The 55,773-nt window shown below is 68.7% G+C and carries 51 protein-coding genes (1 of these 51 only partly in view); 18 read left to right on the top strand and 33 right to left on the bottom strand.

Annotated elements, in window-relative coordinates; genetic code table 11:
* The 4 genes in view from ccoG to ccoS are tightly spaced (each overlapping or abutting the next) and all read left to right on the top strand, a layout consistent with a single transcriptional unit that may run on beyond the window.
* Positions 1-1,081, top strand: partial view of a cytochrome c oxidase accessory protein CcoG gene (gene ccoG, locus BMX96_RS15635; protein ID WP_091846336.1) — the 3' portion only. It extends 458 nt beyond the left edge of the window; 1,081 of the gene's 1,539 nt are visible here — the last part of the coding sequence; its start codon lies beyond the left edge, outside the window; it ends in the stop codon at positions 1,079-1,081.
* Positions 1,078-1,521, top strand: coding sequence for a FixH family protein (locus BMX96_RS15630; protein WP_091846335.1), 444 nt, complete (start codon positions 1,078-1,080; stop codon positions 1,519-1,521). Before ccoG ends, BMX96_RS15630 begins: the two co-directional genes overlap by 4 nt.
* The gene (locus BMX96_RS15625) at positions 1,518-3,662 is read left to right on the top strand and encodes a heavy metal translocating P-type ATPase (protein WP_091846334.1); all 2,145 of its coding nucleotides are present in this window, start codon (positions 1,518-1,520) and stop codon (positions 3,660-3,662) included. Before BMX96_RS15630 ends, BMX96_RS15625 begins: the two co-directional genes overlap by 4 nt.
* Positions 3,659-3,835 carry a cbb3-type cytochrome oxidase assembly protein CcoS gene (gene ccoS / locus BMX96_RS15620; RefSeq protein WP_091846333.1) on the top strand — a complete coding sequence of 59 codons (177 nt, stop codon included), beginning with the start codon at positions 3,659-3,661 and terminating at the stop codon, positions 3,833-3,835. Before BMX96_RS15625 ends, ccoS begins: the two co-directional genes overlap by 4 nt.
* Before the next feature lie 68 nt (positions 3,836-3,903).
* On the opposite strand, the gene ileS is transcribed toward ccoS, so the two are convergent.
* The 11 genes from ileS to BMX96_RS15565 form a co-directional block, all read right to left on the bottom strand.
* On the bottom strand, positions 3,904-6,906 hold the full coding sequence (gene ileS / locus BMX96_RS15615) for an isoleucine--tRNA ligase (RefSeq protein ID WP_091846332.1): 3,003 nt from the start codon (positions 6,904-6,906) through the stop codon (positions 3,904-3,906).
* A 187-nt stretch (positions 6,907-7,093) separates the two neighbouring features.
* Complete coding sequence (locus BMX96_RS15610) at positions 7,094-8,254, bottom strand: AI-2E family transporter (RefSeq protein ID WP_236737097.1); 1,161 nt, start codon at positions 8,252-8,254, stop codon at positions 7,094-7,096.
* Between the two features lie 65 nt (positions 8,255-8,319).
* On the bottom strand, positions 8,320-9,948 hold the full coding sequence (locus BMX96_RS15605) for an FAD-dependent oxidoreductase (RefSeq protein WP_091846331.1): 1,629 nt from the start codon (positions 9,946-9,948) through the stop codon (positions 8,320-8,322).
* Positions 9,929-10,966: a YcjF family protein gene (locus BMX96_RS15600; protein ID WP_091846442.1), complete on the bottom strand. Its 1,038-nt coding sequence runs from the start codon at positions 10,964-10,966 to the stop codon at positions 9,929-9,931. The genes BMX96_RS15605 and BMX96_RS15600 overlap by 20 nt, the downstream gene beginning before the upstream one ends.
* 99 nt (positions 10,967-11,065) lie before the next feature.
* Positions 11,066-12,478, bottom strand: a complete 1,413-nt coding sequence (locus BMX96_RS15595) for a YcjX family GTP-binding protein (protein ID WP_175481770.1) — start codon at positions 12,476-12,478, stop codon at positions 11,066-11,068.
* A gap of 67 nt (positions 12,479-12,545) precedes the next feature.
* A complete protein-coding gene (locus tag BMX96_RS15590) occupies positions 12,546-12,803 on the bottom strand; it encodes a DUF1289 domain-containing protein (protein WP_091846329.1) in 258 nt (85 codons plus the stop codon).
* 249 nt (positions 12,804-13,052) lie between these two features.
* Complete coding sequence (locus BMX96_RS15585; protein WP_091846328.1) at positions 13,053-13,700, bottom strand: aspartate/glutamate racemase family protein; 648 nt, start codon at positions 13,698-13,700, stop codon at positions 13,053-13,055.
* Positions 13,697-14,533, bottom strand: coding sequence for an ABC transporter permease (locus BMX96_RS15580; RefSeq protein ID WP_091846327.1), 837 nt, complete (start codon positions 14,531-14,533; stop codon positions 13,697-13,699). Before BMX96_RS15580 ends, BMX96_RS15585 begins: the two co-directional genes overlap by 4 nt.
* A gap of 1 nt (position 14,534) precedes the next feature.
* Positions 14,535-15,392, bottom strand: coding sequence for an ABC transporter permease (locus BMX96_RS15575; RefSeq protein WP_091846326.1), 858 nt, complete (start codon positions 15,390-15,392; stop codon positions 14,535-14,537).
* A gap of 124 nt (positions 15,393-15,516) precedes the next feature.
* A complete protein-coding gene (locus BMX96_RS15570; RefSeq protein WP_091846325.1) occupies positions 15,517-16,797 on the bottom strand; it encodes an ABC transporter substrate-binding protein in 1,281 nt (426 codons plus the stop codon).
* A gap of 50 nt (positions 16,798-16,847) precedes the next feature.
* Complete coding sequence (locus BMX96_RS15565; RefSeq protein WP_091846324.1) at positions 16,848-17,822, bottom strand: ABC transporter ATP-binding protein; 975 nt, start codon at positions 17,820-17,822, stop codon at positions 16,848-16,850.
* A gap of 248 nt (positions 17,823-18,070) precedes the next feature.
* Between BMX96_RS15565 and BMX96_RS15560 the strand changes: the two genes are divergently transcribed.
* The 5 genes from BMX96_RS15560 (at position 18,071) to BMX96_RS15540 (ending at position 21,976) form a co-directional block, all read left to right on the top strand.
* Positions 18,071-18,757: a GntR family transcriptional regulator gene (locus tag BMX96_RS15560; protein WP_091846323.1), complete on the top strand. Its 687-nt coding sequence runs from the start codon at positions 18,071-18,073 to the stop codon at positions 18,755-18,757.
* On the top strand, positions 18,754-19,584 hold the full coding sequence (locus tag BMX96_RS15555; protein ID WP_091846322.1) for a GNAT family N-acetyltransferase: 831 nt from the start codon (positions 18,754-18,756) through the stop codon (positions 19,582-19,584). The genes BMX96_RS15560 and BMX96_RS15555 overlap by 4 nt, the downstream gene beginning before the upstream one ends.
* Positions 19,585-19,768: 184 nt before the next feature.
* Entirely contained in the window at positions 19,769-20,449 is a 681-nt protein-coding gene (locus BMX96_RS15550) for an amino acid ABC transporter permease (protein ID WP_091846321.1), read from the top strand.
* Positions 20,446-21,153, top strand: coding sequence for an amino acid ABC transporter permease (locus BMX96_RS15545; RefSeq protein WP_091846320.1), 708 nt, complete (start codon positions 20,446-20,448; stop codon positions 21,151-21,153). Before BMX96_RS15550 ends, BMX96_RS15545 begins: the two co-directional genes overlap by 4 nt.
* A gap of 25 nt (positions 21,154-21,178) precedes the next feature.
* Positions 21,179-21,976: a transporter substrate-binding domain-containing protein gene (locus BMX96_RS15540; protein ID WP_214606861.1), complete on the top strand. Its 798-nt coding sequence runs from the start codon at positions 21,179-21,181 to the stop codon at positions 21,974-21,976.
* Between the two features lie 94 nt (positions 21,977-22,070).
* Here the strand turns inward: BMX96_RS15540 and BMX96_RS15535 are convergent, their stop codons facing one another.
* Positions 22,071-23,660 carry an alpha-amylase family glycosyl hydrolase gene (locus tag BMX96_RS15535; protein ID WP_091846319.1) on the bottom strand — a complete coding sequence of 530 codons (1,590 nt, stop codon included), beginning with the start codon at positions 23,658-23,660 and terminating at the stop codon, positions 22,071-22,073.
* 94 nt (positions 23,661-23,754) lie between these two features.
* Between BMX96_RS15535 and BMX96_RS15530 the strand changes: the two genes are divergently transcribed.
* From BMX96_RS15530 to truA, 3 genes are all read left to right on the top strand, one after another.
* Positions 23,755-24,708 (top strand): LacI family DNA-binding transcriptional regulator, encoded by a 954-nt coding sequence (locus BMX96_RS15530; protein ID WP_175481765.1) that lies wholly within the window; start codon positions 23,755-23,757, stop codon positions 24,706-24,708.
* Positions 24,709-24,780: 72 nt separating this feature from the next.
* On the top strand, positions 24,781-26,130 hold the full coding sequence (locus tag BMX96_RS15525; RefSeq protein WP_091846317.1) for an ABC transporter substrate-binding protein: 1,350 nt from the start codon (positions 24,781-24,783) through the stop codon (positions 26,128-26,130).
* A gap of 117 nt (positions 26,131-26,247) precedes the next feature.
* Positions 26,248-27,027 (top strand): tRNA pseudouridine(38-40) synthase TruA, encoded by a 780-nt coding sequence (truA, locus tag BMX96_RS15520; protein WP_091846316.1) that lies wholly within the window; start codon positions 26,248-26,250, stop codon positions 27,025-27,027.
* Here truA and BMX96_RS15515 read toward each other — a convergent pair.
* Both BMX96_RS15515 and BMX96_RS15510 read right to left on the bottom strand, forming a co-directional pair.
* A complete protein-coding gene (locus tag BMX96_RS15515) occupies positions 26,973-28,352 on the bottom strand; it encodes an MATE family efflux transporter (protein ID WP_091846315.1) in 1,380 nt (459 codons plus the stop codon). The genes truA and BMX96_RS15515 overlap by 55 nt on opposite strands.
* 66 nt (positions 28,353-28,418) lie before the next feature.
* A complete protein-coding gene (locus BMX96_RS15510; RefSeq protein ID WP_091846314.1) occupies positions 28,419-29,306 on the bottom strand; it encodes an NAD-dependent epimerase/dehydratase family protein in 888 nt (295 codons plus the stop codon).
* Between BMX96_RS15510 and BMX96_RS15505 the strand changes: the two genes are divergently transcribed.
* Positions 29,305-30,576, top strand: a complete 1,272-nt coding sequence (locus BMX96_RS15505; RefSeq protein ID WP_330220651.1) for an MFS transporter — start codon at positions 29,305-29,307, stop codon at positions 30,574-30,576. The genes BMX96_RS15510 and BMX96_RS15505 overlap by 2 nt on opposite strands.
* Positions 30,577-30,621: 45 nt before the next feature.
* Here BMX96_RS15505 and BMX96_RS15500 read toward each other — a convergent pair whose 3' ends face one another.
* Positions 30,622-31,503 carry a dihydrodipicolinate synthase family protein gene (locus BMX96_RS15500; RefSeq protein WP_091846312.1) on the bottom strand — a complete coding sequence of 294 codons (882 nt, stop codon included), beginning with the start codon at positions 31,501-31,503 and terminating at the stop codon, positions 30,622-30,624.
* A 42-nt stretch (positions 31,504-31,545) separates the two neighbouring features.
* Positions 31,546-31,701 (bottom strand): hypothetical protein, encoded by a 156-nt coding sequence (locus BMX96_RS19700; protein ID WP_175481764.1) that lies wholly within the window; start codon positions 31,699-31,701, stop codon positions 31,546-31,548.
* 111 nt (positions 31,702-31,812) lie between these two features.
* Between BMX96_RS19700 and parE the strand changes: the two genes are divergently transcribed.
* A complete protein-coding gene (parE, locus tag BMX96_RS15495) occupies positions 31,813-33,762 on the top strand; it encodes a DNA topoisomerase IV subunit B (RefSeq protein ID WP_091846311.1) in 1,950 nt (649 codons plus the stop codon).
* Between the two features lie 4 nt (positions 33,763-33,766).
* On the opposite strand, the gene BMX96_RS19380 is transcribed toward parE, so the two are convergent.
* Positions 33,767-34,621 (bottom strand): hypothetical protein, encoded by an 855-nt coding sequence (locus BMX96_RS19380; protein ID WP_139210118.1) that lies wholly within the window; start codon positions 34,619-34,621, stop codon positions 33,767-33,769.
* A gap of 627 nt (positions 34,622-35,248) precedes the next feature.
* Between BMX96_RS19380 and BMX96_RS15490 the strand changes: the two genes are divergently transcribed.
* Positions 35,249-35,497: a hypothetical protein gene (locus BMX96_RS15490; protein ID WP_091846310.1), complete on the top strand. Its 249-nt coding sequence runs from the start codon at positions 35,249-35,251 to the stop codon at positions 35,495-35,497.
* Positions 35,498-35,577: 80 nt separating this feature from the next.
* On the opposite strand, the gene BMX96_RS15485 is transcribed toward BMX96_RS15490, so the two are convergent.
* Positions 35,578-36,132, bottom strand: a complete 555-nt coding sequence (locus BMX96_RS15485; protein ID WP_091846309.1) for a fasciclin domain-containing protein — start codon at positions 36,130-36,132, stop codon at positions 35,578-35,580.
* Positions 36,133-36,430: 298 nt separating this feature from the next.
* On the opposite strand from BMX96_RS15485, the gene BMX96_RS15480 reads away from it, so the two are divergent.
* On the top strand, positions 36,431-37,111 hold the full coding sequence (locus BMX96_RS15480) for a hypothetical protein (protein WP_091846308.1): 681 nt from the start codon (positions 36,431-36,433) through the stop codon (positions 37,109-37,111).
* 125 nt (positions 37,112-37,236) lie between these two features.
* Here the strand turns inward: BMX96_RS15480 and BMX96_RS15475 are convergent, their stop codons facing one another.
* The 7 genes from BMX96_RS15475 to BMX96_RS15445 all read right to left on the bottom strand — a co-directional run bounded on the left by BMX96_RS15475 (position 37,237) and on the right by BMX96_RS15445 (position 43,944).
* Positions 37,237-37,905 (bottom strand): SOS response-associated peptidase, encoded by a 669-nt coding sequence (locus BMX96_RS15475; RefSeq protein WP_091846307.1) that lies wholly within the window; start codon positions 37,903-37,905, stop codon positions 37,237-37,239.
* Positions 37,906-38,008: 103 nt separating this feature from the next.
* Complete coding sequence (locus BMX96_RS15470) at positions 38,009-39,565, bottom strand: bifunctional metallophosphatase/5'-nucleotidase (protein ID WP_091846306.1); 1,557 nt, start codon at positions 39,563-39,565, stop codon at positions 38,009-38,011.
* A 136-nt stretch (positions 39,566-39,701) separates the two neighbouring features.
* Positions 39,702-39,947, bottom strand: coding sequence for a DUF2484 family protein (locus tag BMX96_RS15465; protein ID WP_073130566.1), 246 nt, complete (start codon positions 39,945-39,947; stop codon positions 39,702-39,704).
* Positions 39,944-40,216 (bottom strand): DUF2484 family protein, encoded by a 273-nt coding sequence (locus BMX96_RS15460; RefSeq protein ID WP_091846305.1) that lies wholly within the window; start codon positions 40,214-40,216, stop codon positions 39,944-39,946. Before BMX96_RS15460 ends, BMX96_RS15465 begins: the two co-directional genes overlap by 4 nt.
* Positions 40,217-40,221: 5 nt before the next feature.
* Positions 40,222-41,628, bottom strand: coding sequence for a UDP-N-acetylmuramate--L-alanine ligase (gene murC, locus BMX96_RS15455; RefSeq protein ID WP_091846440.1), 1,407 nt, complete (start codon positions 41,626-41,628; stop codon positions 40,222-40,224).
* Between the two features lie 52 nt (positions 41,629-41,680).
* Entirely contained in the window at positions 41,681-42,778 is a 1,098-nt protein-coding gene (locus tag BMX96_RS15450) for a UDP-N-acetylglucosamine--N-acetylmuramyl-(pentapeptide) pyrophosphoryl-undecaprenol N-acetylglucosamine transferase (RefSeq protein ID WP_091846304.1), read from the bottom strand.
* A complete protein-coding gene (locus BMX96_RS15445; protein ID WP_091846303.1) occupies positions 42,778-43,944 on the bottom strand; it encodes a peptidoglycan glycosyltransferase FtsW in 1,167 nt (388 codons plus the stop codon). Before BMX96_RS15445 ends, BMX96_RS15450 begins: the two co-directional genes overlap by 1 nt.
* A gap of 129 nt (positions 43,945-44,073) precedes the next feature.
* Between BMX96_RS15445 and BMX96_RS15440 the strand changes: the two genes are divergently transcribed.
* Positions 44,074-45,282, top strand: coding sequence for a BaiN/RdsA family NAD(P)/FAD-dependent oxidoreductase (locus BMX96_RS15440; protein ID WP_091846302.1), 1,209 nt, complete (start codon positions 44,074-44,076; stop codon positions 45,280-45,282).
* A 223-nt stretch (positions 45,283-45,505) separates the two neighbouring features.
* Here BMX96_RS15440 and murD read toward each other — a convergent pair whose 3' ends face one another.
* Genes murD through BMX96_RS15400 form a run of 8 tightly spaced genes read right to left on the bottom strand, consistent with a single transcriptional unit; the run spans position 45,506 to position 54,581 of the window.
* Positions 45,506-46,921 (bottom strand): UDP-N-acetylmuramoyl-L-alanine--D-glutamate ligase, encoded by a 1,416-nt coding sequence (gene murD, locus BMX96_RS15435; RefSeq protein ID WP_073130547.1) that lies wholly within the window; start codon positions 46,919-46,921, stop codon positions 45,506-45,508.
* Between the two features lie 4 nt (positions 46,922-46,925).
* Positions 46,926-48,011, bottom strand: a complete 1,086-nt coding sequence (mraY, locus tag BMX96_RS15430; RefSeq protein WP_091846301.1) for a phospho-N-acetylmuramoyl-pentapeptide-transferase — start codon at positions 48,009-48,011, stop codon at positions 46,926-46,928.
* Between the two features lie 27 nt (positions 48,012-48,038).
* Positions 48,039-49,457, bottom strand: a complete 1,419-nt coding sequence (locus BMX96_RS15425) for a UDP-N-acetylmuramoyl-tripeptide--D-alanyl-D-alanine ligase (RefSeq protein WP_091846300.1) — start codon at positions 49,455-49,457, stop codon at positions 48,039-48,041.
* Positions 49,454-50,938 (bottom strand): UDP-N-acetylmuramoyl-L-alanyl-D-glutamate--2,6-diaminopimelate ligase, encoded by a 1,485-nt coding sequence (locus BMX96_RS15420; RefSeq protein WP_091846299.1) that lies wholly within the window; start codon positions 50,936-50,938, stop codon positions 49,454-49,456. The genes BMX96_RS15425 and BMX96_RS15420 overlap by 4 nt, the downstream gene beginning before the upstream one ends.
* 10 nt (positions 50,939-50,948) lie before the next feature.
* A complete protein-coding gene (locus BMX96_RS15415) occupies positions 50,949-52,742 on the bottom strand; it encodes a peptidoglycan D,D-transpeptidase FtsI family protein (RefSeq protein WP_091846298.1) in 1,794 nt (597 codons plus the stop codon).
* Positions 52,739-53,086: a cell division protein FtsL gene (gene ftsL, locus BMX96_RS15410; protein WP_073130525.1), complete on the bottom strand. Its 348-nt coding sequence runs from the start codon at positions 53,084-53,086 to the stop codon at positions 52,739-52,741. The genes BMX96_RS15415 and ftsL overlap by 4 nt, the downstream gene beginning before the upstream one ends.
* A 5-nt stretch (positions 53,087-53,091) precedes the next feature.
* Positions 53,092-54,075, bottom strand: a complete 984-nt coding sequence (gene rsmH / locus BMX96_RS15405; protein ID WP_407944674.1) for a 16S rRNA (cytosine(1402)-N(4))-methyltransferase RsmH — start codon at positions 54,073-54,075, stop codon at positions 53,092-53,094.
* Between the two features lie 11 nt (positions 54,076-54,086).
* Complete coding sequence (locus BMX96_RS15400) at positions 54,087-54,581, bottom strand: division/cell wall cluster transcriptional repressor MraZ (protein WP_236737102.1); 495 nt, start codon at positions 54,579-54,581, stop codon at positions 54,087-54,089.
* A gap of 825 nt (positions 54,582-55,406) precedes the next feature.
* Between BMX96_RS15400 and BMX96_RS15395 the strand changes: the two genes are divergently transcribed.
* Positions 55,407-55,622, top strand: coding sequence for a DUF1127 domain-containing protein (locus BMX96_RS15395; RefSeq protein WP_073130519.1), 216 nt, complete (start codon positions 55,407-55,409; stop codon positions 55,620-55,622).
* Positions 55,623-55,773 lie beyond the last annotated feature (151 nt).

The following is a 55,773-nucleotide window of genomic DNA, read 5'->3' as shown; positions in this document are numbered from 1 at the left end:
CGCGTGGCTGCTGATCTCGGTCGCCACGGGTGGCGCGTGGGTGTTCTATTTCGCCGACGCACCGACGCTGGCACGGGACCTCTTCACGCTGCAGGCCCCGCCGGTGGCGTGGTTCACCATCGCCATCCTGACCGCCACGACCTTCACCTTCGGCGGCTTCATGCGCGAACAGGTCTGCATCTACATGTGCCCCTGGCCGCGCATCCAGGGCGCGATGATGGATGACGGCACGCTGACCGTGGCCTATCGCGACTGGCGGGGCGAGCCGCGCGGCAAGGGGCTCAAGCGCCGCGAGATGGCCGAAGATCTGCGCGTGACCGGCCCGCAGCTGGGCGGGCGCGCGCCGCTGATCCCCATGCCCGGCGTGCCGGACACGACCACGACGCCGCGCCTGTCGGTGCCCGACCGGCTGGCCCAGCCCGGTGACTGCATCGACTGCAACGCCTGCGTGAACGTCTGCCCCATGGGCATCGACATCCGCGACGGCCAGCAGCTGGCCTGCATCACCTGTGCGCTGTGCATCGACGCCTGCGACCAGGTGATGGAGAAGGTCGGCCGCCCGCGTGGGCTGATCGACTACGTCGCGCTCAGCGATGCCCCGCGCGAGGCGGCGGGCGGCGCGCCCGTCTCGGCGTGGCGCCACATCCTGCGCCCGCGCAACATCGTCTATTTCGCGCTTTGGTCGCTGGTGGGCGTCGCGCTGGTCTTTGCCCTGTTCGTCCGCCCCGAGATCGAGATGACGGTCGCGCCGGTGCGCAACCCCACCTTCGTGACCCTGTCCGACGGCAGCGTGCGCAACGCCTACGACGTGCGGGTGCTGAACAAGAACGGCGAAGAGAGATCGTTCCTGCTGTCCCCGTCGCTCGACACCACCGTCGCGCTGTCGGTCGAGGGCGCGCCGGGCCAGATCGTCACCGTGCCCGCCGACACGCAGGAACGGGTCCGCGTCTACCTGACCGCCCCGCCCGACGCCCCCGCAGCGAACCGCGACCGCACCGACCTGCGGCTTTGGGTGCAGGACCTCTCCAGCGGCGAGCGCGCCCATGTGGACACCAACTTCAACGGAAAGGACACGCCATGACCGAACTGAAAGGGCGCCACGTGGCCGCCATGTTCGTGGGCGGCTTCGGCATCATCATCTCGGTCAACCTGGCGCTGGCGGTGAATGCCGTGCGCAGCTTCCCGGGGCTGGAGGTCGCCAATTCCTACGTCGCCAGCCAGTCCTTCGAGGACCGGCGCGACGCGCAGGACGCCCTGGGATGGGAGGCGCAGGCCGCCTATCGCAAGGGGATGCTGCACCTGTCCATCCTGGACGCGGCCGGTGCGCCCGCCCCGGTGCGCGACCTTTCGGTGCATGTGGGCCGCCCGACCGAGCAACGCGACGATACCGCCCTCGAGCTCGACGCGACGGGCACCGCGCGGGCCGTTCTCGCGCCGGGGATCTGGAGGCTCGACATCTCGGCCAGTGCGCCAGACGGCACGCCCTATCGCCACGCGCTGCGGATCCGGGTCAACCCATGAGCGTCGCCGCCTGCCCCGCCTGTGCGGGCGCGGTCCCCGGGCCGCGCGCCGCCACGCCGGACGCCACCCACCTGCTGCACCTGCCCGACATCCATTGCGGCGGCTGCATCTCCAGCGTCGAGCGGGCGCTGACCGCCCTGCCCGATGTGCTGTCGGCGCGGGTGAACCTGACGCAGAAGCGGGTCTCGGTCGCCGCGCCGGGCCTGCCGTCGCAGGTGCTGATCGACGCGCTGGCGCGGGCGGGCCACAGGGCGCAACCGCTGGACCGGGGCCGCCTCGGGCCCCGCGACGTGGAACTGCGCCGCCTGCTGACCCGCATCGGGGTGGCGGGCTTCGCGATGATGAACGTGATGCTCATGTCGGTGGCCGTCTGGTCCGGCGCCACGGGGGCCACGGCGCAGGTGTTCCACCTGGTTTCGGCCATGATCGCCATTCCCGCCGTCGCCTACGCCGCGCAGCCGTTCTTCGGCTCGGCCCTGTCGGCGCTGCGCGCGGGACGGCTGAACATGGATGTGCCGATCTCGCTGGCCATCGTGCTGGCCTCGGGCGCGTCGCTGGCGCAGGCCTTCGGGCTGTCGGACCGGGCGGGCTGGTTCGACGCGGCACTGGCGCTGACCTTCTTCCTTCTGGTGGGCCGCTACCTTGAACGCGCGGGCCGCGGCGCCGCGCGATCCGCCGCGGCCGAGCTGGCCGCGCTCGAGGCACCGCAGGCCCTGCTCGTCACGGGCGACGGCACGCGGGTCGTCGCCGCCGACAGCCTGGTGCCAGGCGACCGCATCCGACTGCTGCCGGGCGACAGGCTGCCCGCCGACGGCACCATCCTGTCCGGCGCGACCGACCTGGACCGATCGGCCCTGACCGGCGAAAGCGCGCCCGCCCCGGCGGGGATCGGCGACGCGGTGCAGGCGGGCGAGATCGCGCTGACCGGCAGCGTCGAGGTCCGCGTCGACCGCGCCGGGCGGGACACCGCGCTCTCCCGCATGGCCGAGATCGTGGCCACCGCCGAGGCGCAGCGCACCCGCTACGCCGGCATCGCCGACCGCGCCGCGCGGCTCTACGCCCCGCTGGTGCACGGGCTGGGCGCGGCGACCTTCGGGGGCTGGCTGCTGGTCACCGGCGACGCGTGGCTGTCGCTGGACGTGGCGATCTCGGTGCTGGTCATCACCTGCCCCTGCGCCCTGGGGCTGGCCGTGCCGGTGGTGTCGACCGTCGCGACCGGGCGGCTGTTCCGCGACGGGATCCTGGTGAAGTCCGACACCGCGCTGGAACGGCTGTCGCAGATCGACACGGTGGCCTTCGACAAGACCGGCACGCTGACCACGGGCGAGGTGCGGCTCGCGACGGAACTGGGCGACGACGACCTGGCGCTGGCCGCCGGCCTCGCCCGGCACTCGCGCCACCCGCTGGCCCGCGCCATCGTGGCGGCCGCCGACGCCCGCGACATTGCGCCCGCTCAGGTGGACGGGCTGACCGAGCACCCGGGCCTGGGTCTCGAAGCCACCCACGGCACCCGCCGCATCCGGCTGGGCCGCCCCGGCTGGGCCGGTCCCGACAGCGACGGGCCCTCGGCCTTTCTCGACACGGGCGACGGCGCCCCCCGCCCGCTGGACACGGCCGAGCGGATCGCGCCCGAGACCGAGGCGACCGTCACCGCCCTGCGCGCGCGCGGCATGGACATGGCGCTTCTGTCAGGCGACGGCCCCCGCGCCGTCGCGCGCATCGCGGGCGCGCTGGGCATCGCGGCGGCGCAGGCGCGGCTGACGCCCGAGGGCAAGGTCGACTGGATCGCGGACCGCCGCGCCGCCGGGCACAGGGTGCTGATGGTGGGCGACGGGCTGAACGACACCGGCGGGCTGGCGGTGGCCGACGCCGCGATCAGCCCCGGAAGCGGGCTCGACGCCGCGCGCTCGGCCGCCGACGTGGTGCTGCTGCGCGGCGGGCTGGGCGGCGTGACCGATGCGCTCTGGACCGCGCGCGCGGCCATGGCGCGGATGCGTCAGAATATCGGGCTGGCCGTCGCCTATAACGTGGTGTCGGTGCCGCTGGCGGTGCTGGGCTATGCCTCGCCGCTCGTGGCGGCACTGGCCATGTCCCTGTCTTCGATCACGGTGACCCTGAACGCGGTGAGGCGGTTCAAATGAACGTTCTGACGATCCTGATTCCCGTTTCGACCGGGCTGGGCCTGCTGGGCCTCGGCGCGTTCCTCTGGACGCTGCGCGCCGGTCAGTACGAGGATCCGGCCGGCGACCAGGCCCGCGCCCTGTCGGACGAGCACGACGACCACCCGGCGCCGCAGGCACACGAGTCTTCGTAGAAAAATCACCGCGCGCGGGCGGGGGTGGATCATGCGCAGCACGATCCACCCCGCCCGTCCGTCAGCCCCTAGTCCAGGGCGGCGTCGCAGCGGCCGCAGACATCGTCGTGGGCGTGGCTGCCCACGTCCGGCAACACCTTCCAGCACCGCGCGCATTTCTGTCCCTCGGCCCGGTCGAAGACCACGCCCACGCCCGGCACGTCGTCCAGCGTGAAGGCGCCTTCGGGCGCGGGGTCGGCCGACAGGGTGATCTGCGACGTGATGCACAGGTCCGCGAAGGTCTCGGCGTCGCGGATGGTGGCCGCGTGCTCGCCCGACAGGTGAACCACCGGCGCGGCCTCGAGGCTCGAACCGATAACCTTGTCCCGCCGCGCCTGCTCAAGCGCGCCCAGAACCACGCGGCGCGCGCCACGCACGATGCGCGACCGGTCGGCCAGTGCCGGATCCAGCCACGTCTCGGGCGTCTCGGGCATGTCCAGCAGGTGTACGGACGCGCCCGCCTCGGGGTGCCGTTCAAGCCAGACCTCTTCCATGGTGAAGACCAGGATCGGCGCCAGCCACGTGACCAGCCGCCGGTAGATCTCGCCCATCACGGCCTCGCAGGCCACGCGGCGCGGACTGCCTTCGGCGTCGCAATAAAGCGCGTCCTTTCGCACGTCGAAATAGAAGGCCGACAGGTCCAGCGTGGCGAAATCGAACACCGTGCGCCACGCGCGCTGGAAGTCGTAGGCCTTGTAGGCGGCGCGCACCTGCCCGTCGATCTCGGCCAGCCGGTGCAGCATCAGCCGCTCGAGCTCGGGCAGCTCGGCGGGCAGCGCGGGTACCTCCTCCGGCAGCGACCCCAGCAGAAACCGCATGGTGTTGCGCAGTCGGCGATAGCTGTCGGCGACGCCCTTCAGGATCTCGGGCCCGATGCGCTGGTCGGCGGTATAGTCGGTCTGCGCCACCCAAAGCCGCAGGATGTCGGCGCCGTACTGCTTCACCACCTCGTCGGGCACGATGGTGTTGCCCAGCGACTTTGACATCTTGTTGCCCTTCTCGTCGAGCGTGAAGCCATGGGTCACGACCGCGCGGTACGGCGCGCGGCCGATGGTGCCGCAAGCCTGAAGAAGCGACGAATGGAACCAGCCGCGGTGCTGGTCGGTGCCTTCCATGTAGACGTCGGCGATGCCGTCCGCCGTCCCGTCGGGCCGGTCGCGCAGCACGAAGGCGTGGGTGCTGCCCGAGTCGAACCACACGTCCAGGATGTCGAACACCTGCTCGTACTGCTCGGGGTCGGCCGCGTCGCCGATGAACCGTTCCTTCGCGCCCGGCGCGTACCAGGCATCGGCGCCCTCGGCTTCGAAGGCGGCGAGGATGCGGGCGTTCACGTCGGCGTCGCGCAGCAGGAACGCCGGATCGTCGGGCTGGGTGTCCTTCTTCACGAAACATGTCATGGGAACGCCCCAGGCGCGCTGGCGGCTCAGCACCCAGTCAGGCCGGCTTTCGATCATGGAATACAGCCGGTTGCGCCCGCGCTTGGGCGTCCATTCCACCAGCTGGTCGATCGAGGCCAGCGCCCGCTCGCGGATCGTCCGGCCATAGTCGTCGTGACCGTCGCCCACGGGCCGGTCGATGGCCACGAACCATTGCGGGCGGTTCAGGCGTATCACCGGGGCCTTCGACCGCCACGAATGCGCGTCGCTGATGGTCAGGCGCGACCGGGCCAGAAGGCGCGCACCCTCGACCAGCTTGCCGATCACCGCCTTGTTGGCGCCGCCCGGCTTGCCGTTCTGCCTGATGATCTGTTCGCCCCCAAAGAACGGCAGGTCGGCGCGGTAGCTCGAGTCGTCCAGCACGTTGTAGGTCATGGGCAGCCCGTGCTTGCGCCCGATCTGGAAGTCGTCGTCACCGTGGCTGGGCGCGGTATGCACGAAGCCGGTGCCCGCGTCGTCGGTAACGTGGTCGCCGGGCAGCAGCGGCACGTCGAAATCCCACTCGCCCTCCGCGCCCGCGGCTCCGCGCAGCGGGTGGGCACAGACCAGCGCCTTGATCTCGTCGGTCTGCACGTCGCGGAGGCGGCGATACTGCCCCTCTTCCAGCCGCGCGGCCGACAGGGTCTGATCCGCCAAGGCATCGGCCAGCAGGTACAGGTCGCCCACGTTGGCCCAGCATTCGTCCGGGGTGCCGGTGACCTCGTAAAGGCCATAGCCGATCTCGGGGCCGAAGCAGATCGCGCGGTTCTGCGGGATGGTCCAGGGCGTGGTCGTCCAGATCACCACCGACGCCGATTCCAGCTGCGCCTGCCGCTTGTCCACCGCGGCGCGGATCGCCTCGCGCTCCTCCAGGGGGGCTTCTTCCGCGGCGACGGCCGCTTCGCTGTCCAGCGCCTCGGACTGGGCGCTGACCACCGGGAACTTGACCCAGATCGCGTCGACCTGGCGGTCGTGGTATTCCACCTCGGCCTCGGCCAGGGCGGTCTTTTCAACGGGCGACCACATGACCGGCTTCGAGCCCTGGTAGAGCGTGCCGTTCATCAGGAACTTCTGGAACTCGCCCGCGATCACCGCCTCGGCGTGGTAATCCATGGTGAGGTAGGGCTCGGCCCAGTTGCCGGTGATGCCCAGGCGCTGGAACTCGTCACGCTGGATGTCCACCCACTCGGCGGCGAAGTCGCGGCACTCCTTGCGGAACTCGACCACGTCGACGGCATCCTTGTCGCGGCCCTTGGCGCGGTATTTCTCCTCGATCTTCCACTCGATGGGCAGGCCGTGGCAGTCCCAGCCGGGGATATAGCGCGCGTCGAAGCCCATCATCTGGTGCGACCGGACGATCATGTCCTTGATCGTCTTGTTCAGCCCGTGACCGATATGCAGGTGGCCGTTCGCATAGGGCGGGCCGTCATGCAGGGTGAAGGGCGTCCGCCCGTCCTTCTCGCGCAGGCGGTCGTAGACGCCGATCTCCTGCCAGCGGGCCAGCCACTCCGGCTCGCGCTTGGGCAGACCCGCCCGCATGGGAAAGTCGGTCTGCGGCAGGTTCAGCGTGTCTTTGTATTCGGGCGTGGTCTTGGTGTCGGTGGTGTCGGCGCACATGGGATCGGTCCCCGCAAGTGGATGGTCTGGGCAGGATTGGAATGAGGGCGGCGCGCCAGTCGGTCATGCGCCTTGTCCCGGCAGCCTGAGACGATCAGGCGACCGGGCGGATAATTCGTATGATGCGAAAGATCCGGGCCATCTTGCGCCCGCTTATAGGCACGATGGCGCCGGGCGGCAAGAACGCTCAGGCGGTCTCGGGCGTCGCCTCGTTTCGCACGCTCAGGTCCGACGATCCGAGGAAGTGACCCCAGGTCTTCATCCGGTCGATATTGTCGCAGATCACCTTCACGGCCACCAGGAACGGCACCGCCATCAGCGCCCCCGCGATGCCCCAGAGCCAGCCCCAGAAGACGACCGTGACGAAGACCGAGACGGTGTTCAGCTCCAGCCGTCGGCCAAGGATCGCGGGCGTGATGATCTGCCCTTCCAGCGACGTGGCCGCGAGGTAGAGAAGCGGCGGCGTGATCGCCGCGCCCAGCGTCGGGAACGCCAGAAGCGAGAAGACCGACACCAGGAATACGCCCGCCATCGCACCGATGAACGGCAGGAAATTGAAGGCGAAGGCCACGATCCCCCAGACATAGGCGTTGTCCAGCCCCGACGCCCACATCAGCCCCCAGATGATGAGGCCGAGCCCGGCATTGATCAGCGTGATGGTCAGCAGGTAGCGCGAGATCGCCTTCTCCACGCCCATCATGATCCGGTAGGCGCGCTTCTTGTCGGACATGCTGGGCAGCGCCTCGACGATCTTCACGCGGAACATGTCGCCCGAGGCCAGCAGGAACAGCGCCAGCACCAGCGTCACGGCGAAGGTGGTGCCGACCGAGGCCGCGTTGCTGACGGCCGAGTCCAGCAGGCCGGGGCTTTCGATGGATACCTTCTGCACCCTCTCGCCACCGCCGTTGGATTCGGCCATCTCCTCGACCTCTTCGCTGGCCTCCTTGACCTTCTCCACCGACTCGGTCAGCCCCCGCAGCTTCAGTTGAAGCTCGCGCCCCATCTCGGGCGCCTCGGCCAGCCATCGGCTGACGGGACCCGACGCCGCGTAGCCCGCGGCGCTCAGCCCCACGCCGATGGTCACGATCAGAAGGACGGCCGTCACCGGCGCGGGCACGCCGATGCGCCCCGCCGTGCGCACGATGGGGCTGAGCGTCAGGGCCAGCATGAGACCGAGGATGATCGGCAGCAGCACGTCGCGGGCGAAGTAGCAGGCCACGACCACCGCCACGAAGGCCAGCAGGATCAACGCGCGCCGGATGCGGTTCAGCTGGCTCAGCACCTCGATCCGCCAGCTCGGGTCGCTCATCTGGTCAGGGTCGATCTGATCGACCGGGGGAAGGGCCATGGGCGACACCACGCGAATGTGAAATTGGTTCCAGCGTCAACTTGCGACCAACGGACGCGGTTCCCTCACCGGGTCCGCAACGCGTCCACGTGCGACCACACCGCGCTGATCACGACCGACCCCTCGCCCACCGACGAGGCCACCCGCTTCACCGACCCCGCCCGCACGTCGCCCACGGCGAAGATGCCGGGCGTCGAGGTCTCGAAGGCGGTGCGCCCGCCGGTCGCGGGGCCGGTCACCACGTATCCCGCGCGGTCGAGCTCGACCAGGCCGCGCAGCCAGCCGGTATTGGGCGCGGCGCCCACCATGACGAACACCGCCCCGGTCTCGAGCCGCCAATCGCGCCCCTCCAGCTTGTCGCGCAGGGTGATCGCCTCCAGCTGGTCCCCGCCGTGCAGCGCCGTCATCTCGGTGCGGGAATGCAGGGTGATGGCCGGGTCGGCCTCGAGCCGGCGGGCCAGGTAGTCCGACATGCTGGCCGCCAGGCTGTCGCCGCGGACCAGGACATGCACGTGCGACACGCTGCGCGACAGGTACATGGCCGCCTGCCCCGCCGAGTTGCCGCCGCCGACCACCACCACCGGGCGGCCCCGGCACCAGCGCGCCTCCACATCGGTGGCGGCATAGTAGATCCCGGCGCCCTCGAACGACTCCAGCCGGTCCAGCGGCAGGCGGCGGTACTGCACCCCCGCCGCCACCACGACCGCGCGCGCCGTGACGCCGCCCCCGTCGTTCAGCGTCGCGCGGAACAGGCCGTCCGCGCCCTTCACCAGCGCCGTCACCCGCGCGGGCATGGCGAAGCGGGTGCCGAATTTCATCGCCTGGACCTCGCCGCGCCAGACCAGGTCGCCGCCCGAGATTCCGGTGGGAAAGCCCATGTAGTTCTCGATCCGGCTGGAGGTGCCCGCCTGCCCGCCCACGGCGGTATCCTCGACCACCAAGGCGCTCAGCCCCTCGGCGCCCGCGTAGACCGCCGCCGCCACGCCCGCCGGGCCGCCGCCCACGATCAGCACGTCCAGAACCTCGTCCGCGTCGATGCGCAATTCCAGCCCCAGCACGCGGGCGAGTTTCGCGGGGCTCGGATCCTCGATCACCACGTCGCGCCCGAAAATCACCGCCGGGCGATCCGTCGCGATGGCGCAGATTTCCGCCTCGGCCGTGGCCCGAGCGCTGCCCAGCGGCAGGTCCTCGAACGGGATGCGGTTGCGGCTGGCGAAGGCAGCGATATCGCGAATGGTGCGGTCCACGTCCGCACCGATCAGCTTCAGCGCGCTGTCGCCGGTCTCGATCTGGCGGCGCCGTCGCGCCGCCAGCACGGTGATGACGATGTCGCTCATCTCGGGGATTTGCCGCATGAGTGCCAGCATCTCGGCCCGCGGCACGGCGATTGCGGTGGTCGGAGCGCAGGCCCGCAAGGTCATCGACGCCACAGCCCCGGTCAGGAACGCGATCTCGCCCACGAACTGAGCGGGACCCAGCGTGTGCGGCAGGTGCCGCGCGTCGGTCCAGGGATTGACCACCTCGACCTCGCCTTCCGTCAGGAAGATGAACTCCTGCTGGACCTCGCCCGCGCGCAGAACCGTCTGGCCCGCCTCGTACCGGATCTCGTGCCCCGCCTTGCGCAGGGCGGCCACGTGGCTGTCGTGCAGCGGCGTGCGCTGCATCTCGGCCAGGTCACGCGCCAGGCTCTCCACCCGCGTCCTCCTTCCGCCCGGGGAACAGGCCCGACAGGGCCCGCCCCACCAACCGCGTCACCTGCGGGCGCGGCGCGGCGGCGAAGGGCAGCGGGCGGCAGACCTCGATGGCCGCCACGCCCACTCGCGCCGTCAGCGCGCCGTTCACCACGCCCTCGCCGAAGCGGCGGCTCACGCGGCTCAGCACCGATCCCCCGGCGACCGAGCTGATCAGGTCGTCGCCCACCGCCACGGCGCCCGTGGCCACCAGGTGCGTCATCACCGCCCGGGTCAGCCGCCAGCTGCCCAGCGTTCCGGCCCGCCCGCCGTAGATCTCGGCGATGCGGCGGATCATGCGCAGGTTGGCGGTCAGCGCGGCGGCCACGTCGGCCAGCGCCAGCGGCACCACGGCGGTGACGGTGGCCACCTGCCGCGCCGCCGCCTCGACCTCGATCCGCGCGGCGGCGTCCAGCGGGGCAAGCAGCTCGGTCTCGGCCAGGGCGAACAGCGCGTCGGCGTCGAACACCTCGCCGCGCCGCTCCTCCACCCGCGCCACGTGCCAGCTGAGCGCGTCGCGATCCCGGTAAAGCGCCACGATCCGGTCCAGCACCACCCGGGCCCGCGCCATCGTGCCCTCGGCCAGGGCGGCCTCGGCCTCGGATTGCAGCCGTCCCATCCGCGCCAGCCGCGCCAGCGCCGCCAGTTCCCGCAACGCGATCAGGACCGCGACCAGCGCCAGCCCCCCGGTCAGCACCAGGGCCACCCAGCCCAGCACGGCATTGCGCGCCAGCAGCGCATCGATGGCCGACCAAGCGGTCAGGGACAGGGTGAAGACGAAAAGAGCGCCCGCCAGCCGCCAGAACCACCGCCCCAGGGCCGAACGCTCGCGCGCGGCCAGCGCGGCGGCGGTGCGCATGGCGCGCCCGTCGGGCCGGTCGTCCCGCCCGCCCGTCTCGGGCACCGGCGGCGCCAGCGCGGGCGAAGCCGCGGGCCCCTCGCCCGGCTCCTCGATCAGGACGGGTCCCCGCCGCTCAGCCATGGAACGCCCCCGATCGCGCCGCGCCCCGTACATCACTGGTCCTCAAATACTTCTGCGCCGCGGTCGGAACGGGCGCGACGCCGGGAGGATGAAACGGGCTCACAACCGGTCCCCGATCAGGAACTCCGCCGCCCGGTCCAGGCGGATATGCGGCGGCCCCTCGCCGGGCTTCAGGCTCAGGGGCTGGGGCGCGAAGCGCATGATGGCGTAGTCCTCGTCCAGCCAGGCGGGCGCCCCCTGCCGCGCGGGGGTCAGAAGATGCGCGGGATCCTCGGGCAGATGGCCGGGATGGAACGCCGCGCGGCGGCCATCCTCCAGCAATACGCCGCGCACCACGTCGAGCGCGCGCCCGTCATGGGTCACCGTGTCCTCGGTGGTGGCGCGCAACCCGGCGATGGACAGGGCGGCGGTGGTCGCGCCCGCGTAATCCGCGCGCCGCTTGGCGTCCGACAACAGCGCCTCCATGATGGCGGTCAGCTTGGCGTGCTGGCTGTGATGCAGGTGATCGGCCTTGGTGGCGGCGAAGAGGATCCGCTCGATCCGGCGGCCAAGGAAGATCTGGCTCAGGAAATTGTTCTGGCCCGGGCGGAACGCCCCCAGGATGTCGCCCATGGCACGGCGCATGTCCTCGACCGCCTGCGGGCCGGCATGGATCGCGCCCAGCGCGTCGACCAGAACGACCTGCCGGTCCAGCCGGGCGAAATGGTCGCGGAAGAACGGCTTCACCACCTCGCGCTTGTAGGCTTCGTATCGCCGCGCGAACTCGCGCCCCAGCGAGCCGCGCCCGTGCTCGCCGGGTGGCAGGGGCGCGAAGGTCAGGACGGGGCTGCCCGCCAGGTCGCCGGGCAGCAGGAACCGCCCCGGCGTACAGTCCGAATACCCGTCCTCGCGCGCCGCGCGCAGGTAGCCGGTGAAGGCCGCCGACAGCGCCTGCGCCTGCGGCTCGTCCAGCTTGGCGGCCGGGTCCGCCCCGGACAGCGCCGCGCGGAAGGCCTCGGCCTGCGGGCGGTTCTCCAGCCGCTCGAGCGTCTCGCGCGACCACTGCGCGAAATCCTTCTCGATCAGCCCCAGGTCCAGCAGCCATTCGCCGGGATAGTCCACGATATCCAGGTGCAGCGTGCGCGGCCCGCGCAGGCCCGCCACCAGGCCGGTGGGCTGCACCTTCAGCGACAACCGCAGCTCGGAAATGGCGCGGGTGCTGTCGGGCCAGTGCGGCGCGGGGCCGGTCAGCGCGGCCAGGTGCGTCTCGTAGTCGAAGCGCGGCAGGGTGTCGTCGGGCTGGGGCTGAAGATAGGCCGCGCGGATCGCGCCCTGCGCCGCCGCGCGCAGCTGCCCCATGCGCGCCCGGTTCATCAGGTTCGCCACCAGCGAGGTGATGAACACGGTCTTGCCCGCGCGGCTGAGCCCGGTCACGCCCAGCCGGATGGTGGGTTCGAGAAACGCGCCCGACACCGCGCTGCCCGCGCGCTCGACGCGCCGTGCGACTTCGTCCGCGATGTCACCGATGATCAAGTTGCGCCCCCGCCTGTACCAGCCCACAACATAGGCAGCCCCCTCCGCGCCTTCCAGCCCACGCGGGTCACGCATCAAGGGGCGGGGTCACGCCCTTCTTCGCGCATTTCTTCAGATAGGCTTCGGTCCAATGGGCGTAACCGCCCAGGGCGGCCTGCTGATGCGACAGCATGTGAACGAAGACGCGCCGGTGCGCGGGCGACTTCAGCTCCTTGAACATCTTCTTCTGCGCCTTGGTCATCGAACAGCCGATGCAATGTCCCTCGCGGCGGAACTTGCAAACGTCGATGCAGGGCGATGGCGGTTTCGTGCCCGTCTTTGCCATGTCGGCCCCTCGTCGCGTGTCGGCGGATCGCCCGGTGCGCCCGCTCCCCGCGCCACAGGTAGTCGGCATCGGCTGCGACGAAAGCCCCGCGATACCGTCTCGCAGCCGTTTGCGGCTTCATCTTTCTCCAAATACCTCCGGGGGAGTCCGCGCCAGCGGACGGGGGCAGCGCCCCCCCCCTTCTGGGCCGCGAATGATGAATACTCCGACCTCTGGCCGTCGGGACTTCCCGGCGACCCGGGCGCCCGCTCACAGGCCGGCAACGGCCATCGACAGGCGCGCGGATGCGGCCACGCCGTCGATCAGCGGGATGCGGGACCGCGCGGACAATTCCGGCGCGATATGCGCCATCCCGGCGCATCCCAGCAGGGCGCAGGCCGCGCCGTCGCTTTCGTTCGCGGTGGCGATCTCATCGGTCAGCCGGTCGATCACATCGGTCCCGCCCGCGTCGATAGTGAGGACGGGAAGCCCGCTCGCGCGCACCGAGGCACAGGATCCCGCGAACCCCTGCTGGCGGATGTTCTCCTCGATCACTGGCACCGAGACGGGCAGCGATGTGATGACCGAGAATCGCAGCCCCAGCAGTTGCGCCATGACGAAGCTCGATTGGCCGATCCCCAGCACAGGGCACCCCGCGGTCGCGCGCGCCTCGGCCAGGCCGGTATCGTCGAAGCAGGCGATCACGATGACGTCGGCGCCCCGCGCTTCGGCCACCGGCACCAGCGCCAGCAGGCCGGGCACGGCCGCGTCCCCGTCCGCCTTGCCCTGGATCGCGGCCGGGGCGGAGGCGTTGGTCAGGCCGAAGATCTCGACGTCGGGCAGGGCCTCGCGCGCCGTGGCGACGATACTGTCGGTCATGCCTTCGGTCGAATTGGGGTTGATATAGGCGATCTTCATACGCCCTTCCCCGCATCCGAGCCCAGCCGCGCCCGGCGCTTGCCCAAGATCCAGACGCCCAGCAGGCAGGCCGCGATGATGGCGAAGGAGAACAGCGTGGTCAGCGTGCCCAGCGCATAGATCACCGGGGTCGTGACGTTGGTCGTCATCCCGAAGATCTCGAGCGGGAGCGTGTTGTAGCTGCCCGCGGTCAGCAGCGTCCGAGCGAATTCGTCATAGCTGAGCGTGAACCCGAACAGGGCCACCCCGATCAGCGACGGCGCGATGATCGGCAGCACCACGAAGCGGATCGTCTGCCACGAGGTCGCGCCCTGGTCGCGGGCGGCTTCCTCGTAGCTTTTGTCGAAGCGGTTGAAGACCGCGAACATGATCAGCAGGCCGAAGGGCAGCGTCCATGTCAGCTGCGACCCGAAGCCGGACGTCGCCCAGTGGATCTTGAGCCCCAGCTGGTTGAAGATCAGCCCGACGCCCAGCGAGATCAGGATCGACGGGATCACCAGCGACGTGATGGCCGCGTAGAACAGCAGGGCCGACCCCGCGAAGCGCTTGCGGAACGCCAGGCCGGCCATGACCGACACGACCACCGTGGTCACCATCACCATCAGCCCCAGCGCGAAACTGCGCCGGAACGCGCCCCAGATGTCGCCGACCGCCTGCTCCTGGAACAGGTCGCGAAACCAGTGCAGCGAGACGCCGTTCATCGGGAATGTCAGCCCGCCCTGCGGCCCCTGGAAGCTCAGGATGCCGATGGTCAGGATCGGGCCGTAGAGAAACAGCACGAACAGCGCGAAGAAGGCGGCCAGAATGTAGAAGCTGCGGGGGCGACGCTCCATCTCAGAGCTCCTTGCGGATGTTGACGAAGCGCAGCAGGATCGCGATCACGATCAGCACGGTGCACAGCAGAACGACGGCGGTCGCGGCGGCCGATGGGTATTGCAGAAGCCCGATATCGTTCGAGATCAGCCGCCCCACGTTGGCGCGTTGCGAGCCCGACATGAAACGCACGGTGATGAAATCGCCCATCACCAGCGTCACCACGAAAATGGTGCCGATCATGATACCGGGCTTCGTGAGCGGCAGGATCACGTGCACCAGCGTCTGAAGCCCCGAGGCGCCGTTGTCCCGCGCGGCCTCGAGCAGGGATTTGTCGATGCGCATCATGGTGTTGAAGATCGGGACGACCATGAACAGCGTGTAGAGGTGCACGAAGGCCAGGATCACGGCGAAATCGGAGTAAAGCAGCCATTCCAGCGGCTCGTCGATTAGCCCCCAAGAGATCAGTGTCTGGTTGGCGATGCCGTTGCGCCCCAGGAACGGGATCCACGAGATCATGCGGATGATGTTCGAGGTCCAGAACGGGATCGTGCAGACCAGAAACAGCGCGATCTGCATGGTCAGGCTGCGCACGTGGAACGCCAGGAAATACGCGACCGTGAACCCGATCGCCAAGGTCAGCGCCCAGGTGATGAAGGCGTATTTCAGCGTCGCGAGAAAGACGCGGTAGGTGACGGGCGAGCCGAAAAGAAACTCGTAATTGTCGAACTGGAAGGCCGGGTAGATCGAGAACTCGGTCGCGCCCCAGAAACTGACGATCACGATCATGACGATCGGCGCGACCAGGAACAGCAGCAGGACCAGCGCCAGCGGCGAGGCCTCGAGCCATCCCAGGACGTGGCGGTTCTTTAGCCGCATGTGCTCTCCTCGGTCCGGTCCGAGCGCGTCGGCGCGCCGGTCGTCAGGTCGTTGAAATCAGGACGTGGCGGGGGGCGTCGCGCCCCCCGGGCCGGATGCCTCGTGCGGGCGAGGCGATGTCGGGTCAGGCCGCGATGAACTCGTTCCACTTGCGGACCATGTACTGATTCTCGTCCATGACGGCGTTCCAGCAGGCGACCGAGCCCATGCGCTCTTCGAAGGAACCGCCGTCGCGGACCTCGCCGGCCTGCGCCAGCTGGTCGCCGGTGGGCGAGGTGATGACGTCGGTGGCTTCCTTGCCCTCGAACCAGTAGCCCCACTCGTTCTCGGACATGAACTCCTTCGAGGTCTCGGGAACGGCCGAGTAATAACCCTGGCGCATCAGGTAGCCGCCGACCCAGCCCGAGAGGTACCAGTTGATGTACTCGTAGGCCGCGTCCAGCTCCATGCCCGACAGCGACTGCGACAGGCCGATGCCCCCGCCCCAGCTGCGGTAGCCTTCCTTCAGCGGCTGGTAGACGCAGGGAATGCCCCGCGACTTCACGGCGGTGATGGCGGGCGACCACATGGACTGGATCACGACCTCGCCGGATGCCATCAGGTTCACGCTCTCGTCGAAGGTTTTCCAGAAGGCGCGGAACTGGCCGTTCTGCTTGGCCTCGGTGAAGATCGCCATGGTCGCGTCGATCTCTTCGCGGGTCATGTTGCCCTTGTCGCCGTACTGGATCTCGCCCATGGCCTCGCAGACCATGGCCATGTCCATGATGCCGATGGACGAGATGTCGAGGATCGACGCCTTGCCCTGGAACTCGGGGTTCAGCAGCTCGGCCCAGGACTCGATCGGGCGGCCGATCAGGTCGGGGCGGATGCCCAGGGTATCGGCGTTGTAGATCGTCGGGATCAGGGTCATCCAGTTGGTCTGCTCGTCCGCGAATGTGGTCGCGCCGGGCTCGGGGATGAAGCCCACGGTGTGCGGCGCGGTGCCCTGCGCGATCTCGCTGTCGGGCGTCAGCTTGCCGTCCTTGAAGATGCCGACGATCTTGTCGTAGTTCGCGATCCGGCTGACATCCATCGCCTGGAGGTTGCCCGTGGGCCAGACCTTCTTGCAGATCCAGTACTCGATATCCGCGATGTCGAAGCTGTCGGGCTGGGTGGCGGCGCGCTGGGTGACGCTGTCGCTGTCCAGCGCCGTCATTTCCAGCGTGAAGCCCAGGTCTTCCTTCACCTTGTTGGCCACGTCATTCAGGTTCGACACGCCGGTGCCGAACTGGCGCAGAACGATGTCCTTGGTGTCCTGCGCCCACAGCATGGGCGCCGGCAGGGTCGAGGCGGCGATCGCCGCGCCGCCGGCCTTGAGCAGGGAACGGCGGGAATAGCCGACCTTGGGTTTTGCGAGTATCGCCATGGGTTTTCCTCTCATGATGGATGGATGCGGGGTCTTTCGTGTCGGCCCCTTCAGGCCTCGAGGCGGTGCAGCCCCCTTTCGTCCCAGGCGAGCCGCACGGCGTCGCCCGGGGATTTCGGTGCGTTGAAGAATTGCTCTTCCGGTAGCAGGGCGAGCACCTCGTCGCCGGTCTCCAGCTTCGAGGTCACGGCGACCGACGCGCCCTGGTATTCGACGGCCGTGATCGTCGCGGCCAGCCCGTCGTCGCCCAGCGTCACCGCGTCGGCGCGCACGGTCGCCTTGCCGCTTGGCAGCGCGATCACGTTGTGCCCGCCGATGAACCGGGCGACGAATTCGGTGCGCGGCGCGCCCCAGACATCGCGGGCCGGGCCGGATTGCTCGATGACCGCGTCGTTCATCACGACGATCTCGTCGGCCAGCGCCAGCGCCTCGTCCTGACCATGGGTGACATGGATGAAGGTGATGCCCAGCTCGCGCTGGAGCTTCTTCAGCTCGCCCCGCATCCGGATGCGCAGGAACGGGTCGAGCGCGGACAAGGGCTCGTCCAGCAGAAGCACCTTTGGCTCGGTCACCAGGGCGCGGGCCAGGGCCACGCGCTGCTGCTGGCCGCCCGACAATTGCGTGGGCAGCCGGTCTGCCAGGTGCGTCATGTCCACCAGCGCCAGCATCTCGTCGGCGCGGGCGTGCCGCTTGGCCTTGTCCACGCCCTTCATGCGCAGCGAAAACGCCACGTTGTCGCGCACCGACAGGTGCGGAAACAGCGCGTAGTTCTGGAACATCATGGCGGTCCCGCGCAGCGCGGGCGGCAGTTGGGACACGTCCTGGCTGTCCAGGACGATCGACCCTTCGCTGACATCCTCGTGCCCCGCGATCATCCGCAGGGTCGACGACTTGCCGCAGCCCGACGGCCCCAGCAGGCAGACATAGCTGCCCTTGACGAAGACGTGGTTCAGATCCCGTACCGCGACCGTGTCGCCGTAGCGCTTGGTCAGGTGAACCAGTTCAAGGTCGTATCCGGTTCGCATCGGGCCCCCAGTGCTGTGTTGACCCGAGGTGAGGCCCTTATCGGCTCCGAGGGCAGCATTTTCGCATCGACACGGGCGCGGTTTTGCCCTTTGCCGCATTTTTGACCGCGCCGCCGCGCGTCGTGCACGAAAACGGGCACAAAGTTGTATACAATACTGTCCCGGAAACCATCGCGGGCCTCCCGCGCTTGTCCCACTGGGCGAGAATCGGCGAAGGTCGCGGCAGGGCAGGAAGTGATGCGCAGGTAATGAACAAGATAGACCACACCAGCTGGAGCCGCGACGCCATCGCGGCGGACCTCGAACGCGCCATCCACGAACACCGCCTGCCACCGGGCACGAAGCTGGGCGAGGATGACCTGGCCGAGGCCTACGGGATCAGCCGCACCATCGTCCGGGCCGCCCTTCTCGCGCTGTCGCACCGCCACCTGGTCCAGTTGCGCCGCAATCGCGGCGCCTTCGTCGCGCAGCCCACCCCGCGCGAGGCGCGCGAGGTCTTCGAGGCGCGGTCCCTTCTCGAACCCCGCACGGCCCATTCTGCCGCCCTGCGGATGACCGAGGCCGACCTCGCGCTTCTGAACGAGAATATCCGCGACGAGCATGCCGCGCTGGACGCGGGCGAGAACGGTCGCGCGCTTCTGCTGTCGGGCCAGTTCCACCTGGAGGTCGCCCGCATCGCGGACCAGACCACGATCGAGGCCGTCATATCCGAGCTGATTTCACGCTCGTCGCTCATCATCGCGCTCTACTGGCGGCGCCGGGCCGCGCTGTGCGAAACGCAGGCGCACCATGCGCTTCTGGACGCCTTCGCCCGCAAGGACGGCGCGGCGGCTGAGGAGCTGATGAAGAACCACCTGCTCGACCTCGTGGCCTCTCTCGACCTGCGCAACGTCGCGCCGCCGCCAGCGTCGCTGCGCGAGGCCCTGCAAAGATGACGGCCTGCTGCCGCGTGGCCCGGGCGGGCGAGGTCGCGGTCATGCTCGACTGGGCGGCCGCGGAAGGCTGGAACCCGGGCCTGGACGACGCCGCCGCCTTCCACGCGGCCGATCCCGACGGCTTCTTCGTGGCCGAGGTCGGGGGCCAGGTGGTCGCGGCGATCTCGGTGGTCAATCACTCCGACGCCATCGCCTTTCTCGGGCTCTACCTGTGCCGCCCGGAATTCCGCGGCCGGGGCATCGGCTTCGCACTCTGGAATTTCGCGCTGTCCCATGCCGGGGACCGCACCGTCGGCCTGGACGGTGTCGCCGCGCAACAGGCCAACTACGCGCGGTCGGGCTTCGTCCTGCATGGCCGCACCCAGAGACTGTCCGGCCACCTGGCGACCGAGGCGCTGACGCTTCCGGTGGCGCGCGCGGGGGAGATACCCGACCTCGAACGGCTCGATGCCGCTGCAAACGGCGTGTCCCGGCCGCGTTTCCTGCACGCATGGCTACAAGACGGGCCGACGCGGAAGACCGTCCTGAAGCGCGACGGAAAGACGATCACCGGCGTCGCCACGGCCCGGACCTGCCGGGACGGGTGCAAGATCGGGCCGATCATCGCGGACGACGCCCCCGCGGCGCTGCACCTCGCGCGACAGGCCGCATCCGCGATCGGGGAAAGCCGCGTCACGATCGACTTGCCCGACACCGCCGCCCCCTTCGCCGAGATGCTGCGGCAGCAGGGATTCACCGAAGGCTTCAGCACCGCCCGCATGTATCGCGGGGACGCTCCGGCCACGGGGCAATGCCTGCAGGCCGTCGCAACGCTCGAGCTCGGTTGAGCTCCCGCGAGCCCATCCGGACCACACTCGGCCAAATCCCGAACGGCAAAGGAAACGGGCAGATTCCGGCGTGATGCCGATTCTCCGGGCAGCCGGCGGTGATCCCTGACGCCGCGAAACCCGGCGCGTTGTCCGCCGCCCGACGCCACGCCTAGCCTGAGCGCGGACTTGGCGTGGGGGCGCGATGGAATTCCGGTTCTTCGAAATCTATCGCAACTGGGACTACGTGACCCTTCTGATGCAGGGCGCGGGCATGAGCGCAATGCTGACCCTCTGCGGGGGCGTTATCGGGTTTGCCTTCGCCATCGTCCTGTCCTGGGCTCGGCACATGCAGATCCGCATCGCGGCCCCGCTGGCCACGGCGTACGTGGAGTTCATCCGCAACACGCCGCTGATCGTGCAGCTGTTCTTCGTGGCCTTCGGACTGCCCCTGCTGCTGGGCTATGCGTGGCCCTTCTGGGCCCACGCGCTCCTGGCGCTGGCGCTCAACTTCTCGGCCTATTTCGCCGAGATCCTGCGCGCGGGCTTCCGTTCGGTCGACACCGGCCAGCGCGAGGCGGCCGAGGCGCTGGGCCTGCGGCCGATCACGGCGTTCCGGCTGATCGTGGTGCCGCAGGCCATCGGGCGCATGTTCCCGTCGCTGTCCAGCCAGTTCGTCTTCCTGTTCCTGACCACCGGGATCATCGCCGAGATCGGCGTGCGCGACCTGACCAACGCCGGCATGTTCATCGACAGCCGCACCTTCCGGACCTTCGAGGTCTACATCACCCTGACCGTCATCTACATCAGCATCTCGCTGCTCTACAAAGCCGCGATGGCGGGTCTTTATCGCTGGCGCTTTCCCTGGGCGGAGCTGGGCCGGTGAAGGATCTGTTCGCCGCCATACTCGGAGAGCCCTTCGGGATCGTCGTGTTTCAGCTGCTCGCGGCGACGCAGTTCACCATCTACCTGTCGCTCATCGCCTTCTTCGGCGGCGGCATCCTGGCCGGGCTGATCACCGTGATCCGCGTCGCCCCGTTCAAGTGGGGCAAGCGGCTGGCCGTCGCGTATATCTGGTTCTTCCAGTCCACGCCGCTGCTGATGCTGCTGTTCCTCGCGGGTCTTGGCGTGCCGCGGCTGCTGGGCTTCAACATCGACCCGTGGATCGCGGCCTCGGTCTCGCTCATCGTCTATACCAGCGCCTACCTGTCGGACGTCTGGCGCGGCGCGGTCGAAGCGATCCCCAGCGGCCAGTGGGAGGCCAGCGAAGCGCTGGGCCTGCGGTTCCTTCAGATGCTGCGGCTGGTGGTACTGCCCCAGGCCGTCGTGCTGGCGCTGGCGCCCACGGTCGGGTTCATGGTGCAGATCATCAAGGGCACGTCGCTGGCCTACATCATCGGGTTTTCCGACCTCATGCAGATCGGCAAGCGCTGGGCCAACGCGCCCGTGGACGGCACCGAGCCCTTCGTCATCTATCCCCTGATGGCGCTGATCTACTTCGCCCTCTGCTTTCCGCTGTCGCTCTATTCCCGCCATCTCGAAAAGCGCCTCGGCGCGGTGAAACGTGCCGCGACCCCGACCGCTGCCTGATCCATCGCAACCAAAGGAGATTTCCATGACCGTAACAGACAAGCTCAAGGGCCTCGTGACCGCCGCGGCGCTGGCCGCCGCCACGATGACCGCCGCACCCGCCGCCGCCGACCTGTCGGATATCCTGTCCGAGGGCACGATCAGCATCGGGGTGCCCGAGGATTTCCCGCCCTTCGGCTCGCTCGGCGCCTCGGGCGAATACGAGGGCTATGACGTCTCGATCGCGAACATGATCGCCGAGGCGATGGGAGTCGAGCTGGACCTGGTACCAATCAGCTCGGACCAGCGCATTCCCTACCTGGAAACCGACCGGCTGGACCTCGTGATTTCCTCCATGGGCGCCAATCCCGAGCGGGCCAAGTCGATCTGGTTCTCCAGCGCCTACGCGCCGTTCTATTCCGGCGCCTTCGCCAGCGACGACAAGGAGATTTCCAGCGTCGATGACCTCGCGGGCTACTCCGTCGGCCTGACCGGCGGCACGCTCGAGGACCTGGCGCTGACCGACATGGTGTCCGACGAGACCGAGATCATCCGCTTCGGCGACAACGCCGCGACACTCGCCGCCTATGTCTCGGGCCAGGTCGATGTGCTGGTGACCGGGAACGTCGTCGCCGCGTCGCTGTCCGAGTCGAACCCCGATCTCAGCGTGGACACGAAGTTCATCCTGCGGGACTCGCCCTGCTTCATCGGCATCAAGCAGGGCAATGCCGACCTGCTGCGCTGGGTCAACGTGTTCATCCTGACGAACACCCTGAACGGCGAGCTGAACACGCTGTCCGAAGAATGGTTCGGCCAGCCCCTGCCGCCGCTGCCCTCGCTCTGAGACAGGGACCATAAGGCTGGGCGGGCGCGCGACCAGACGGGTCTGCCCGCCCCCCGGCGACCCGGCGCGCAAGCAGCCGCGCGTCCCCGCCGTCTCACTCCGCCAGGATCGCGAAGCCGTTGGGCTCGACCTGCGCGCCGCCCGGCTCGGCCTGCCACCCCTCCGACAGAAGGACCGTCCCCCCGGCCCCGTTCCACCGCGCGGGCGCGTCCGACAGGTTGAATACGCACAGCGTGCCCGCGCCCCGGCGATAGGCCAGCACGCCTTCGGGCGCGTCGAGGAACGCCATGTCGCCGTCGCGCAACGCGTCGCGATCCGTCCTCAGGGCCAGCATGCGCTTGTAGAACGACAGCACGCTGTCGGGGTCATCCGCCTGCGTGTCCACCGCCCGCGCGGCCTGCGGCGGCTTCATGGGCAGCCACGTCGAATCGGCGTCCGAGAACCCGGCATTCTTCGCCCCGGACTCCCACGGCATCGGCGTGCGGCAGCCGTCGCGGCCGGGGTTGTCGGGGAAGAAGGTCTTGCCCTCGGGGTCCACCAGCTCGTCGTAGGTCAGCTCGGTCTGCGGCAGGCCCAGCTCTTCGCCCTGGTACAGGCACACCGACCCCCGGATCGACAGCAGCAGCGCGCAGGTCATCCTGGCAAAGCGGTCCGCATCGCTCCAATGCGCGCCCCAGCGCGAGACGTGGCGCGGCACGTCGTGGCTGGAAAACGCCCAGTTGGGGCACCCTTCATAGCCGTCGCGGAACATCGCCTTCAGCTGATCGCGGAAGAACGCGGCGCCGTAGGGCTTGTGCATCAGCGCCGTGTGATAGGCCTGATGCAGCCGCCCCGGGCCGGTATAGTCGTGCAGCCGCTCGATCGGGTGATGGGCCTCGCCGATCTCGCCGATCAGGGTGCGCGCGTCGTATTCGTCGGTCAGCGCCCGCACCCGCTCGATGAAGGCCAGGTTCTCTGGCCGGTTCTTCGAATGGATCGGATACTGCATCTCGAAAGTCTTGTAGTCCGGCTCGGTCTTCTCGCGGATGTCGGGCGGGTTGTCGCGCAGCCGGTCGTCGTGGACATAGTGGTTCACCGCGTCCAGCCGGAAGCCGTCCACCCCCTTGTCCAGCCAGAAGCGCAGGGTGTCGAGCGCCCAGTCCTGCACCTCGGGATTGTGGAAGTTCAGGTCGGGCTGCTCCTTCAGGAACTGGTGGAAATAGTATTGCCGCCGCCGCACATCCCAGGTCCAGGCCGGGCCGCCGAAGATCGATTGCCAGTTGTTGGGCGGGCTGCCCTCGGGCTTGGCGTCGGCCCAGACGTACCAGTCGGCCTTCGGGTTCGCGCGCGATGCCCGGCTTTCGGTGAAGAACGGGTGGCGGTCGGACGAATGACTCAGCACCTGGTCGATGATGACCTTCAGGCCCAGATCGTGCGCGCGGGCGACCAGCGCCTCGAAATCGGCCATGGTGCCGAAGGTCGGGTCGATATCGCGGTGATCGCTCACGTCATAGCCCATGTCGGCCATGGGCGAGGTGAAGATCGGCGACAGCCAGATCGCGTCGACGCCCAGATCGGCCACGTGCGGCAGCCGGCGGATGATCCCCTTCAGGTCGCCCATGCCGTCGCCGTCGTCGTCCTGGAAGCTGCGCGGATAGATCTGGTAGGTGACCGAGTTGCGCCACCAATCCTGCGAATGTGCCATGATTCCACCTTTCCGAAACGTTTCGGGCCTGACGGAAGTTGACCCGAAACGTTTCGCGTTGCAAGTCATTTCGGCACAGGAAGCGGAGGAAGCCGTGCCGACCCTCAAGGATGTCGCCCGCCACGTGGGCCTGTCGGTGACGCAGGTCAGCCGCGCCCTGAACGACCACGCCGATGTCAGCGCCGAGACCAAGACCCGCGTGCGTCAGGGCGCGCTCGAGATCGGCTATCGTCCCAACCTTGCGGCCCGCACCCTGAAATCCGGGCGATCGGGCATCGTGGCCATGATCGTGCCCGGCCGGTCCGAGACGGTCGAGGTCGAACTCCTGATGGAATCGGTGATGGGCCTGTCGGCCGAGTTCTCGCGCCGCGGGCTGCGGTTCCTGCTTCACGTTCTCGGGCCCGGCGATGACCCGGTAGCCGCGCTCGAGACACTGGTTCACGGCGGCGGCATCGACGGGTTCGTGCTGACCGACCCGGTGCTGAACGATCCCCGCGTCGCCAGCCTGACCGCAAGCGGCACGCCCTTCGTGCTGCACGGGCGCGACCGCGCCGATGCCGCCTACCCTTTCGTCGATATCGACAACCGCGCCGTGGGCCACGCGCTGGCCTCGACGCTCACGACACGCGGCGCGCGGCGCATCGCGCTGGTGGGCGGCCCCGAGGATCGGCCCTACACGCTGTTCCGCCGCGAAGGCATCGACGCGGCGCTGGCCACGGCCGGCGCGCGGCTGGTGGCCGACCTGCCCGGACCGATGACCGAGGCGCGCGGCCGCGCCGCCGCCGACAGCCTGCCGCCAGACGGAATCGACGGGGTGATCGCGGGCAACATGATGCTGGCCGCGGGCCTGCGCGCGGCCCTGCCCGACATCCCGCTGGCGGTGCATGACGACCGGCTGATCGCCTTCGATCCCGCACGCCTGTCCGGCCCCCTCATGCGCACCGAGGCGCCGCTGGACGCCGCCTGGGCACCGCTCTGCGACGCGCTGGTGCAAGCGATCGACGGCGAAATTCCGCAGGTCATCCTGCCCTTCCAGACCCACGGCTGAACGCGTCCCTTGACAGGTCGGGCGCTAACATGCTTTTTATCCGAAACGTTTCGGATACCCTGGGAGGATACCATGAAGACCCGTTTCGCGCTTTTGGCGACCACGACCCTGCTTGCCACGCCGCTCGCCGCGCAGGACCTGATCCAGCCCATCGGCGAAGGGCCGTTCAGCTGGGACGCCTTTGATGCCTTCGCAGAAGAATACCAGTTCGACGGTGAAACGCTGGTCGTCCTGGGGGCCTCCACCGGGGCCGACAAGGACAAGCTCGACAACCTGTTCGCCTATTTCGAGGAAGCGACCGGCGCGACCGTCCAGCTTTCGGGCTCGGAAAGCTTCGAGCAGGACATCGTCATCGCGGCCCAGTCCGACACCCTGCCCGACATCGCCATGTTCCCGCAGCCGGGCCTTGCCGCCGACATGGCCCGGCGCGGCGTCGTGCGCCCGCTGGATGCGTCCAACCGCCAGTGGTTCGCGGACAACTTCGCCGCCGGGTCGTCGTGGGCCGATCTCGTGACCTTCGAAGGCCCCGACGGGTCGGAAAACATCTACGGCACGATCTTCGGCGCCGACGTCAAAAGCCTGGTCTGGTATTCGCCCGAGAATTTCGACGAGGCCGGCTACGACATCCCCCAGAGCATGGAAGAGCTGAAGGCGCTGACCCAGCAGATCGTCGACGACGGCGGCACGCCCTGGTGCATCGGTCTCGGCTCGGGCGCGGCCACGGGCTGGCCCGCCACCGACTGGGTCGAGGAATTCGTCCTGCGGACCCAGCCGCCCGAGGTCTATGACCAGTGGGTGACGAACGAGATCCCGTTCGACGATCCGCGCATCGTGGCCGCCATCGAGGAATACGGCTGGTTCGCACGCAACGACGACTTCGTGCCCCAGGACGCCGCCGCCGTCGCGACCTCGGACTTTCGCGACAGCCCCGCCGGCCTATTTTCGTTCCCGCCCGAATGCTACATGCACCGGCAGGCCAGCTTCATCCCGAACTTCTTCCCAGAGGAAGTCGAGGTCGGGACGGACGTGGATTTCTTCTACTTCCCCGCATATGCCGACCGTGACCTGGGCCAGCCGATCCTCGGCTCGGGCGGTGTCATCTCGGTCACCTCGGACCGCGAGATCGCGCAGGCCTTCATCGAGTTCCTGAAACTGCCCACGGCGCACGAGATCCAAATCAGCCAGGGCCAGTTCCTGACCCCGCACCTGGGCGCCAATACCGACGCCTACGCCAACGACACGCAGGCCGCGCAGGGCGAGATCCTGACCAACGCGACCACCTTCCGGTTCGACGGGTCCGACCTGATGCCGGGCGAAATCGGCACCTCTGCCTTCTGGCAGGGCATGGTCGATTACCAGACCGGCGCCTCGGCCGAGGACGTCGCCGCCGAGATCCAGAACCGCTGGTCGCAGATCCGCTGAGCCGGGCGACCGTCGAGCCACCGGGCGCGCCGCATCCCCTTGCGGCGCGCCTTTCGCCCGGGCGGCGCGGCCCTGCCCCGCTTGCCCCGCGCGCGCGGCGCGAATAGATGCACCGCCATGCCCCGCTTTGCCCTCAAGGTCGACTACCACGGCGCGCCCTTCGCGGGCTGGCAGCGGCAGGCCGACCAGCCCTCGGTCCAGGGCGCGATCGAAGCCGCGTTGGCCCGGCTGGAACCCGGCCCCCACACCATCGCCGCCGCCGGTCGTACCGATGCGGGCGTCCACGCGCGCGGGCAGGTCGCCCACGCGGATCTCGCGCGCGACTGGGATCCTTTCCGGCTGTCCGAGGCGCTGAATTACCACCTGAAGCCCCAGCCGGTCGCCATCACCGCCTGCGCCCGCGTGGAGGACGACTGGCACGCCCGGTTTTCGGCCACGTGGCGTCAGTACCTGTTCCGCATCGTCAGCCGCCGCGCGCCCCTGGTCCACGACGCGGGGCTTGCGTGGCAGGTGAAACAGCCGCTGGATGCCGGCGCCGTGCAGGCCGGCGCGCGGCATCTTCTGGGGCGGCACGACTTCACCACCTTCCGTGCCGCGCTCTGCCAGGCCAAGTCGCCGGTCAAGACGCTCGACCGGCTGGATGTCGAAGAGATCGCGGGCCCCGACCAGACCGAGATCCGGCTCCACGTCCGCGCCCGCAGCTTCCTGCACAACCAGGTCCGCAGCTTCGCGGGCACGCTGGAGCGGGTGGGTAGCGGCGCCTGGACACCCGACGACGTGAAAGCGGCGCTCGACGCCCGCGACCGCACCCGCTGCGGCCCGGTGGCGCCGCCCCAGGGGCTCTACCTCGTGGGGGTCGGGTATCCGTCGGATCCTTTCGACCGCTCGACCACGTAGGCGCCCTGCGCCGTGAAGCGGCGCATCATCAGCACCCCCGCCACCGCAAGGCCGGCCGCCAGGCCCAGCCACACGCCGATCCCGCCCAGCCCCAGCGCAAAGCCCAGCAGGTAGGCCACCGGCACGCCCACGACCCAGTAGCTGATGACCGCCAGCAGCATGGGCACTTGCGTGTCCTGCACCCCCCGCAACAGGCCCAGCGCCATGACCTGCAACGCGTCCACCAGCTGGAACAGCGCCGCCGCCGCCAGCATCGCCACGGCCAGCCGCATCACCTGACCGTAGGCCGGGTCGGCGGGATCGAGGAAGGCCGCGATCATCGGGCGCGGCAGCAGCAGGAACAGCGCCACGCAGACCAGCGCGAAGACCAGCGACACGGCCACCACCGCCCGCGCGCCGCGGCGCAGGTCCGGCCCGTCGCCCCGGCCCAGCGCGTTGCCCGCGCGGATCGTCGCCACGTTCGACAGGCCGATATGCACCATGAACACCGCCGACGTGATGTTCAGCGCGATGCCATGCGCCGCCAGCGGGATCGCACCCAGCCAGCCCATCATCACCGACGAAGCCGAGAACAGGCTGACCTCGGCCACCGAGGTCAGGCCGATGGGCAGGCCCAGCCGGAACACCCGCGCCAGGATCGCCCGGTCCACCCGCCAGAAATTGGCGAAGACCGCGTATGCCGCCATGGCCCGCGCGGTGTAGGCGACCATCACCGCGCAGCTGAGCGCCGTCGACACCAGCGACGCGATGGCCGCGCCCCGGATGCCCAGCTCGGGCGCGCCCCAGTTGCCGAAGATCAGCGCGTAATTCGCCAGCGCGTTCACGACCACCGCGGCGACCGTGGCCCACAGAACGACCTGCGTGCGCTCGATCCCGGCAAGGGTGGATTTCAGCACCATGATCCCCAGCGCGGGCACGATGCTCCAGCCCTGGATCCACAGGTAGTCGGCCGCCATCTGCGACAGCGCGGGCGCCTGGCCCAGCGCGCGCAGGATGGGCCCCGCGCCCAGCAGGAGCGGCAGGCAGGCCAGCGCGAAGCCCCCGGTCAGCCACAGCGCCATGCGCGTGGCGCGCCGCACCACGGTCTCGTCCCCGCGCGCCGCCGCCTCGGCCACCAGGGGCATTACCGCCCAGCCGAAGCCCGAGCCGAAGATCAGCAGGATGAAGAAGAAGGTCGCCGCCAGCACCTGCGCGGCCAGCACCTCGATGTCGTACCGGCCCAGCATCACCGTGTCGGTCAGCTGGATCGCGAACTGCGACAGGTGGCTGCCGATCAGGGGCAGCCCCAGCACGGTGATGCGGCGCAGGTGGGTGGCATAGTCCATGCGCCCGCCCTACGCCCCGGCACGCGGGGCGGCAAGATGCCGCCCGGCGGCAGGCGGTGCCCCGCCCTAGCCCAGCACGTCGCGCCAGTCGTGCTTGGGCGCGAAGCCCACCATCTCGCGCGCCTTGTCGATGCTGTAGAACGTCTCGTGTTCACCCATCTCGCGCTTCTGCTCCACGCCCTGGTAGAACCGCGTGATCACCTCGTCGCTGGTGATGCCCACGGACGTGTTGGGATTGGCGACGTTGAACACCTCGTATCCCAGCCCGTCGGTCTTCAGGCAGCAATCGACCATGTGGCCCAGGTCGCGCGCGTCGATATAGGCGAAGATGTTGCGCCGGCGCAGGGCGGGGTCGTCCATGAAGGCAGGAAACATCTCGGCGTATTCATGGGGTTCGATCACGTTGTTGATCCGCAGCCCGTAGATATCCGCGCCCGAGCGGTGCTGGAAACAGCGCGCGGTATCCTCGTTGCAGACCTTCGACATGGCGTAGCTGTCGCCCGGCACCGTGGGGTGCGCCTCGTCCACGGGGATGTAGTCGGGCTTGCGCTCGCCATCGGCGAAACAGATGCCATAGGTCGTTTCCGACGACGCGAAGATCACCTTGCGGATGCCCAGGCCGAGCGCCGCCTCGATCACGTTGTAGGTGCCCATCGTGTTGGTGCGGAAGGTCTCGTTATCCGTGGTGATCATGATCCGCGGGACGGCGGCGAAATGCACCACGGCGTCATAGGCCGGGACGCCACGCGGCAGTTCCAGGTCGCCCCAGCTCGACGGTTGGGTCAGCGCGCCCCAGACCTGCCCCGGGTCGGTCAGGTCGGCCTGCAGGTTTTGCACGCCCTCGGCCTCCAGCGGCTCGAGATCCAGGTTGGTGACGTAATGGCCCTGCTCGATCAGGTAGGGGACGACATGCCGCCCCGCCTTGCCGCTGCCGCCGGTGAACAGAATACGCATGATGCCTCTCCATGATGTGTTGCCGGGGCAGCTAGTCCGGCGGGCGCGGCTTGGCCACCGCCACCGAGATCGGGCACGACCGCGGGAAAGGCTCAAAACGTCCCTTGCAGTCCCGACCGCGCGGCCCGATCAAGCGCGGATGCACCACCTTCGATCCGCCCGTATCGCCGCGACCTCGGCCTTCTGCATGAACGGTCTCCTGTTCGGTCTCTGGGCCGCGCGCATTCCCGCCTTCGTCGAGCGCTTCGGCCTCGATCACGACGCGCTCGGCCTGCTGCTTCTGTGCATCGCGGGCGGTGCCATCGTGGCCTTTCCGCTGGCCGGGCGGGCCTCGGACAGGATGGGCGCCAAGCGGCTGACGCGGCTGCTGATCCCGGTCCAGATCTGCACGCTCCTGGCGCTGCCGCTGATGCCGTCGCTCTGGCTGCTGGCCCCGGCGCTGTTTCTTTTCGGCGCGGCCTATGGCGCCACCGATGTGGCCATGAACGGCTGGGCGACCGAGATCGAGCGCGCGGGCGGCCGGCCCATCCTCAGCTCGTTCCATGCCGCGTGGTCTCTGGCGTCGGGCGCGGGCGCCGCCAGCGGTCTCGTTTTCGCCGGGGGGCCGGTCCTGCTGCATTTCGCCGTGATCGGGCTGCCCGCCGCGGCCCTGGGCTGGTGGCTGACCCGCGTGCCGTGGCAATCGGACCTCAGCGATGACGGCCCCGCCTTCGCCCTGCCGAAGGGCGGCCTCGTGACGGTGGGGATCGTCGCCCTTGCCGCGGCGCTGGGCGAAGGCGCCGTCGCCGACTGGTCGGCGGTCTACCTGATCGAGGCGCTGTCCCAGACCGAACGGGCCGCGCCGCTGGGCTATGCCTGTTTCGCCGCCGCCATGGTGACCGTGCGCCTGGCCGGCGACGGGCTGGTGGCGCGCTTCGGCCCGACCGCCATGACCCGCGCCAGCGGCGCGTTCGCCGTGACCGGGGCAAGCCTGGTCGCCCTGGCGCCGGGCCTCGGCCTTGCCCTGCCCGGCTTCGTGCTGTTCGGCCTGGGCCTCGGCGTCATCTTCCCGCTGGCGTTCTCGCGCGCCGCTGCCTCGCGGTCGATGCCCGCGGGCCAGGCGATCGCGGCGGTGGCGACGCTGGGATATGGCGGCATCCTGATCGGACCGCCCCTGATCGGGCTGGTGGCCGCGGCAACGAGCCTCAGAATCGGCATGGCGCTTCTGGCCGTGCTGGCGCTGCTGATCGTGGCGCTGGCCAGGGCCATGGCGCCGCCCCCCGCGCCCTGAGCCGGCGCGGCGGCGCGGCGGCGCGGCGGCGCCCGCGTCGCGCGGTCAGTCCAGCTCGTCCAGCATCCCGGCGAGCATGTCGATCTCCTCGGCGTCCAGCGGCATCAGCGGACGCGGCAACGGGGCGGCGCACAATCCGCGCAGCCCGACGATGGCGTGAGCCACGCGCAGGCTGCCCCGCCGCGCCATCAGCCCGAAAAGGGGCGCCAGCGCGGTCTCCCGCGCCTCAACCGCCTCCGCATCGCCCGCCTGCGCCGCGCGCACCAGGGCCAGAGCCGGGCCCGCCAGGCTGCCCGCAAGGCTGGAATGCCAAGCGTCCGCGCCCGCCAGCATCGCCCGACCGCACCCGGCCATGCCGCTGGCCCCCAGCGCCACGTCGGCCAGCCCGTCGCGCATCCGCGACAGCTCGGCTGCGGGGTCGTCGCGCGGCACCGGCACCTTCACCGCCGCCACGCCGGGCAGTTGGGCCAGCCGCGCCAGCAGCTCGGACGTGAAACGGAAATGGGTCGTTCCGGGGTTGTCATAGACGCAGAGCGGCAGGTCCCCCGCCAGCGACACGGCGCGGAAATGGGCGTGCACCTCGGCCTCGGTCAGCGGCTGGTAGGACATGGGCGCCAGCAACAGCCCGTCCACCCCCGCCCGCGCCGCATCGCGCGCCAGGTCCTCGGCCCAGTCGGTGCGCATGGCGCCCACGCCCACGACCAGCGGCACGCGGCCGTCCAGCGCCTCGACCGCCGCCGCCAGCACCCGCTTGCGGGCGGGCAAGTCCAGGTAGGCATAGTTGCCGGTGCTGCCCAGCAGGCCCACGGCATCCACCCCCGCATCGACCAGGGGCGCGAGCACCCGGCCCAGCGCATCGAGGTCGGGCGCGCCGTCGGCATCCATCGGGGTCACGGGATAGGCCAGCAGGCCGTGAAACGGTGTCATGCGCGCAGCATTGCGCCCGCCGCCGGGAATCGGCAAGCGCGATCAGGCGGCCTGGTCGTCGCGCCCCATCAGCCGCACCACGTCGTCCAGCGTCACGCGCCGCACGACGGGGATCTCGGGCCGGACCTCGTCACTCTCGCGGTCGCGGCGGGCGCGGGCACGCGCCAGCAGGGCGCGGATATGGGTCTGCTTTTCCATGGCGCCACCCTGCCCCGCAAACGTGGCGCCATCGGGGCCGCAGCGCGGCATTGCCCCGGCGCGGGCTTGGTGCGATGCTACGATCCAATCAAGAAAAGCAAGGTGAGCAGCATGTCCGAAGACCTTCTGAAGGGGAACGCCGCCCCCGCCTATGACGCCTCGTCGATCGAGGTGCTCGAGGGGCTCGAACCCGTGCGCAAGCGCCCGGGCATGTATATCGGCGGCACCGACGAACGCGCTCTGCACCACCTGGTGGCCGAGGTGCTGGACAATTCCATGGACGAGGCCGTCGCCGGTCACGCAAACCGCATCGAGGTCGAGCTTCACGCCGATCACTCGGTCACCATCCGCGACAACGGACGCGGCATCCCCACCGACCCGCACCCCAAATTCCCCGACAAGAGCGCCCTGGAGGTCATCCTGTGCACGCTCCACGCGGGCGGCAAGTTCTCGGGCAAGGCGTACCAGACCTCCGGCGGCCTGCACGGCGTGGGCATCTCGGTGGTCAACGCGCTGTCCGATCACGTCCGGGTCGAGGTCGCCCGCGACCGCAAGCTGGTGGCGCAGGAATTCACGCGCGGCAAGCCCGTGGGCCCGGTGGCCGACGCCGGCGCCGCGCCCAACCGCAAGGGCACCTCCGTCACCTTCCACCCCGATGCCGAGATCTTCGGCGCGCTGAAATTCAAGCCCGCCCGTCTGATGAAGATGGTCCGCTCCAAGGCCTACCTGTTCTCGGGCGTCGAGATCCGCTGGAAGACCGCGATCGAAGATGGCGACACCCCGAAGGAAGCCACCTTCCACTTCCCCGGCGGGCTGGCCGATTACCTGAAGGAAACGCTGGGCGGCGCGGCCACCTATGCCGACGCGCCCTTCGCCGGCAATGTCGATTTCCGCGATGCGCCCGGCAAGGTGGAATGGGCCATCAACTGGACCCCCGCGCGCGACGGCTTCGTGCAATCCTACTGCAACACCGTCCCCACCCCCGAGGGCGGCACGCACGAGGCCGGGTTCTGGGCCGCCATCCTCAAGGGCATCAAGGCCCACGGCGAACGGTCGGGCATGAAGAAGGCCAAGGACATCACGCGCGAGGATCTGGCGGCGGGCGGCTGCGCGCTGGTCTCGTGCTTCATCGCCGAGCCGGAATTCGTCGGCCAGACCAAGGATCGGCTCGCCACCTCCGCCGCCCAGGGCCTGGTGGAAAGGGCCGTGCGCGACCATTTCGACAACTGGCTCGCGTCGGACACCAAGGCCGCCGGCGCCATCCTCGACTACCTGATCCTGCGGGCCGAGGAACGGATGCGCCGCCGCGCCGAAAAGGAGACGCAGCGCAAGTCCGCCACCAAAAAGCTGCGCCTGCCCGGCAAGCTGGTCGATTGCTCGACCTCGGCGCGCGACGGCACCGAGTTGTTCATCGTCGAGGGCGACAGCGCGGGCGGCTCGGCCAAGATGGCGCGCGAGCGCAAGACCCAGGCGCTGCTGCCACTGCGCGGCAAGATCCTGAACGTGCTGGGCGCGGCGTCGTCCAAGCTGGGCAGCAATGCCGAGATCAACGACCTCTGCCAGGCGCTCGGCGTGGGCATGGGCACCAAGTTCAACCTCGACGACCTGCGCTACGACAAGATCATCATCATGACCGACGCCGACGTGGACGGCGCCCATATCGCGTCGCTGCTGATGACGTTCTTCTACACCCAGATGCGCCCGCTGATCGACGCGGGCCACCTCTACCTCGCCTGCCCGCCGCTCTTCCGCCTGACGCAGGGGGCCAAGCGCGTCTACTGCCTGGATGAGGCCGAGAAGGAGGCGTGGCTGCAAAAGGGCCTGGGCGGCAAGGGCAAGATCGACGTCAGCCGCTTCAAGGGCCTGGGCGAGATGGACGCCAAGGACCTGAAGGACACCACCATGGACCCGAAGTCACGCAAGCTGATCCGCGTGAAGATCGTCGACGAGGTCACGGGCGAGACCGGAGACCTGGTGGAGCGGTTGATGGGGAAGAAACCCGAGCTGCGCTTCGAATACATCCAACAGAACGCGCAGTTCGTGGAGGAGTTGGATGTCTGAATGGCTAAATTAGGTTCGGCTGGCCTTCTGGAAAATCCTGAAGATACTGACTTTCCGTTACTTTTGGAAGATCTTGAGGTCGGCTTTCGACAAACGTAGAAAGCAACTTCAATTTTCTATAAGTCGATTTATCCCTAGCATAGTCCGGGCCAATATCTGCAAGAGTGCCAAGCCAATCTTCTAAAATTTTTTGACCGATGTCTTCAGTCGTGCGCCTGACTATTTCAACTAAGAACTGGAAGGTTTCCTCTAGAAATTTTATCGTCATAGCAATTGATTGCTCCGAAAGACGTTGCTCTCCCATCCTAGAAGCATCGTAATGGGTCACAAACCCTGCATTGTGCGCAACGGAATGCCGCGCGATCCAAAGCTTTTCAAGATCTTCTGTCTCAGCATTTGAGATCGGTCTGCGCTGGAATAGCTGCTGATACCTATCGTTTACGACTGTTGGGCTGTGCCACCTCGAAGATGAATGAACCAGCATTGCACCAACCGAACTCGTGTTCCCTCGCGTCGCTAGAACCTTTGGCTTATCGATCGTCATCCAATCACATTTATCGACTGAGCTGTCTAAATGAACGGTCGCGTCGATTGCCTTTGCCACAAAGTCCTTCAGAAAGTATTCAAAAGAAGCCATCAGCTGCCCAAATATTGCCAGGTTAATCCTCTGCCTATGTTTGATGGCGGTACCTGTGCGTGCGTCCTCTGCCAGTCGGCCATCTTTGAAATAGTCAGCTGCTAAAAGGAGGCCTCGCCCTTGAGCGTAAAAGAAAGAGCCTGGACTCTCAACTCTTTTCTTCTCATCACGCTTACGATCCGCGGTATCTCTATCGAACGAGCTGAACTCAAATCTAGACAATACAAATCCCCTAAAGCAGAAAAATTAGGCGCCCGGAGGGTCCCTTTATGAAGATGGTGGGAGCGCGCCCTCTCTGAGCCGAATACACTATTCCACCGGTATTTTGTATGTTCGGCAAACTACCACCCAAGGTATACGGAATTTATAGAGATGTCTCGTCCCATAGTGGAGCGCCCGCCCGGTGGGAGCGGAGCGGACACGGCCGGCGGTGACCGCCGGGCAGTGGGGAGGACGCAAGACACGTCAGGCTCCGAAACTGTTCGGTTCCGGCACGCTCCCTGCGCTACCCCAACCCAATCTCGGAAAACTCAAGGACGGCCCGGCCCGCGACACGGAGCCAGCCAGTATCGGCCCCGCCCATTCTCACATTGCCGTCTGACCCTCGGCAGAAAAGCGCGGTCGATCGCGTGGCCCCCCGTACGACAGGGCTGTCTGGATCATCCGCGCCTCGCAGCCGTTCTCGTCGGTTAGCACCACTGTACTGCCGTCGAACGGCGCTAAAAGGAAATAGCCGCCTAAGATTCGCGACCGGGTCTTCCCCGCTCAACCGCCCCCAAACACCCCATTCCCAACACCCCCGCCCCGCGCTACGGTCCCGGCGACACCACCCCAACCGGACCCGTGCCCATGCCCCGCCTGCTTCTCCTCGCCCCGCTCCTCCTCGCCGCCTGCATCGCGGATCCCGACCAGATCGAGAGCCCCGAGATCGAGGTCGTCACCGACCAGGGCACCGTGACCTGCCAGCTCTACACCCTGCGCAACACGCTCTACGACCGCGCGGTGCTGCGGCCCGCCTCGATGACCGACGCCGTGGCCAATGCCATCTGCCGCGACGAGGGCGAGCGTCGCCTGGCCGGGCTCAACGCCGCGGGCTGACCCGCCCACCACCCCTGCCACGCAATGAAAAAGGGGCCGCCCGGCGGGCAGCCCCCTGTCGGCACGAGTGTGCGCCTGGCTCACATCGCGGCCTGGCCCGCGGGCAGCAGCACGCGGTCGATGACGTGGACCACGCCGTTCGACTGGGTCACGTCGCTCTGGATGACCCGCGCCTCGCGCCCGTTCTCGTCGGTCAGCACCACCGTACCGCCCTCCAGCGTCGCGGTCAGCGTGCAGCCGCCCACGGTGGGCACCGGGTGCGCGCCGTTGTCGTCGGCGATCATCCCGACGATGGCATTCGCATCCGCGTTCGCCGCGACCACGTGACAGGTCAGCACCTGGCGCAGCTGCTGCTCGTTCGCCAGCAGCGCGTTGAGCGACTCGTCCGTGATCCGCTCGAAGGCCCGGTTGGTGGGCGCGAAGACGGTGAAGGGCCCGGGGCCGTTCAGCGTGTCGACCAGCCCGGCCTCGGTCACCGCGGTCACCAGCGTCGTCAGGTTCGGCGCGTTCGAGGCATTGGCGGCGATGGTCTTCTCGGGAAACATCTCGGCGCCCCCGACAGTGGGGTTGTCTTGGGCGGTGGCCGTTCCGGCGGCCAGCAGGGCGGCACAGGTGGTCAGGGTGATCTTGTTCATGTTTCTCTCCCGTTCTGGTTCGCTGGCCGCGGAGTTCCGCCGCCATCACCCGGAGCCACGAAGGCCGGGCCGGAAAGTTTCAGAGCGCGACAATCCCGTACACCAGGCGTCCGACGCCCGGTGTACGTCATGGGCCACCCGGTGCACGCCCGCCGCCGTATCGGTGCACGCCCACGGCACACCATGCGCACCCCTGCCGCACGGGCCGTGGACCGGCGCGGCACGGCCGGTGTACGGCCCGTGCACGGCGACGCGGTTGCCCCTTGCCGCGCCGCCGGACCGGGCGCACCATCGCCCCATGCGCGCCCTTCTCCTCGCCCTCCTGCTGCTCCTGCCCGCCTGCGGCCGCCCCCTCAGCGACGGGGAAACCCGATTCGCCCGCGACACCCTTGGCCCCACCCTCGACACCAGCCGCGTCCGCGTGCACCGCAGCGCGCTCGTGGGCCTCGTCCCCCTCTCGCGCCCAGCGCGACCCGCCGTGGCCTGCCGCGAACGCATCCGCCCGCCCGAGCGCGGCACCGTCACCGGCCGCATCGCCGCCATGGTGCTGTTCAACCGGATCGTCATGGCCAACCCGTTGCATCTGGACGATTTCCTGGGAGATTACCCGCGATCCATGCAGCTCGAGGATGCCATGCTGCTGGCCCATGAGCTGACCCACACCTGGCAATGGCAGAACCGGGAGACCACCGGCTACCACCCCCTGCGCGCCGCGACCGAACATCTGCCAGCCACCGATCCCTACCTGTTCGAGCTCGAAAACAACGTCCGATTCGAGGAATATCCCTTCGAACAGCAGGCCTCGCTGGTCGAGGAATTCGTCTGCTGCCGCGCGCTGGACCCCCACGGCGCCCGCACCGACCGCCTCCATGCGCTGCTCAGCCCGCACTTTCCCCAAGTTGCGAGATTTCCCGCCACTCAACCCAAAGACGTGTTGCTTTTTTGGCCCAACGCCCCGCGTTCCGGCATCTGCGACTAAAGAAAGGGACCACAACGCTCTTATGTTAATTTACACTGAAATCATCCCGGGCGTGGTGGTCCGGGGTTTCTCCCTGATGGACTGGCCGCGCCTCGTGCGCGGCCATTTTTTATGAAATCAGTGACTTACGCTGTGTCAAGCGGCGCGATCAGCCCGGGGCCGCTGGCCCGATTCGAGTTCACGGCCGGGTCGACCCGGTACATCCCAAGCGAATCTTCGGGGGCCGGCCGCATCAGCGGCGCCGCCGGGTCGTCCGTCTCGCCCAACCAGCGCGCCACGTCCTTTCCGTCCAGGATCACCGGCATCCGGTGGTGGATCCGCCCCATCGTGTCGTTCGCCGCGCAGGTGACGATGGCGCAGGTGGTGACCGGCGCCTCGCCCTTGTCCCAGACCTGCCAGATGCCCGCGAAGGCCAGCGGCGCGTCGTCCGGCGGGTGGATGAACCACGGCAACCGGTTGCCCTCCGCGTCCTTGGTCCATTCGTAGAACCCGCTGGCCGGGATGACGCAACGCCGCTTCTTCGCGGCGTCGCGGAAAGTGGGTTTCTCGACGATGGTCTCGGCCCGCGCGTTGATCAGAAGCGGCCCGTCATTCAGCGCCTTGGCCCAGAAGGTGACGAAGCCCCAACGCAGCGATTGCAGCCGCCGCGTGCCATCGGCGTTGGTCACAGCGTGCACCTGCACTGTCGGGCAGACGTTGTAATTCGGTCCCTCCGGCAGGTCGTTGTCGGGCTGGGCGTCGAAGATCCGCGCCAGCGCGTCCGGAGGGTGGGTCATGACGAAACGGCCGCACATGGACCGAGGATAAGCCGCCGCGCGCCGGAGCGGAAGGGACACCGGCAAACGCAAAGGGGCCGCCCCGAAGGACGGCCCCCTGCAATGGCTGGAAAAGGCAGCCTTATTCCATGGTGATGCGGCCGTCCACGACCGGCGTGTAGGGCGCGTTCTCGGCCAGGTACTCCGCCGTCACATCGGCCAGGTCGGGGCCGAAGTCATAGGCGTTGTCGGCATTGACGAACATCGAGTAGCCGTCGCCGCCGTTCCGGACGTAGTTGTTGGACACCACGCCATAGGTGGCCTCGGGGTCGATGGGCTCGCCGCCCACCATCACGTCGCTGACGCGGCTGCCCGGCTCGGCCGAGGTGTCGATTGCATAGCTCATGCCCGCGACCTGGGCGAAGCGGCCGGCGCCGTCCTCGATCTGGCTGGCCCCGTTCTCCAGCGCCTCGACCAGGGTGGCGCCGGTCACCTCGAAGGTGGACAGGGTGTTCTGGAACGGCAGCACCGTCAGCACCTCGCCCATGGTGACCTCGCCCGCGTCGATGGACGCGCGCAGGCCGCCGGCATTGGCGATGGCCACCTGGATGCCCTGGTCGGCCACGCGGTCCAGCATGGCGTCGGCCACGAGGTTGCCCATCTGGCATTCCTGGGCGCGGCAGACCTCGCGCGCGCCTTCGATCGGCTCGCTCGTCTCGGCGACCACGCGGTTGCGGATCTCGTCCAGGGGCTGGGCCCGCTCGGCGATCAGCTCGACCGTGGCGCCGTCTTCGGCCACGGCGGCGTCAATCAGCAGCGGCGCACCGGTGGCCTCGGTCAGGTTGCCGTCATCGTCGAAGGTGACGTTCAGCTCGCCCAGGTACTTGCCGTAGGCATAGGCCTGCACGATCGCCGTGTCGCCCACCATCGTGGGATAGGGGCCATCCGCGCCTTCCATGTCGCCCAGCAGCGTGTTCGAGTGGCCGCCCACGATCACGTCGACGCCGGTGGTGTTCTCGGCCACGCGCTGATCCACGCCGTAGCCCGAGTGGCTGAGCACGACGATCTTGTTCACGCCCTCTTCGGTCAGGCGGTCGACTTCACCCTGCACCGCATCGACCGGATCGGTGAAGATCACGTTGGGGCCGGGGCTGGCCAATTCGTCGGTGTCCTGCGGCGTCAGGCCGATCAGGCCGATGCGCTCGCCGCCCTTCTCGATCACGGTCGACTTGGCGATCTTGTCGGACAGCAGGGGCTCGCCCGAGATGTCGGCGTTTGACATCAGGATCGGGAATTCCACCGCGTCGACGAAACCGGCCAGGACCTCGGGGCCGTCGTCGAACTCGTGGTTGCCCACGGTCATGGCGTCGTAGCCCAGCATGTTCATCATCTCGGCCGCCAGCGCACCCTTGTAGTAGGTGTAGAACAGCGTGCCCTGGAACTGGTCGCCGCCGTCGACCAGCAACGGGGTCTCGGCGCGGGCGCGGGCCTCGGCCACGGCGGTCACCAGGCGGGCCGAGCCGCCGAAGCATTCGCCCGCCTCGTTGTCCTCGGCCGAACAGGTGCTGTCATAGGCGCTGATCGGCTCGAACCGTGCGTGGAAGTCGTTGGTGTGCAGAATCGTCATCGAGAATTCGGCAGAGGCCGCGCCAGCGGTCAGTGCCGTCGCCGCGACGGTGGTGAATAGCGTTCGGATCATGGTGGTCCCCCTGAAGGATCGATTGTTCTGGACGAACACTGCGACGAAGCCCGGGGCGTGTCAAAGCATGCCGGGTGGCGTGCGGGGTGACCAAGGGGAAGCCGGGCGATCCTGCCCGAAATGGCGGCGCCCGGCCCTAGCGCAGCAGGCCGCGCAGCCAGAGCGCCGCGTAGAACACCGGATAGCGCAGGACAGACCCGGCAGCGACGACGAAAAGCAGCGCCGCCCAGGTGGCGACCGATACCCAGAGCCAGGCCACAATGGGCAATGCGATGGTGATCAGAACGCAGGCGGCGGGCCAGTGGTGCCGCTTCGAGGGCAGCATGGCGATCAGGTTTGCCGCCACCAGCCAGAGCAGCGCCGCGATGGCCGCGGCGCTCATGTCTCGCCCTTTGCGTCGACGTTATCGTGGCGCAGCGCCTCTTCGGCCTTGCGGGCGGCACCGGAGAGCGGACGACGGAAGATGGAGACCACGGCAGCGACGGAGGCCAGCGTGACCCAGATCCCGTGGGCCAGCGCGAGAAGCGCCAGGAGACCGGGCGCCAGAAGCACGAGCAGACCGGCCGGCAGGCGCTGGCGGCGCGAGGGCAGCAGCGCAACCAGCGAGGCCGCCACCACCCACAGACACCCGAGGACCAGCGCCACCGACATGGCCGTCAGCGCTCTTTTTCCAGCCGCGCGGGCAGGTTGTTGGCCCATGCGCTGATCGTGCCGGCGCCCAGGCAGACGACCATGTCGCCCGGCCCGGCCTGTTCGCGCACCAGCCGTTCAAGGTCGTCCTCGGTCAGCAGCGCGCGGGCGTGGCGGTGGCCGTGACGGATCAGGCCCGCGACCAGGTCATCGCGGCCCGCGCCCGGGATCGGATCCTCGCCCGCCGCGAAGACGTCCGAGATCGCGACCACGTCGGCATCGTTGAAACAGCCGCAGAAATCCTCGAACAGGGATGCGAGGCGCGAGAAACGGTGCGGCTGGTGCACGGCGATGACGCGCCCCTTGGTCGCCTGGCGCGCGGCCTTCAGCACGGCGGCGATTTCCACCGGGTGGTGGCCGTAATCGTCGATGATCGTCACGCCGCCGACCTCGCCCACCTTGGTGAAGCGACGGTTGACGCCGCCGAACTTGGCCAGCGCGCTGCGGATTTCCTCGGGCTCCATGCCCAGGTGCCGCGCCACGGCCACGGCGCTCAGCGCGTTCGACACGTTGTGGTCGCCCGGCATGGGCAGCGTGCAGCCCTCGATGACCATGTCATCCTGCTGCAGCGCGATGTCGAAATGGGCCACGGCGGCGTCGTAGTGCAGGTTCACCGCCCGCACATCCGCCTGCGCGTTGAAGCCGAACGTCACCACGCGGCGGTCGGTGATCCGGCCCACTAGCGCCTGGACCTCGGGATGGTCGGTGCAGCAGACGGCGATGCCGTAGAACGGGATGTTCGAAACGAAGTCGTGGAAGCCCTGGCGCAGGGTGTCGAAGTCCTTCCAGTGCTCCATGTGCTCGGGGTCGATATTTGTAACGATCCCGATGGTGGCGGGAAGGCGGTTGAAGGTGCCGTCGGATTCATCGGCCTCGACCACCATCCACTCGCCCTGCCCCATCCGCGCGTTCGAGCCGTAGGCGTGGATGATGCCGCCGTTGATTACGGTGGGGTCGATCCCGCCTTCGTCCAGGACGGCGGCGACCATGGTGGTGGTGGTCGTCTTGCCGTGGGTGCCCGCCACGGCGATGTTGGACTTGAGACGCATGAGCTCGGCCAGCATCTCGGCCCGGCGCACCACGGGCAGCTTGCGCGCCCGCGCGGCGTCCAGCTCGGGATTGCCCGGCTTGATCGCGGACGAGATCACCACGACCTCGGCCCCTTCGAGATTGTCCGCCGACTGCCCCACGAACACCCGCGCGCCCAGCTTCTCGAGCCGCGCGGTGATCTTCGAGGCCTTCGCGTCCGAGCCCTGGACGGTGTAGCCGTGGCTCATCAGCACCTCGGCGATCCCGGACATGCCGATGCCGCCGATGCCGACGAAATGGATCGGGCCCATCTGGGTGGGCAGCTTGGTGGGGCGCGGCGTCATGGCGTATCCCGGCTCGATTGTTTCGTGCTTCATGGCTCGGTGCCCCTTCTCATCAGGTCTCGTTCAGCCCCGCAACCGCTGTCGCGAGGTCGGCCAGATCCTCTGCCGCGTCGGGACGCCCCTCGGCAAGGGCATTCCGCGCCATTTCCTGCGCAGCTTCGGGTTGTGTCAAAACGGCCAGCATCGCTTCGGACAGGGATGTCGATGTCAGCTTCGATTCGGGGATGACGATGGCCGCGTCGGCCCGCGACAGGCCGCGCGCGTTCGCCGTCTGGTGGTCGCCCGCCGCCGCCGCGAAGGGCACCAGGATCGACGGACGACCGATGGCCGCGATGTCGGCCACCGAAGATGCGCCCGAGCGGCTGACGATCAATTGCGCCTCGCTCATCCGCCTGGCGATGTCGTCGAAGAACGGCGCCACCTCGGCGTCGATGCCGGCCTCGTCGTAGAAGGCGCGCACGCGGGCCTCGTCCTCTCCGCGGGCCTGATGCGCGACGCGCAGGTTGCCCCGCAGCCCTTCGGGCAGTTCGGCCACCGCGTTCGGCACGGTATCCGACAGGATGCGCGCCCCTTGGCTGCCGCCGATCACCAGCAGCGACATGGGGTAGTCGCCGGGTGGGATATAGCCCGCGCCGGCCCGCGCCTTGACCGCCGCACGGATCGGGTTTCCAGTATGGTGCGCCTGGATGCCCTCGGGCAGGTCGGTGGGCCAGACGCCGCAGGCGAAGGCCTGAACGCGCGGCCCGAACAGCCGATTGACCCGGCCGGGCACGCCGTTCTGCTCGTGGATCATGCGCGGCAGCTTCAGGATCTGCGCCGCCGCCAGCGCCGGGATCGACGGGTAGCCGCCGAAGCCGACGACCACCGCCGGCCTGTCGCGGCGCAGCGACATCACCGCGCGGCCCACGCCGCCGGCGATGCGGAAGGGCACGCCCAGCTTCGCCAGGATACCGCCGCGCGCGAAGGTCGCCGAGGGCACCTGGCGCACGGCAACCTCCTCGGGGAAACCGCCCACGAAGCGCGCGCCCCGGGCGTCGGTGGACAGCGCCACCCGCCAGCCGCGGCGCAGCAGCACCTCGGCCAGCGCCTGGGCGGGGAACATGTGCCCGCCGGTGCCGCCCGCGGCCAGGAGGGCGAGCGGCGCCGCCATCAGTGGCCGCGCCCGGTCAGGATGTCGCCGATCTCACCCTGCGCGCGGGTCCGGGTGAAGGCCAGGAGCATCCCCACCGCGATACCGCCCGCGATCAGGGACGACCCGCCGTAGCTGACGAAGGGCAGCGTCATCCCTTTCGCGGGCAGCAGGCGCACGGCCACGCCCATGTTGATCATCGCCTGCACGCCGAACATGCAGGCCAGCCCCGTGCCCGCGAGCCGGATGAACGGATCCCGTTCGCGCAGAAGCCGGACCAGCGACCGCACCACGATGGTGCCGTAAAGCGCGATGATGAACAGGACCAGCATCAGGCCGTATTCCTCGGCCGCGACGGCGATGATGAAGTCGGTGTGAGCGTCGGGCAGCGACTGCTTCACCTGCCCCTCGCCCACGCCGACGCCGAAGAAACCGCCCTGCTGGATCGCGTTGGTCGCGTAGCCAAGCTGCGTCGTGGGATCGAGGTCGGGCGACAGGAAGCCGTCGATGCGGCGCGCGAAATGCTCCGAGCTCGAATAGGCCAGCGTGCCCGCGAATGCCACGGCGCCGGCCAACACCATCAGCAGCGTGATGGGGGCGCCCGCCACGAAATACATCACGCCCCAGCCGAACAGGACGAGGCAGGCCTGCCCGAAATCGGGCTGCATCGCCAGGATCAACACGATCGCGACGGTCAGCATGAAGCTGTAGCTCTTGCCCGGCGGGCCGCCGAGATGCTGGCTGGCCGAGATCATCCAGGCCGCCACGACGACGAACCCGGGCTTCAGGAACTCCGACGGCTGCAACGATGCAAAGCCCAGCGAGTACCACCGCACCGCGCCCTTGCCGAAATCGGTCCCGGCGAAGGGCAGCCCCAAAAGCGCCACGAACGTGACGATGAAGCCCAGCACGCCCAGCCGCCGCACCAGCGTGGGCGACATCATCGTCGTGACCAGCAGCGTGACCAGCGCCGCGCCCCCGAAGATCACCTGGCGCTCGACGTAGTGGAAGGGCTCGAACCCGTTGCGCGCCGCCAGGGGCGGCGACGAGGCCAGCCCCAGCAGCAGCCCTACGCCGAACAGCATCAGGACACAGCCAAGCGACCACTTGTCCAGCGTGCTCCACCAACGGGGAAGAATCGGGTCACCATCGCGCGCGGGAATCGCGCCATAGACCATCTCAGTCATGGGATACCGCCAATAAGCCTCAGTGCGCCCGTTTTCCGGGTCTATCTCGCGAGTCTAAGGGTAAACGTGCGGTCGAATCCAGCCTTTTCAGCCCTTGCGCGGCGGGTTTCGCCGTGGTTTGGCGCGTCCATGACGAAATCGACACGGGTGCCAGTGGTGATCCTCGGCGCGGGCGCGGCCGGGATGATGTGCGCGGCCCATGCGGGGCCCGGCACGCTGGTGCTGGACCACGCCAAGGCGCCGGGCGAAAAGATACGGATCTCGGGCGGCGGGCGCTGCAATTTCACCAACATGCAATGCGACCCCGAGGCCTTCCTTTCGGGCAATCCGCATTTCGCCAAGTCCGCGCTCAGCCGCTACACCCAGTGGGACTTCCTCGATCTGGTTCAGCGCCATGGCATTCCCTGGCACGAGAAGACGCTGGGCCAGCTCTTCTGCGACCGTTCGGCACGCGACATCATCGACATGCTGCGCACCGAGATGGAGCGCGCGGGCGCCGAGCTGTGGCTGAAGACCGAGATCGGCGAGGTCTCGCACGACGGCACGCAGTTCAATCTGCAAGTGGACCGCGAAGGCCGGCGCCAGACGATCACCTGCGACCGACTGGTGCTGGCGACGGGCGGCCTGTCGATCCCGAAGATGGGCGCGAGCGGCCTTGCCTACCGGCTGGCCCGGCAGTTCGGCCTGCCGGTGACCGAGACCCGGCCGGGGCTGGTGCCCTTCACCTTCTCGGGCGCGCCACTCGAGGCGCTGAAGGCGCTGGCGGGTGTCTCCACCCCGGCCCGGGTGCGCGCCGATGGCCCGGCCTTCGACGAGGCGCTGCTTTTCACTCATCGCGGCCTCTCCGGCCCGGCGGTGTTGCAGGCGTCGAGCTACTGGCGCGAGGGGCAGTCGGTCACCATCGACCTCGACCCCGATGGCGCCGTGGTGCCGGCCCTGCGCGCCGCCCGCGGCACCGAGGGGCGCCGCGGCCCCGCCACCGTGCTGGGCCGCCACCTGCCTGCGCGGTTGGCCCAGGCCGTGCTCGAGGACGCGCCCCTGCCAGCACGGCTCGGCGATTGCAGCGATCGCGACCTCGACGTGCTGGCCGCGCGGCTGTCCGACTGGCGCGTCACGCCCGCCGGGACCGAGGGGTATCGCACGGCCGAAGTCACGCTGGGCGGGATCGATACCGGCGCGCTCTACAGCAAGACCATGGCGGCGCGGGAGGTGCCGGGTCTCTACGCCATCGGTGAGGCCGTGGACGTCACGGGCTGGCTGGGCGGCTACAATTTCCAATGGGCCTGGTCCTCGGGCTGGGCGGCCGGTCAAGCCATCACCGCCGCGCGCCGGGGCTGAGCCGCGCGCGGGCCGACATCCGTTCACCCGAGGGGTCTTGCAGACCGGTGATACGTATCGACCACCTTCGCCCCGGCGGTGCGCGTTATCACGCCCGCCGCGCACTTAGCACGCTAAACATCGGGCACGCGCCCCCCTCCATCACTGGTCTGAAAATACTCAGTTCGGACGGCCAGACACACGCGACACGTCGGCCCCTTCGCCCAAAGCCTGGAAGCCGAAGTCAGGCGGGCGGTTCGACCCCGTCGAGCGCGGTGACGCAGGCGACGAAATCCTCGCCACGCTTCTCGAAATTCGGGTACTGGTCGAAGCTCGCGGCGGCGGGGGCCAGCAGAACGGTATCGCCCGGCTGGGCCTCGGCCGCGGCACGGGCGACGGCGGTGCGCATGTCCTCGCAGATCTCGACCGGCAGGCCTGCAAGTTCCACCGCGAAGTCGCGGGCCGAGTGCCCGATCAGGTAGGCCTTGGTCACCGATCCCAGCTGGTCCTGGAGCCCCTTCAGGCCACCATCCTTGCCCAGCCCTCCGGCGATCCAGCGGATATTGCCGAACGCCGACAGAGCCTTGGCGGCCGCGTCCACGTTGGTGGCCTTGCTGTCGTTGACGAAGCGCACGCCGTCCCGCTCGGCCACCAGCTGGCTGCGGTGGGGAAGGCCGCGAAAGCTGCCCAGCGCGGCCTCGATCCCGCGCGGCGGCAGGCCCAGCGCCCGCGCGACGGCATAGGCGGCGCAGGCGTTCTGGTGGTTATGCGCCCCCGGCAGGCCCGCGATGGGCCGCAGGTCGATGGCGGCCACCTGCCGCCCCTTGCGCCACTCCGACAGGAATCCCTTGCGCGCGGTCACCGACCATCCCGGCCCCGGCAGCTTGCGCGTCACCGACACCGCGATCACCCGGTCGTCGCCCGGCGCTTCGCCCAGCTGCGACGCGAGATAGCGGCCCTCGACCTCGTCGACCCCGATCACGGCGCGGTCCGGTCCGCCCTCCGAGAACAGCCGGCGCTTGGCCGCGAAATAGCCGCCCATGCCGCCGTGCCGGTCCAAGTGGTCCGGGGTCAGGTTGGTGAAGACGGCGATATCGGGGGTCAGCGCGCGCGCCAGCTCGGTCTGGTAGCTCGACAGTTCCAGCACGACGATCCCGCCATCGTCTGGCGGCTCCAGGTCCAGCACGCCGCGGCCGATATTGCCGGCAAGCTGCACGGTCCGGCCCGATTCGGACAGGATATGGTGGATCAGCGCCGAAGTGGTCGATTTGCCGTTGGACCCGGTCACGGCGACCACGCGCGGCGGGGTGTCCATGCGCTCCCACTCGCGCGTGGCGAGCGAGCGGAAGAACAGCCCGATATCGTTGTCGACCGGAACGCCGGCGGCCATGGCGGCCGCGATCACCGGGTGCGGCTTGGGATAGAGATGCGGAATCCCGGGCGAGGTGACCAGCGTCGCCACATCGTCGAAGGCGCCCGCCCGGGTGAGATCGCGGATGGCGAAGCCCTCGGCCTCGGCCACCGCGCGGCCCTCCTCGCGGTCGTCCCAGCACAGCGGCTCGGCCCCGCCCGCGCGAAGGGCCCGCGCCGCCGACAGGCCCGAGCGGCCCAGGCCCAGCACCGCGACGCGCGCACCGTCGTATCCGATGACCGGGATCATGGGCCTAGCGCAGCTTCAGCGTGGCCAGGCCGATCAGCGCCAGGATCAGGCTGATGATCCAGAACCGGATGACGATCTGCGGCTCGGCCCAGCCGCGTTTTTCGAAATGATGGTGGATCGGCGCCATGAGAAACACGCGGCGCCCGGTGCGCTTGAAGTACAGAACCTGGATGATGACGCTCAGCGCCTCGACCACGAACAGGCCGCCGACGATGGCCAGCACCAGTTCGTGCTTGATCGCCACCGCGATGGCACCCAGCGCGCCGCCCAGCGCCAGCGACCCGGTGTCGCCCATGAAAACAGCGGCGGGCGGCGCGTTATACCACAGGAACCCCAGCCCCCCGCCGATCAGCCCGGCCGTGAAGATCAGGATCTCGCCCGTTCCCGGCACGTAGTGCACGTCGAGATACTCGCTGAAATCGACCCGCCCCACCGTGTAGGCGATCACGCCCAGCGTGCCGGCGGCGATCATGACCGGCATAACCGCCAGCCCGTCCAGGCCATCGGTCAGGTTCACGGCGTTGGCCGCGCCGACGATCACGATCATCGCGAACGGTATGAAGAAGATGCCGAGATTGAGCAGAAGCTCCTTGAAGACGGGGAAGGCCAGCTGCTGGCTCAGCTCGGCGGGATGGGCCCAGACGGCCACGCCACCCGCTATCCCGGCAATCAGGAAACCCAGTGCCAGCCGCAGCTTGCCTGGCACACCGGCATGGGTATTCTTTTTCACCTTTGCATAGTCGTCCGCGAACCCGATGGCCCCGAAGGACATGGTGACGAAGAGCAGCATCCAGACATAGGGGTTGTCGAGCCGCGCCCACAGAAGGGTCGACACGATCAGCGCGCCCAGGATCAGCACGCCCCCCATGGTGGGGGTGCCGGCCTTGGTCTGCATGTGGGTTTCCGGGCCGTCGCTGCGAATCGGCTGGCCGTGGCGCTGGCGGCGGCGCAGCAGGTTGATCAGCGGCTGGCCGAAGATGAAGCCGAAAATCAGCGCGGTGAAGAACGCGCCGCCCGAGCGAAAGGTGATGTATTGGAAGAGGTTGAACAGGTCACCTCCGTCCGAGAACTCGGATAGCCAGTAGAACATGGAGTGCGGCCCCCCTTCGGTCCGCGTCTAGATCGTCTCGCGCGCCGGGTGGCCCAGATTGCGGATGGCGTCAACGATGCGCGCGGTTTTGGCGCCCTTCGAGCCTTTGACAAGCACGATATCGCTGTCGCCCACCAGATCGCGGATGCGCTGTGTCATCTCGTCCGCGGTCTCCATCCACTGGCCGCGTCGCGGCGCGGGCAGCGCATCGAGCGCGTGTTTGATCAGGGGCCCGGCCCCATGGATGATGTCGATCCGGTCCAGGCCGGGGTGATCGGCGATGGCGGCGTGCAGGGCCGTCGCATCGTCGCCCAGCTCCAGCATGTCGCCCAGGAAGGCCACGCGCCGCCCGCCCCGGCCCGGCGTGGCCGAGATCAGAACGTCCAGCGCGGCGGCCATCGAGGCGGGGTTGGCGTTGAAGGCGTCGTCGATCAGCGTCAGAGCCGACCCGGTCTGCGGATCCAGCGTCACCGTCTCGCGGCGGCCACGGCCCACCGGCGGCTGCCAGCGGCCCAGCCCCTGCGCCGACAGCGCAAGGTCGGCCCCGGCGGCCGTCGCCGCGGCCAGCGCGCCCAGAGCGTTCAGCGCCAGGTGCCGCCCGGGCGCTTGCAAGGCGACCGGTACCTGCCCGTGCGGGGAGGCGGCCATGAGGACCAGCGCGCCCTCGGCCGGGCGCAGATCGGCGATGTGCCACGGCAGCGCTGTGTCCCCACCGAAGCGAAGGGCCTTGCGCCGCGCCGCGCCCGCGTCGACCACATCTTTCGCCTCGGGGGCGAGGTCGGTGGGCAGGATGGCGATTCCGTCCGGCTCGAGACCGTCACAGATGGCCATCTTCTCGGCCGCGATGCCGGCGATACTGTCGAAGGCCTCGAGATGCGCGGGCGCGACGGTGGTGATCAGCGCCACATGCGGGCGGGCCAGCCGCGACAGCGGCGCGATCTCGCCCGGGTGGTTCATGCCGATCTCGACGATGGCGAAATCGGTCTCGGCGGGCATGCGGGCCAGGGTCAGCGGCACGCCCCAGTGGTTGTTGTAGCTGGCCTCGGCGGCGTGAATGCGCCCCTGTCCGGTCAGCGCGGCGCGCAGCATTTCCTTGGTGGTGGTCTTGCCCACGGATCCGGTGACGGCGATGACCCGGGCCCTGGTGCGGGCGCGGGCCGCGGCGCCAAGCTGGCCGAGCGCGTCCAGCACGTCGTCCACCAGCAAGAGCGGGGCATCCGGTGCGATACCGTCCGGCACGCGACTGACCAGCGCGGCGGCCGCCCCCTTGTCCAGGGCCTGTGCCACGAATTCGTGTCCATCCCGCGCGGCGCTGAGGGCAACGAAGAGGTCACCCGGCTGAAGGCTGCGAGTGTCGATCGACACGCCACTGGCGCGCCAGTCACCCGTGGCCCGCCCACCGGTGGCGCGGGCCGCCTCGTTTGCCGTCCAGAGTGCTTCGCTCACGCCACGCGCCCGTCCAGCGCGGCCACCGCGACGCTGGCCTGTTCGCGATCGTCGAAGGGATAGACGGTGTCACCGACGGTCTGGCCGGTCTCATGCCCCTTGCCCGCGATCAGCAGCGCGTCGCCCGCACCCAGCGCATCGACCCCCCGCAGGATCGCCTCGGCGCGGTCGCCGACCTCGATCGCGTCGGAATCGGACTTGAGGATTTCCGACCTGATCGCTGCCGGATCCTCGGATCTGGGGTTGTCGTCTGTCACTATTCGAACATCGGCGTGGTCCCGCGCCGCTTCGCCCATGAGCGGGCGCTTGCCCCGGTCCCGGTCGCCACCCGCGCCGTAGACGACGATCAACCGGCCCAGCACGTGGGGCCGCAGCGCGCGCAGCGCCGTCTCGAGCGCGGCGGGCGTGTGTGCATAATCGACGAAGACGGCGGCACCGGTGTCACGGGTGGCAGCCAGCTGCATGCGGCCCCGGACGGTGACGAGCTTGGGCAATGCGGCGAAGACATCGCGCGGCTCGATTCCGCTGGCGATGGCGAGGCCGGCGGCCACCAGCACGTTTTCCGCCTGGAACCCGCCGATCAGGCCCATCCGCACCTGTTGCGCGGTGCCGTTCCACTCGAACCGCAGATCCTGTCCCGTGGCGTCGTAGCGTTGCGAGACGATCCGCAGCGCGGCATCGGCGCGCCGCCCGACGGTGATCACATCCTGCCCCCGGCGCTCGGCGATGGCTAGCATGTCGGCGCCGCGGCTGTCGTCGAGATTGATGACCGCGGTCCCGTCCTCGGGCAGCACCCGGTCGAATAGGCCCGCCTTGGCGGCGAAATACGCCTCGAAACTCTCGTGGTAGTCCAGGTGATCCTGGGTGAAGTTCGTGAAGGCCGCCGCGTTCAGCGCGACGCCGTCCAGCCGCCGCTGGTCCAGACCGTGGCTGCTGGCCTCCATCGCCGCGTGGGTGATGCCGTGGCGCGTCGCTTCGGCCAGGGTGCGGTGCAGCGTGATCGGCTCGGGCGTGGTGTGCGACAGCGGCGCCTCCCACGCGCCCTCGACCCCCGTGGTCCCGAGGTTCACCGCATCCAGCCCCAGCGCCCGCCAGATCTGCCGCGTGAAGCTCGCCACCGAGGTCTTGCCGTTGGTTCCCGTGACGGCGACGCAGACCTGCGGCTGGCGGCCGAACCACAGCGCGCAGGCCAGCGCGAGGGTCTGGCGCGGATCCTCGGCCAGGATCACCGGCACGTCCGCAGCCTCGAGCGCATCCGCCGCTATCGCGGCACCCGCCCGGTCGGTCAGGATGGCCGCCGCCCCCTGCGCAAGCGCCTTGGCGATGAACGCGGCCCCGTGAAGCTTGGCGCCCGGCACGGCCGCGAACAGGTGGCCGGCTTCCGTCTTGCGGCTGTCCACCGACAGCCCGGTGATTCGCGCCTCTTTCCCGCCCTGGGCCGTCAGCCCCAGGTCGGCCAGCGATTTCGTGCCATCGGTCATCGGCGTGCCCCTATTCGTCCGAGGCCAGTGTTAACTTGGATGGAAGGACAGGTTCAATCTCGGGTCGCAGTCCCAGAAGCGGCGCGGTCCGCCGGATCACCTCGGCGGCGACGGGCACCGCCGTCCAGCCCGCCGTGCGCTTGGGCTCGGGCCCCGAGTTGTCCGAGGCCTCGTCCAGCGACACGACCAGCACGTAGGCCGGGTCGTCCGAGGGAAAAACCGAGGCGAAGGTGTTGATATTCTTGTCGTTATGGTAGCCGCGGCCGTCGCGGCGCGGCTTGTTGGCCGTGCCGGTCTTGCCCCCCACGTTATACCCCGGCACGGCACCGAAGCTGGCGGTGCCGCGCGTCACGACCTCGCGCAGCATCTTGGCCGAGGCGCGCGACACCTCGGGCGAGACCAGCCGCTCGCCCGGTTCGACCCGATCTTTGCGCAGGATCGTCGGCTTCACCGCCGTCCCCCCGTTCAGAAGCGACGCGTAGGCGGTGGCCAGATGCAGCGGCGAGACCGAGAAACCGTGCCCGTAACTGGCGGTGATCGTTACGATTTCGGACCACGACGCCGGAACCAGCGGGCGGGCGCCCGGCGCCTCGACCAGCTCGATCGGAGTGGGTTCGAACACGCCGAATCGCGACAGGAATTCCTGCTGCCGCTTGCCCCCGATCTGAAGCGCCAGCTTGGCGGTGCCCACGTTTGACGAATGCACGATCACGTCGGTCAGCGACAGAAGCGGGCCGTAGTTCTTGTTGCGGTATTCCTTGATGCGGAACCGCCCCCAGGTCATCGGCGCGTCGGCATCCACCATGGTCTGCGGTCCTGCCAGCCCCAGCTCCATCGCCTGGGCCGTGGTGAAGATCTTGAAGGTCGAGCCCAGCTCGTACACCCCCTGCACCGCGCGATTGAACAGCGGACTTTCGCTGGCGTCGCCCTGGGTCAGCGGCCGCGGCCGGTCGTTCGGATCGAAATCGGGCAGCGAGGCCATGGCCACGACCTCGCCCGTGTGCACGTCCATGAGGATGCCGGCCGCGCCCTTGGCATTCATCAGCTTCATGCCGCCGTAGAGCACCTCGCGCATGGCGCTCTGAACGGTGAGGTCCAGCGACAGCTGCAACGGCGCGCCGCCGTTCGCCGGGTCGCGCAGGTAGTCGTCAAAGGCTTTTTCCACCCCCGCAACGCCCAGCACCTCGGCCGAATGGACCCCTTCGCGCCCAAAGCTCGCGCCGCCCAGCACGTGGGCGGCCAGCTTGCCATTGGGATAAAGCCGCATCTCGCGCGGGCCGAACAGCAGGCCCGGGTCGCCGATATCGTGGACGGCCTGGCGTTGCTCGGGGCTGATCTTCTTCTTGATCCACAGGAACTTGCGGTCGCCGGTGAAATCCTTGACCAGACGCTCTTCGTCGAGATCGGGAAAGATCTCGACCAGTTTGCGCGCGGCCCCGCGCTTGTCGATCATCAGCGGCGGCTGGGCATAAAGCGCGTAGGTCGACAGGTTGGTGGCCAGAAGGCGGCCATTGCGGTCGATGATGTCGGCGCGCTGCGCCACGATATCGCTGGACGAGACCGCCGCGCGCGGCTCCATCGGTTCGGACGCGGCCAAAAGGCCCATGCGCGCACCGACCACGGCGAAGGCACAGAAGAAGAAGCACGCCAGCACCAGCAGCCGCCCCTCGGCGCGGCGGCGGGCGCGGTCGCGCATTTCCTCGTGGCGCAGGCGCAGGTTCTCGCGCTCGATCGCGTCGGGGTTCTCGCCCTTCTCGCGCGCGTCGAGGATGCGGGCCAGCGGGCGGAGCGGTGTGCGGGTCATGGATTGGCGCCAGTGCTGTCGACGGGAATCGGGTTCAGGATCGGGCCGCCCAGGATCGTGCCGGGATAGGCGATCTGCTCGGTGCGGGCGAAATGCTCGGGCGTCAGCGGCAGAAGCTTCAGCCGGTCGAAATTCAGGTCGGCCAGGTCGCGCAGGCGCTCGGGACGGTTCAGATAGGCCCATTCGGCCCGCAGGATCGCCAGCGTCTCGCGCTCGGTTCCGATCTTGCGCTGCAGGGTCTCGACGTCGTTCAGGGCTTCCTGCGTCTCGTAATTCTCGGAATAGGCCCAGACGGCCAGGGCCATGACGGCCATTCCCGGCAGCAGGTAGAGAAGCGTGCGCATGACGTTCAGATGTCCCCTTCCATGTCGATCCTCGGCAGGCCCAGCCGGGCGCGGTCGGCGGGTGCGGCGGGCGCGTCCGTGCGCTGCGCCATGCGCAGCCGGGCCGAGCGTGCACGCGGGTTTTGCGCGATTTCGTCGGCATCGGCGGCGATGCCCTTGGTCACGCCCGTGAAAGCCGGCGGCGCGCTCTCGGTCACGGGGGCATAACGGTTGGCATTGCCGCCCCCGCCCGACCGGTCCTGGAAGAACCGTTTGACCACGCGATCCTCGAGCGAGTGGAAACTGACGACCGCCAGCCACCCGCCCGGGGCGAGCGCCCGCTCGGCCGCCTCGAGCCCCGCGACCAGCTGGCCGAATTCGTCGTTCACCGCGATCCGCAGCGCCTGGAACGTGCGTGTCGCCGGGTGGCTCTGGCCGGGCTTCGGGCGCGGCAAGGCCCGCTCGACCAATGCGGCCAGTTGTCCCGTGGTCGTGATCGGCGCGTCCGCGCGGGCGCGCGTGATCGCGCGGGCGATGCGGCGCGATGCGCGCTCTTCGCCGTAATGGAACAGGATGTCGGCCAGCCGCCCCTCATCCAGCTCGGCGACGAGATCCGCGGCGCTTGGCCCGATATCGCCCATCCGCATGTCCAGCGGGCCGTCGCGCAGGAAGGAAAAGCCGCGATGCGCCTGGTCCAGCTGCATCGACGACACGCCCAGGTCCAGCACCACGCCATCCACCGGCGCACCCGCGATGCGGTCGAGGTCGGAAAAGACCCCCTGCTCGAGCACCAACGCGTCGCCGTATTCATCGGCCCATTCGGCGGCCATGGCAAAAACCGTCGGGTCGCGGTCTATTCCGATCACCCGCTCGGCGCCCGCGGCCAGCAACCCCTGCGCATAGCCGCCCGCGCCGAAGGTGCCGTCGACCCAGGTCCCCGAAACCGGCGCGCAATGGGCCAGTATGGAATTGATCAGGACGGGGACATGGGGACGTTCAGACATACTCATCCGCCAGGCCCTCACATCAGACCGGCATCGCCGCTGAGATAGACGGCCGGGTCAAGGGTGGGATCGTAGTCATCCTCTTCCTTGAGGTTGCTCATGTCGTCGTTGGCGTAGGCCTCGGGCTCCCAGATCATGAAGGTCTGCGAATTGCCCACGACCAGGGCCTTGTCCGAAAGCCCGACCTTGTCGCGCAGGTAGGACGGCAGGACGATGCGGCCCGTGTCATCGAATGTCGCGGGGTGGACCTGCTGGGCGAACAGTTTCTGGAGCGCCGCGCGCTTCTTCGAGCCGGGATCCATGCCCCGGATCTGGCGGTGCACGCCCAGAAGGTCGTTGATCGAATAGACTTCCAGATAGTTGCGGCGATTGTCACCGAAGACGATCACCATCTGGGCGTTCTTGCCCGGCTCCCACTTGGGGTCGTTTTCCTCGAGCAGACGGCGAAAATCGGCCGGGATCGACAAGCGGCCCTTGCTGTCGATCTTGTTGTCGTATCGGCCGATATACATGCCGAACACGCGTGCCGTCTCCTTGCCTCTGTCCCGGTCCCGTCGCTAGAAACGGAAACGGCGATCCGAACTGCTGCCACTGTTCGGATCGCCGCCCTCGTCCCGTCTCCGGGGGGTCCGATCGCACGCGCCACCTGGGGGGATGTCTGCTCGCCCGCGCGCCGGATCTCTCTTAGTCATCGAAGAATGTGTGCCTGTATGAAACCTAAGCCTCTGTTTTCGTTGGAGCCTTTCGGATCTTTATGTCCGCTGCGGCCCTGCCCTTCGATGACCTAGGGATGGCATGGGAAAATATGGGAGGCAACAGAATTCTCTTCGCGCAGCGGGCGAGTTTCGGCTTGACTGCGGCCTGTTTCCGACACTTGCACACGGAAGCGTGAGTCTGAGACGGCTATATCGTGTAGTCCCGTTAACCTTAGCACTAAATATAGCTCAACAATCGAGCCGATTTTTTCGCCTATTTTTTGGGCGTGAGGGCCGATGGCTCGGATTCCCGGAACCGCACCCCCGACTCGGCCGGAATCGGGGTCGTCGCACCGCTTGATCCCATGCCGTCCCGGAATCATGCCGCATGACCCGCGGGTTTCCCATGCCGGCCCAAATCGGGTGCCGAAGCCGGGGGCGCATCTTGATCGTCGCGCCGATCGCCCTGCTTTCCGGGGGACCAGATCTAGCGCCTCGCCCAAAGAAACCGCCCCTTAACCAGGTCAGTGCTACATATGCAGATGCTGCATAGCAGCATTGATGACCCGGGCATTGTGCACCCGCAGCATAGGCCTATCTTTGGACCAACGCCGCAGACGAGACGGCAGAAAGGACGCCGAGATGAGCATGATGTCGCAAACCAACACCCACACCGGAATCGCGCAGGGCGCGTCGGGAATTTGGGAAACTCTGGGAACCCGCTTCGCGCAGTACCGTGTTTACCGCCGTACGCGCTCGGAACTGCAGATGCTTTCGAACCGTGAGCTGAAGGATCTGGGCATCGGGCGCAGCATGATCAACGCCATCGCGCACGAAGCCGCCTACGGGCGCAAGTAAGGAATAGCCGGCTTTCTCACCTCCTCCCGAGGAAGTCGGACCTGGCGGCGCGGCGCTGGACGCCCCCGCCCTTTTACAACGGCCCGAGACGGGCCCCGCATCGCGGACGAACCGACCTCCTCCCCGGTTTCGTTCGTGCCTGGCGGCGGGA

It is taken from the genome of Palleronia pelagia (assembly GCF_900110115.1).
GTDB lineage: Bacteria > Pseudomonadota > Alphaproteobacteria > Rhodobacterales > Rhodobacteraceae > Palleronia > Palleronia pelagia.
Note: the sequence above shows the minus strand (reverse complement) of the source record. Positions and strands in the feature narration are given on the sequence as shown.

Bases quoted from the DNA above. Each gene is read 5' to 3' on its own strand.
- BMX96_RS15630 (WP_091846335.1), top strand. From the start codon at position 1,078: ATGACCGAACTGAAAGGGCGCCACGTGGCCGCCATGTTCGTGGGCGGC.
- BMX96_RS15625 (WP_091846334.1), top strand. From the start codon at position 1,518: ATGAGCGTCGCCGCCTGCCCCGCCTGTGCGGGCGCGGTCCCCGGGCCG.
- ccoS (WP_091846333.1), top strand. From the start codon at position 3,659: ATGAACGTTCTGACGATCCTGATTCCCGTTTCGACCGGGCTGGGCCTG.
- ileS (WP_091846332.1), bottom strand. From the start codon at position 6,906: ATGTGCGCCGACACCACCGACACCAAGACCACGCCCGAATACAAAGAC.
- BMX96_RS15610 (WP_236737097.1), bottom strand. From the start codon at position 8,254: ATGGCCCTTCCCCCGGTCGATCAGATCGACCCTGACCAGATGAGCGAC.
- BMX96_RS15600 (WP_091846442.1), bottom strand. From the start codon at position 10,966: ATGGCTGAGCGGCGGGGACCCGTCCTGATCGAGGAGCCGGGCGAGGGG.
- BMX96_RS15590 (WP_091846329.1), bottom strand. From the start codon at position 12,803: ATGGCAAAGACGGGCACGAAACCGCCATCGCCCTGCATCGACGTTTGC.
- BMX96_RS15585 (WP_091846328.1), bottom strand. From the start codon at position 13,700: ATGAAGATCGCCTATATCAACCCCAATTCGACCGAAGGCATGACCGAC.
- BMX96_RS15580 (WP_091846327.1), bottom strand. From the start codon at position 14,533: ATGGAGCGTCGCCCCCGCAGCTTCTACATTCTGGCCGCCTTCTTCGCG.
- BMX96_RS15575 (WP_091846326.1), bottom strand. From the start codon at position 15,392: ATGCGGCTAAAGAACCGCCACGTCCTGGGATGGCTCGAGGCCTCGCCG.
- BMX96_RS15570 (WP_091846325.1), bottom strand. From the start codon at position 16,797: ATGGCGATACTCGCAAAACCCAAGGTCGGCTATTCCCGCCGTTCCCTG.
- BMX96_RS15565 (WP_091846324.1), bottom strand. From the start codon at position 17,822: ATGCGAACCGGATACGACCTTGAACTGGTTCACCTGACCAAGCGCTAC.
- BMX96_RS15560 (WP_091846323.1), top strand. From the start codon at position 18,071: ATGAACAAGATAGACCACACCAGCTGGAGCCGCGACGCCATCGCGGCG.
- BMX96_RS15555 (WP_091846322.1), top strand. From the start codon at position 18,754: ATGACGGCCTGCTGCCGCGTGGCCCGGGCGGGCGAGGTCGCGGTCATG.
- BMX96_RS15550 (WP_091846321.1), top strand. From the start codon at position 19,769: ATGGAATTCCGGTTCTTCGAAATCTATCGCAACTGGGACTACGTGACC.
- BMX96_RS15540 (WP_214606861.1), top strand. From the start codon at position 21,179: ATGACCGTAACAGACAAGCTCAAGGGCCTCGTGACCGCCGCGGCGCTG.
- BMX96_RS15535 (WP_091846319.1), bottom strand. From the start codon at position 23,660: ATGGCACATTCGCAGGATTGGTGGCGCAACTCGGTCACCTACCAGATC.
- BMX96_RS15525 (WP_091846317.1), top strand. From the start codon at position 24,781: ATGAAGACCCGTTTCGCGCTTTTGGCGACCACGACCCTGCTTGCCACG.
- truA (WP_091846316.1), top strand. From the start codon at position 26,248: ATGCCCCGCTTTGCCCTCAAGGTCGACTACCACGGCGCGCCCTTCGCG.
- BMX96_RS15515 (WP_091846315.1), bottom strand. From the start codon at position 28,352: ATGGACTATGCCACCCACCTGCGCCGCATCACCGTGCTGGGGCTGCCC.
- BMX96_RS15505 (WP_330220651.1), top strand. From the start codon at position 29,305: ATGATGCCTCTCCATGATGTGTTGCCGGGGCAGCTAGTCCGGCGGGCG.
- BMX96_RS15510 (WP_091846314.1), bottom strand. From the start codon at position 29,306: ATGCGTATTCTGTTCACCGGCGGCAGCGGCAAGGCGGGGCGGCATGTC.
- BMX96_RS15500 (WP_091846312.1), bottom strand. From the start codon at position 31,503: ATGACACCGTTTCACGGCCTGCTGGCCTATCCCGTGACCCCGATGGAT.
- BMX96_RS19700 (WP_175481764.1), bottom strand. From the start codon at position 31,701: ATGGAAAAGCAGACCCATATCCGCGCCCTGCTGGCGCGTGCCCGCGCC.
- parE (WP_091846311.1), top strand. From the start codon at position 31,813: ATGTCCGAAGACCTTCTGAAGGGGAACGCCGCCCCCGCCTATGACGCC.
- BMX96_RS15490 (WP_091846310.1), top strand. From the start codon at position 35,249: ATGCCCCGCCTGCTTCTCCTCGCCCCGCTCCTCCTCGCCGCCTGCATC.
- BMX96_RS15485 (WP_091846309.1), bottom strand. From the start codon at position 36,132: ATGAACAAGATCACCCTGACCACCTGTGCCGCCCTGCTGGCCGCCGGA.
- BMX96_RS15480 (WP_091846308.1), top strand. From the start codon at position 36,431: ATGCGCGCCCTTCTCCTCGCCCTCCTGCTGCTCCTGCCCGCCTGCGGC.
- BMX96_RS15475 (WP_091846307.1), bottom strand. From the start codon at position 37,905: ATGTGCGGCCGTTTCGTCATGACCCACCCTCCGGACGCGCTGGCGCGG.
- BMX96_RS15470 (WP_091846306.1), bottom strand. From the start codon at position 39,565: ATGATCCGAACGCTATTCACCACCGTCGCGGCGACGGCACTGACCGCT.
- BMX96_RS15465 (WP_073130566.1), bottom strand. From the start codon at position 39,947: ATGAGCGCCGCGGCCATCGCGGCGCTGCTCTGGCTGGTGGCGGCAAAC.
- BMX96_RS15460 (WP_091846305.1), bottom strand. From the start codon at position 40,216: ATGTCGGTGGCGCTGGTCCTCGGGTGTCTGTGGGTGGTGGCGGCCTCG.
- murC (WP_091846440.1), bottom strand. From the start codon at position 41,628: ATGACGCCGCGCCCCACCAAGCTGCCCACCCAGATGGGCCCGATCCAT.
- BMX96_RS15450 (WP_091846304.1), bottom strand. From the start codon at position 42,778: ATGGCGGCGCCGCTCGCCCTCCTGGCCGCGGGCGGCACCGGCGGGCAC.
- BMX96_RS15445 (WP_091846303.1), bottom strand. From the start codon at position 43,944: ATGACTGAGATGGTCTATGGCGCGATTCCCGCGCGCGATGGTGACCCG.
- BMX96_RS15440 (WP_091846302.1), top strand. From the start codon at position 44,074: ATGACGAAATCGACACGGGTGCCAGTGGTGATCCTCGGCGCGGGCGCG.
- murD (WP_073130547.1), bottom strand. From the start codon at position 46,921: ATGATCCCGGTCATCGGATACGACGGTGCGCGCGTCGCGGTGCTGGGC.
- mraY (WP_091846301.1), bottom strand. From the start codon at position 48,011: ATGTTCTACTGGCTATCCGAGTTCTCGGACGGAGGTGACCTGTTCAAC.
- BMX96_RS15420 (WP_091846299.1), bottom strand. From the start codon at position 50,938: ATGACCGATGGCACGAAATCGCTGGCCGACCTGGGGCTGACGGCCCAG.
- BMX96_RS15415 (WP_091846298.1), bottom strand. From the start codon at position 52,742: ATGACCCGCACACCGCTCCGCCCGCTGGCCCGCATCCTCGACGCGCGC.
- ftsL (WP_073130525.1), bottom strand. From the start codon at position 53,086: ATGCGCACGCTTCTCTACCTGCTGCCGGGAATGGCCGTCATGGCCCTG.
- rsmH (WP_407944674.1), bottom strand. From the start codon at position 54,075: ATGAGTATGTCTGAACGTCCCCATGTCCCCGTCCTGATCAATTCCATA.
- BMX96_RS15400 (WP_236737102.1), bottom strand. From the start codon at position 54,581: ATGTATATCGGCCGATACGACAACAAGATCGACAGCAAGGGCCGCTTG.
- BMX96_RS15395 (WP_073130519.1), top strand. From the start codon at position 55,407: ATGAGCATGATGTCGCAAACCAACACCCACACCGGAATCGCGCAGGGC.